General features: G+C 70.5%; 46 protein-coding genes (2 of these 46 cut by a window edge). 27 read left to right on the top strand and 19 right to left on the bottom strand.

The features are described from left to right. Window positions 1-427, top strand: the 3' portion of a protein-coding gene (locus ACTOQ3_RS21995) for a DUF4192 domain-containing protein (RefSeq protein WP_440085217.1). 998 nt of this gene lie to the left of the window's left edge; the window shows 427 of its 1,425 coding nt (coding positions 999-1,425); its start codon lies off the left edge, out of view; the stop codon is at window positions 425-427. Here the strand turns inward: ACTOQ3_RS21995 and ACTOQ3_RS21990 are convergent. Further along, entirely contained in the window at window positions 421-1,443 is a 1,023-nt protein-coding gene (locus ACTOQ3_RS21990; protein ID WP_440085216.1) for a glycosyltransferase family 2 protein, read from the bottom strand. The two genes, ACTOQ3_RS21995 and ACTOQ3_RS21990, sit on opposite strands and share 7 nt — an antisense overlap. 390 nt (window positions 1,444-1,833) lie before the next feature. Here ACTOQ3_RS21990 and ACTOQ3_RS21985 point away from each other — a divergent pair, with 390 nt between their 5' ends. The 6 genes from ACTOQ3_RS21985 (at window position 1,834) to ACTOQ3_RS21960 (ending at window position 8,586) form a co-directional block, all read left to right on the top strand. Further along, window positions 1,834-3,060 (top strand): endonuclease/exonuclease/phosphatase family protein, encoded by a 1,227-nt coding sequence (locus ACTOQ3_RS21985; protein ID WP_440085215.1) that lies wholly within the window; start codon window positions 1,834-1,836, stop codon window positions 3,058-3,060. Window positions 3,061-3,078: 18 nt separating this feature from the next. Continuing rightward, window positions 3,079-4,164, top strand: a complete 1,086-nt coding sequence (locus tag ACTOQ3_RS21980; protein ID WP_440085214.1) for a glycosyltransferase family 2 protein — start codon at window positions 3,079-3,081, stop codon at window positions 4,162-4,164. Then, window positions 4,161-5,189 (top strand): lysylphosphatidylglycerol synthase domain-containing protein, encoded by a 1,029-nt coding sequence (locus ACTOQ3_RS21975; RefSeq protein ID WP_440085213.1) that lies wholly within the window; start codon window positions 4,161-4,163, stop codon window positions 5,187-5,189. The genes ACTOQ3_RS21980 and ACTOQ3_RS21975 overlap by 4 nt, the downstream gene beginning before the upstream one ends. A 99-nt stretch (window positions 5,190-5,288) precedes the next feature. Next, window positions 5,289-6,320 (top strand): glycosyltransferase family 2 protein, encoded by a 1,032-nt coding sequence (locus tag ACTOQ3_RS21970; RefSeq protein WP_440085212.1) that lies wholly within the window; start codon window positions 5,289-5,291, stop codon window positions 6,318-6,320. A gap of 3 nt (window positions 6,321-6,323) precedes the next feature. Next, on the top strand, window positions 6,324-7,358 hold the full coding sequence (locus ACTOQ3_RS21965) for a glycosyltransferase family 2 protein (RefSeq protein WP_440085211.1): 1,035 nt from the start codon (window positions 6,324-6,326) through the stop codon (window positions 7,356-7,358). Window positions 7,359-7,413: 55 nt separating this feature from the next. Beyond that, the gene (locus tag ACTOQ3_RS21960; protein ID WP_440085210.1) at window positions 7,414-8,586 is read left to right on the top strand and encodes an endonuclease/exonuclease/phosphatase family protein; all 1,173 of its coding nucleotides are present in this window, start codon (window positions 7,414-7,416) and stop codon (window positions 8,584-8,586) included. Window positions 8,587-8,639: 53 nt separating this feature from the next. On the opposite strand, the gene ACTOQ3_RS21955 is transcribed toward ACTOQ3_RS21960, so the two are convergent. The 6 genes from ACTOQ3_RS21955 to ACTOQ3_RS21930 all read right to left on the bottom strand — a co-directional run bounded on the left by ACTOQ3_RS21955 (window position 8,640) and on the right by ACTOQ3_RS21930 (window position 16,507). Further along, window positions 8,640-9,503 carry an AfsR/SARP family transcriptional regulator gene (locus ACTOQ3_RS21955; protein WP_440085209.1) on the bottom strand — a complete coding sequence of 288 codons (864 nt, stop codon included), beginning with the start codon at window positions 9,501-9,503 and terminating at the stop codon, window positions 8,640-8,642. 20 nt (window positions 9,504-9,523) lie between these two features. Further along, window positions 9,524-10,489, bottom strand: coding sequence for a UbiA prenyltransferase family protein (locus ACTOQ3_RS21950; RefSeq protein ID WP_440085208.1), 966 nt, complete (start codon window positions 10,487-10,489; stop codon window positions 9,524-9,526). A gap of 15 nt (window positions 10,490-10,504) precedes the next feature. Beyond that, a complete protein-coding gene (locus ACTOQ3_RS21945) occupies window positions 10,505-11,545 on the bottom strand; it encodes an NAD-dependent epimerase/dehydratase family protein (protein ID WP_440085207.1) in 1,041 nt (346 codons plus the stop codon). Beyond that, entirely contained in the window at window positions 11,527-12,918 is a 1,392-nt protein-coding gene (locus ACTOQ3_RS21940; RefSeq protein WP_440085206.1) for an aspartate aminotransferase family protein, read from the bottom strand. The genes ACTOQ3_RS21945 and ACTOQ3_RS21940 overlap by 19 nt, the downstream gene beginning before the upstream one ends. A gap of 683 nt (window positions 12,919-13,601) precedes the next feature. After that, the gene (locus tag ACTOQ3_RS21935; protein WP_440085205.1) at window positions 13,602-15,680 is read right to left on the bottom strand and encodes a BTAD domain-containing putative transcriptional regulator; all 2,079 of its coding nucleotides are present in this window, start codon (window positions 15,678-15,680) and stop codon (window positions 13,602-13,604) included. Between the two features lie 488 nt (window positions 15,681-16,168). Further along, window positions 16,169-16,507, bottom strand: coding sequence for a hypothetical protein (locus ACTOQ3_RS21930; RefSeq protein ID WP_440072454.1), 339 nt, complete (start codon window positions 16,505-16,507; stop codon window positions 16,169-16,171). Between the two features lie 145 nt (window positions 16,508-16,652). Between ACTOQ3_RS21930 and ACTOQ3_RS21925 the strand changes: the two genes are divergently transcribed. After that, on the top strand, window positions 16,653-17,297 hold the full coding sequence (locus tag ACTOQ3_RS21925) for a DUF1707 and DUF4870 domain-containing protein (protein WP_440085204.1): 645 nt from the start codon (window positions 16,653-16,655) through the stop codon (window positions 17,295-17,297). A gap of 42 nt (window positions 17,298-17,339) precedes the next feature. On the opposite strand, the gene ACTOQ3_RS21920 is transcribed toward ACTOQ3_RS21925, so the two are convergent. Further along, complete coding sequence (locus tag ACTOQ3_RS21920) at window positions 17,340-18,866, bottom strand: ATP-dependent DNA ligase (protein ID WP_440085203.1); 1,527 nt, start codon at window positions 18,864-18,866, stop codon at window positions 17,340-17,342. A 160-nt stretch (window positions 18,867-19,026) separates the two neighbouring features. Beyond that, on the bottom strand, window positions 19,027-19,401 hold the full coding sequence (locus ACTOQ3_RS21915; RefSeq protein WP_362682223.1) for an FKBP-type peptidyl-prolyl cis-trans isomerase: 375 nt from the start codon (window positions 19,399-19,401) through the stop codon (window positions 19,027-19,029). 590 nt (window positions 19,402-19,991) lie between these two features. On the opposite strand from ACTOQ3_RS21915, the gene ACTOQ3_RS21910 reads away from it, so the two are divergent. The 5 genes from ACTOQ3_RS21910 to ACTOQ3_RS21890 all read left to right on the top strand — a co-directional run bounded on the left by ACTOQ3_RS21910 (window position 19,992) and on the right by ACTOQ3_RS21890 (window position 25,706). Further along, window positions 19,992-21,293: an ABC transporter substrate-binding protein gene (locus tag ACTOQ3_RS21910; protein ID WP_440085202.1), complete on the top strand. Its 1,302-nt coding sequence runs from the start codon at window positions 19,992-19,994 to the stop codon at window positions 21,291-21,293. A gap of 154 nt (window positions 21,294-21,447) precedes the next feature. Beyond that, the gene (locus ACTOQ3_RS21905) at window positions 21,448-22,419 is read left to right on the top strand and encodes a carbohydrate ABC transporter permease (protein WP_440085201.1); all 972 of its coding nucleotides are present in this window, start codon (window positions 21,448-21,450) and stop codon (window positions 22,417-22,419) included. Next, a complete protein-coding gene (locus tag ACTOQ3_RS21900) occupies window positions 22,416-23,273 on the top strand; it encodes a carbohydrate ABC transporter permease (RefSeq protein ID WP_440072459.1) in 858 nt (285 codons plus the stop codon). The genes ACTOQ3_RS21905 and ACTOQ3_RS21900 overlap by 4 nt, the downstream gene beginning before the upstream one ends. Continuing rightward, the gene (locus ACTOQ3_RS21895) at window positions 23,270-24,688 is read left to right on the top strand and encodes a GH1 family beta-glucosidase (RefSeq protein WP_440085200.1); all 1,419 of its coding nucleotides are present in this window, start codon (window positions 23,270-23,272) and stop codon (window positions 24,686-24,688) included. The genes ACTOQ3_RS21900 and ACTOQ3_RS21895 overlap by 4 nt, the downstream gene beginning before the upstream one ends. Window positions 24,689-24,710: 22 nt before the next feature. Next, complete coding sequence (locus ACTOQ3_RS21890; RefSeq protein WP_362838259.1) at window positions 24,711-25,706, top strand: LacI family DNA-binding transcriptional regulator; 996 nt, start codon at window positions 24,711-24,713, stop codon at window positions 25,704-25,706. A 94-nt stretch (window positions 25,707-25,800) separates the two neighbouring features. On the opposite strand, the gene ACTOQ3_RS21885 is transcribed toward ACTOQ3_RS21890, so the two are convergent. Then, window positions 25,801-26,796: a LacI family DNA-binding transcriptional regulator gene (locus ACTOQ3_RS21885; protein ID WP_440085199.1), complete on the bottom strand. Its 996-nt coding sequence runs from the start codon at window positions 26,794-26,796 to the stop codon at window positions 25,801-25,803. Then, window positions 26,793-28,172: a GH1 family beta-glucosidase gene (locus tag ACTOQ3_RS21880; protein ID WP_440085198.1), complete on the bottom strand. Its 1,380-nt coding sequence runs from the start codon at window positions 28,170-28,172 to the stop codon at window positions 26,793-26,795. Before ACTOQ3_RS21880 ends, ACTOQ3_RS21885 begins: the two co-directional genes overlap by 4 nt. A gap of 195 nt (window positions 28,173-28,367) precedes the next feature. On the opposite strand from ACTOQ3_RS21880, the gene ACTOQ3_RS21875 reads away from it, so the two are divergent. From ACTOQ3_RS21875 to ACTOQ3_RS21865, 3 genes are all read left to right on the top strand, one after another. Beyond that, window positions 28,368-29,723 carry an ABC transporter substrate-binding protein gene (locus ACTOQ3_RS21875; RefSeq protein ID WP_440085197.1) on the top strand — a complete coding sequence of 452 codons (1,356 nt, stop codon included), beginning with the start codon at window positions 28,368-28,370 and terminating at the stop codon, window positions 29,721-29,723. 81 nt (window positions 29,724-29,804) lie between these two features. Beyond that, a complete protein-coding gene (locus tag ACTOQ3_RS21870; RefSeq protein ID WP_440085196.1) occupies window positions 29,805-30,779 on the top strand; it encodes a carbohydrate ABC transporter permease in 975 nt (324 codons plus the stop codon). A 55-nt stretch (window positions 30,780-30,834) separates the two neighbouring features. Beyond that, complete coding sequence (locus tag ACTOQ3_RS21865; protein WP_440085195.1) at window positions 30,835-31,785, top strand: carbohydrate ABC transporter permease; 951 nt, start codon at window positions 30,835-30,837, stop codon at window positions 31,783-31,785. A gap of 103 nt (window positions 31,786-31,888) precedes the next feature. Here ACTOQ3_RS21865 and ACTOQ3_RS21860 read toward each other — a convergent pair whose 3' ends face one another. Next, entirely contained in the window at window positions 31,889-32,830 is a 942-nt protein-coding gene (locus tag ACTOQ3_RS21860) for a general stress protein (RefSeq protein ID WP_440085194.1), read from the bottom strand. A 302-nt stretch (window positions 32,831-33,132) separates the two neighbouring features. Between ACTOQ3_RS21860 and ACTOQ3_RS21855 the strand changes: the two genes are divergently transcribed. Beyond that, window positions 33,133-33,300, top strand: coding sequence for a hypothetical protein (locus tag ACTOQ3_RS21855; protein ID WP_440085193.1), 168 nt, complete (start codon window positions 33,133-33,135; stop codon window positions 33,298-33,300). 115 nt (window positions 33,301-33,415) lie between these two features. On the opposite strand, the gene ACTOQ3_RS21850 is transcribed toward ACTOQ3_RS21855, so the two are convergent. After that, entirely contained in the window at window positions 33,416-34,855 is a 1,440-nt protein-coding gene (locus ACTOQ3_RS21850; protein WP_440085192.1) for a GuaB1 family IMP dehydrogenase-related protein, read from the bottom strand. A gap of 134 nt (window positions 34,856-34,989) precedes the next feature. On the opposite strand from ACTOQ3_RS21850, the gene ACTOQ3_RS21845 reads away from it, so the two are divergent. Next, window positions 34,990-35,457, top strand: a complete 468-nt coding sequence (locus ACTOQ3_RS21845) for a GyrI-like domain-containing protein (protein ID WP_440064722.1) — start codon at window positions 34,990-34,992, stop codon at window positions 35,455-35,457. A gap of 156 nt (window positions 35,458-35,613) precedes the next feature. Here ACTOQ3_RS21845 and ACTOQ3_RS21840 read toward each other — a convergent pair whose 3' ends face one another. Beyond that, window positions 35,614-36,147: a hypothetical protein gene (locus ACTOQ3_RS21840; RefSeq protein WP_440085191.1), complete on the bottom strand. Its 534-nt coding sequence runs from the start codon at window positions 36,145-36,147 to the stop codon at window positions 35,614-35,616. Window positions 36,148-36,191: 44 nt separating this feature from the next. After that, window positions 36,192-36,431, bottom strand: coding sequence for a helix-turn-helix transcriptional regulator (locus ACTOQ3_RS21835; protein WP_440085190.1), 240 nt, complete (start codon window positions 36,429-36,431; stop codon window positions 36,192-36,194). Between the two features lie 517 nt (window positions 36,432-36,948). On the opposite strand from ACTOQ3_RS21835, the gene ACTOQ3_RS21830 reads away from it, so the two are divergent. After that, window positions 36,949-39,621: a DUF7825 domain-containing protein gene (locus tag ACTOQ3_RS21830; protein WP_440085189.1), complete on the top strand. Its 2,673-nt coding sequence runs from the start codon at window positions 36,949-36,951 to the stop codon at window positions 39,619-39,621. A 233-nt stretch (window positions 39,622-39,854) separates the two neighbouring features. Here the strand turns inward: ACTOQ3_RS21830 and ACTOQ3_RS21825 are convergent, their stop codons facing one another. Further along, window positions 39,855-40,616: a nitroreductase family protein gene (locus ACTOQ3_RS21825; RefSeq protein ID WP_440085188.1), complete on the bottom strand. Its 762-nt coding sequence runs from the start codon at window positions 40,614-40,616 to the stop codon at window positions 39,855-39,857. Between the two features lie 119 nt (window positions 40,617-40,735). Continuing rightward, entirely contained in the window at window positions 40,736-41,869 is a 1,134-nt protein-coding gene (locus tag ACTOQ3_RS21820; RefSeq protein ID WP_440085187.1) for a CaiB/BaiF CoA transferase family protein, read from the bottom strand. Between the two features lie 225 nt (window positions 41,870-42,094). On the opposite strand from ACTOQ3_RS21820, the gene ACTOQ3_RS21815 reads away from it, so the two are divergent. The 4 genes from ACTOQ3_RS21815 to ACTOQ3_RS21800 all read left to right on the top strand — a co-directional run bounded on the left by ACTOQ3_RS21815 (window position 42,095) and on the right by ACTOQ3_RS21800 (window position 47,546). Beyond that, window positions 42,095-43,762 carry a serine/threonine-protein kinase gene (locus ACTOQ3_RS21815; RefSeq protein ID WP_440085186.1) on the top strand — a complete coding sequence of 556 codons (1,668 nt, stop codon included), beginning with the start codon at window positions 42,095-42,097 and terminating at the stop codon, window positions 43,760-43,762. 1 nt (window position 43,763) lies between these two features. After that, window positions 43,764-44,789 (top strand): NAD(P)-dependent oxidoreductase, encoded by a 1,026-nt coding sequence (locus ACTOQ3_RS21810; protein ID WP_440085185.1) that lies wholly within the window; start codon window positions 43,764-43,766, stop codon window positions 44,787-44,789. A gap of 133 nt (window positions 44,790-44,922) precedes the next feature. Next, window positions 44,923-46,272 (top strand): FAD-binding oxidoreductase, encoded by a 1,350-nt coding sequence (locus tag ACTOQ3_RS21805; protein ID WP_440085239.1) that lies wholly within the window; start codon window positions 44,923-44,925, stop codon window positions 46,270-46,272. 14 nt (window positions 46,273-46,286) lie between these two features. After that, window positions 46,287-47,546, top strand: coding sequence for a class I SAM-dependent methyltransferase (locus ACTOQ3_RS21800; RefSeq protein ID WP_440085184.1), 1,260 nt, complete (start codon window positions 46,287-46,289; stop codon window positions 47,544-47,546). Between the two features lie 218 nt (window positions 47,547-47,764). Here ACTOQ3_RS21800 and ACTOQ3_RS21795 read toward each other — a convergent pair whose 3' ends face one another. Further along, window positions 47,765-49,297, bottom strand: a complete 1,533-nt coding sequence (locus ACTOQ3_RS21795) for a long-chain-fatty-acid--CoA ligase (protein WP_440085183.1) — start codon at window positions 49,295-49,297, stop codon at window positions 47,765-47,767. 170 nt (window positions 49,298-49,467) lie between these two features. Here ACTOQ3_RS21795 and ACTOQ3_RS21790 point away from each other — a divergent pair, with 170 nt between their 5' ends. From ACTOQ3_RS21790 to ACTOQ3_RS21780, 3 genes are all read left to right on the top strand, one after another. Beyond that, window positions 49,468-51,042 (top strand): GMC family oxidoreductase, encoded by a 1,575-nt coding sequence (locus tag ACTOQ3_RS21790; RefSeq protein WP_440085238.1) that lies wholly within the window; start codon window positions 49,468-49,470, stop codon window positions 51,040-51,042. A 312-nt stretch (window positions 51,043-51,354) separates the two neighbouring features. Beyond that, window positions 51,355-52,530 (top strand): cytochrome P450, encoded by a 1,176-nt coding sequence (locus ACTOQ3_RS21785; protein ID WP_440085237.1) that lies wholly within the window; start codon window positions 51,355-51,357, stop codon window positions 52,528-52,530. A gap of 168 nt (window positions 52,531-52,698) precedes the next feature. Further along, window positions 52,699-53,973 (top strand): cytochrome P450, encoded by a 1,275-nt coding sequence (locus ACTOQ3_RS21780; protein ID WP_440085182.1) that lies wholly within the window; start codon window positions 52,699-52,701, stop codon window positions 53,971-53,973. A gap of 35 nt (window positions 53,974-54,008) precedes the next feature. On the opposite strand, the gene ACTOQ3_RS21775 is transcribed toward ACTOQ3_RS21780, so the two are convergent. After that, on the bottom strand, window positions 54,009-56,552 hold the full coding sequence (locus ACTOQ3_RS21775) for a hypothetical protein (RefSeq protein ID WP_440085181.1): 2,544 nt from the start codon (window positions 56,550-56,552) through the stop codon (window positions 54,009-54,011). 551 nt (window positions 56,553-57,103) lie between these two features. Between ACTOQ3_RS21775 and leuS the strand changes: the two genes are divergently transcribed. Beyond that, window positions 57,104-57,351 carry the start of a leucine--tRNA ligase gene (gene leuS, locus ACTOQ3_RS21770; RefSeq protein WP_440085236.1) on the top strand. It continues 2,221 nt past the right edge of the window, so the window shows 248 of its 2,469 coding nt (coding positions 1-248); the start codon lies at window positions 57,104-57,106; the stop codon falls past the right edge of the window.

Below are 57,351 nucleotides of genomic sequence, written 5' to 3'. Positions count from 1 at the left end.
GCTGGGGCTCGACCTGGCGGTGATCAGGATCCGTGACGAGGCGTGGGCGCTGGTCACCGACGAGAGCCACGACGCGCATCTTAAGCTCTGGCACGACCTCACCCGGAGGCTGGAGCCGAGGTTCGTGCCTCCGGCGGCCTCGTTGCTCGGCCTGGTCGCCTGGCGGCGGGGAGACTCCGCGCTGGCGGGCGTCGCCCTCACCCGGGCGCACGAGGCCGACCCCGGATACTCGATGGCCAACCTGCTCGCGCACGCGATCCACCATCTGGTCCCGCCCCACGTGCTCGACGACAGGATGCCCAGCCCCGAGGAGCTCGACCAGGAGATGGGCAGTCCCCGGATGGCCTGGCTGCTCCCGATGGCCGCGCTACTGGAGGAGACAGGCGGCCTCGGACGCGAGGAGGCCGCCACGCCGACGCGTCATTGATTGTTCAGGTCACCGGTCTGAGGGACCCAGGGAACGCTCGGCCGTCCTCTCTGCAGGATGCGCTGGAGCACGCCGACTCCCGCTCCCGTCGCTCCCACGAGCGTGACCAGAAGGTGGACGGCACTGAAGTAGAGGCCGAAGAGGAGGCCACGGCGGGCGAACACCCGCCGGTAGGTGCTGCCGTCGAGGACCACGGCGGCGGCGACGAGCAGCGGCGACACGAGGGCGCCGACCGGGCCGGTCAGCAGGGGCAGCAGGAGCGCCGGCACGGCGGCGACCAGCAGGACACCGCCGAACGCGCGCGGCACGGAGTCGCCCGGCGTCTCGCCACGGGTCCACTCCCGCGCGCTCACCCGTGCGCGCCGGAACACCTTGCTCAGGATCATCCGCATCGTGGAGTCGTGGTCGGCCCGGCCACAGACGGCGGCGGTGATGCGCACCTCGTAGCCTTTCCGCATCAACCGGGAACGGTAGTCCGCGGACACCGTGTCGCTCAGATGCGGGTTGAAGGGGCCGATCTCCTTGAACACCTCAGCCGGTACGGCGAGCACGGCCGCGTGCAGCTCGAGGGTCGGACGGTCGGTCGGCATCCACCAGTGATACATCTGCAGCGCGCGATACTGCGCGGGGAGGGTCCGGGCCGCCAGCGGCTCGGGGTGCAGGATGCCTCCCAGGGCACCCAGCCGGGGCTCGGCCTGGAGGATGTTCACCGCGTTCTCCACGGCGTCCGGGTCGAGGGCGATGTCGCCGTCCTGGAAGAGCAGGATCTCGCCGTGGGAGTGTTCCGCGCCGAGGTTGCGCGCGGTCGACGCCCCGCTGTTGACCTCGGTGCGCAGCACGGTGACGCCCATCGACCTCGCCACCTCCGCCGCGTCCTCGGTGCCGCAGTCGTCCACCACGATGACCTCGACGGGGGAGTAGGTCTGCTTCTCCAGCGCGCGCAGGCACAGGCGCAACACGTGGGATCGGTTGAAGCTGGGGATGATGACCGAGACTAGCGGGCGTTCTCGATTCATGGGTCGCTCCATTGGCTGAAGGCCGCTCTTTCCGAACCGCCGGGTGTCGGCCGATGATCAGGGCGGGCAGCCCCGGTGGGTCTTCGGTCAACCGGCCGTGGCTCGTCGCCCGGCCTCCGACCGCCTTGCTTCCCGCTCACGCTAGCCGCGACGGCTTGTCTCATTCTTGTCGTGTGGTCCGTCATGTCATACGGTTCCCTTTCTGCGCGGACTGCGGGGCCTGCGCGGGCTGTACGGCCCGCGCGGTCCGGGGTCGAGGACTGCGCGGTCCGCGGCGCGGACGACAAGGAAGCGACAAGAACCGGTCAGTACGTTGAGGTGCCGCTGGAAGTGACCGCGGATCGTCAATGGCTCTCGCCGGCCTGACCTACGTGCCGAGGTGGTGTGCTGATGGGCGACCGGGACATCATGACCGAGGATCAGCCGACGGATGTCCCCCCCGAGAAGCCGGCCGGCCGATGGGCTCGCATCGGCCGGTTCGTCCGGCCACGGCGGCGGTGGTGCCTGGGCACCCGGCTGGTGGTGACCGCCACCACGGGGTGGCTGCTGTTCGTGGTCGCGCATCTGCTGGCGAGCGGCCGCACCTCGCTGTGGGCCCCGCTCGACCTGATGCCGCCGTTCATGTTCGTGGTGGTGCCGTTGCTGGTGCTGGTGGTGGCGCCGCTGGCGCGCCCGGTCCGCCGGCGGGTCATCCCGGTGCTGGTGCTCACCCTGGCGCTCGGCGCGGGACACAGCGGGATCAACGTGGCGACCCTCTGGCACACCCCGCCGCCCGCGCCGCCCGGGGCCATCAAGGTGGCCATGTGGAACACCGAGTTCTGGGACCAGGACTGGCGCACCTCCGACGGGAACAGCTACTCGCCCGACTTCTACGACCACCTGCGCGAGATGGACGCGGACGTCTACCTGCTCACGGAGTATCTCTACGTCGACACCTCGGCGGGGGACATGATGACGTCGAAGTGGACCGCCGACATGGCACTCCGCATCGACAAGCTGGCGGAACTGCGACGCGAGTTCCCGGGATACGAGGTCGCGACGTCCGGTGAGCTGATCACGCTCTCCCGGCTCCCCATCGTCGCGCAGCGCGGGCTCGACATGACCCCGTGGCTGCCAGAGGACCAGAAGGCGGTTCCGGAGGTGATGCGGGACTGGCCGACCTCCTACACGGTCGAGACGCTGCGCACCGACATCCGGGTGAACGGCACGGCCGTCTCCTTCTACAACACGCAGATCAACCAGCCCCCCACCGGATGGCGGCTGTACGACGGCGAGGTCCGCGCCTCCAACCAGTACGCCCACAGCCGGCGGGAGGCGAGCTACCGGGCGCTTCGCGCCGACATCGAGGCGAACGACAACTCGGTGGTGCTCGCCGGTGACCTGAACACCACCCCGGCGATGGGGATGCTCCGGCTGCTGCCGGAGAAGCTGGTCGACCACACCCAGGCGCTGCCGTCCCTCTACCCGGCCACCTACCTCGCCGGAACCGCCGAGCTCTGGCGGATCGACTGGGTGTTCACCACACCGGACGTCGTCGTGCACAGCTACGAGATGCCCGGAGCCGCCGGACTGTCCGACCACCGTCCTCAGCAAACGGTTCTATCGGTCGGCCACTGAGCCGTGGAAGGAATTGACATGACGGAACCGGCGACCGCGCGACCCGAGGATGTCGCGGTCATCGTGCCGAACTACAACAAGAAGAAGACTCTCCGAGCCTGCCTGGAGGCGGTGTACGCGCAGACGTACCCCCCGGCAGAGGTGATCGTGGTCGACGACCGCAGCACGGACGGCTCGCTGGACATCGCGCGGGAGTTCCCGTGCACGATCGTCGAGCTGCCGACCAACCAGGGGCCGTCGGGGGCACGCAACACCGGGGTCGACTCCAGCAGCGCGCCCCTGCTGTTCTTCGTGGACTCCGACACGGCGCTCGCCCCGGACGCCGTGGAGAACGCGGTGCGGGCCTACCGGGAGACGCCCGACTGCGGCATGGTCCAGGGGATCTACGACAAGGAGCCGCTGTACGACGACGGCCTGGTGGAGAGATACCGCGTCTTCTCCGAGCACTTCGACCGCCAGCGGGCGGTGTCCACGTTCCTGTCCAACTCGCTGATCCCGCGTACGGTCTACCGCGAGGCGGGCGGGCTGGACGAGCGGCTGCGCGACGGCGAGGACTTCGAGTTCGGCAACCGGGTGCCGTCCAAGTACCGGCTGGTGGTGACCGCGACCGTGGTCACCAGGGCGGACGACGTCGACCGGTTCTGGGAGTGCATGTGGGAGCGGTTCGTCAGGGCCAGCACCCTTCCGGTGATCATGTTGCGGGCGCGGCGGCTGTACGACGACGACACGATCGGGTTCCGGCTGGACATGATCGGCCCGGATCCCCGCACCCGCCGCCTGCCGCCGCGGATCTCCTCCGTCTCGGCGGCGCTGAGCCTGTTCACGCTGCCGTTCGTCTTCCTCGTGCCGTGGCTGCTGGTGGTGCTCGCGCTGCTGCTGGCGGCGTTCGTGACGGTGAACCGTGACTTCCTCCGATACTCCCACCGCCACCGGGGCGCGGGCTTCGCGTTCCAGATGGCCGCGATGCAGTTCTGCTACCACACGGCGTTCTTCCTCGGAGCCGGTGCGGGGCTGCCGCGGCTCGTCTACGAGCTGCTTCGCCGCCAGGGGCATCCGGCCAAGACCGGTCTGACCCCGGTCTCCCCGGCCGGTGCGCCCGAGTGACCGAGAGCCGGCCGTGGCGCCCGTCGTGGCGCCTGCCCCGCGCGCTCGTGCGCGCCCTGGTCGCGGCGTTCGCGCTGGTCCTGGTGGGCGCGGTGGCGGCGGCACTGGCAGGGCAGGACTGGAGCGTGGTCTCCGTCATGCTCGCCAGGAGCGACGGCGGGCGGATCGGCCTCCTGCTGGCCGGCGCGCTGCTGATCAGCATGGCCGGGCTGGGGTTCGGCTACCTGGCGTGGCGGGCGGTGCTGTTCGAGCTCGGCCCGCCGGTCGGCGAACCGCGGGTGGCACGCGTCTTCTTCGTGACGTTCCTGAGCAAGTACGTGCCGGGGAAGGTGCCGGGCCTGATCGCCGCGACCAAGGTGGCCACGGCCAACGGCGTCGGTTTCGGGCGGCTGATGGGCACGGCGGCGCTGAGCATGAGCCTGGTCCTGCTGACCGGCCTCACGATCGGGCTGCTCGCGGGCGTGCACATGCTCGGCACCCAGGTGGCGTGGCTGGTGGCGGTGGCGGCGGTGCTGATCGTGGTCGTGCTGGTACGGCCGCAGCTGGTCAACCACGGCGCGCACCTGGTGCTGCGGGTGCTGCGCCGGCCGGACCCGGCCAGGTCGGCCTCGCCGCGCGGGATACGGTTCGCGGTCGTCGCGCAGGCGGTGTCGTGGCTGGTCACCGGCCTGCACCTGTGGCTGCTGGCGGTCGCGATGGGGGCCGACCCGCTGCGGTCCCTGGGACTGTGCGTGGGCGCGTTCACCCTGGCCACGACGGTCGGGATGCTGACGGTCGTGCTGCCCGACGGGATCGGCGTCCGCGAGGCGGTGCTGACCGCCGCCCTGACGGTGGTGCTGCCCGCGCCGGCGGCCGCGGTGGTGGCGGTGGCCAGCCGGCTGGTCTCCACGGTCGGCGAGGTGGCGCTGGGAGCGGCGGCGCTGGCGGTGGCCGAGGTCGTCATCCGGCGTAGCCCGGCCCCGGCCCCGGCCTCGACGCCGGAGCCGGAGCCCGCACCGGAACCGGCGCCGGCGGGAGACAAGTAGTCCTGACAAGCATCGGAACAGACCAACGCGTGCGAGCGTCCGCCGGGCGGGTCCCCTCCCGGCCGGCGGGCGCCCGCCAACCCGAAGGGGTCATCGACCATGGATGAGCAGCGGCCACTGGTCTCGGTCATCATTCCCAACTACAACTACGCCCGTACGCTGGACCTGTGCCTGAGCGCGCTGGAGCGGCAGGACTACCCGCACATCGAAGTGATCGTCGTCGACGACCGGAGCACCGACGACTCGGTGGAGATAGCCCACCGGCACGGGGTGCGGGTGCTGGTCACCGACACCAACATCGGGGCGCCGGCGGCGCGCAACCTCGGTGTCGAGCACGCGCGCGGGGAGGTGCTGTTCTTCCTCGACTCGGATGTGGCGCTCACCCCCGACACGGTCGGCAACGCGGTGGCGCTGCTCACGTCCGATCCCACGCTGGGGGTGGTGTGCGGCACCTACGAGCCGGAGCCGCTGATCCCCGACAGCCGCGTGGAGCGGTACCGCAGCCTCCAGCTGCACTACTGGATCTCCGGTGACGCGGGCGACATCACCACGATCTACTCGGCGATCTTCGCGATGTGGACCAGGGTCTTCCACGAGATCGGCCCGCTCAACCCGGCGTTGCGCCACAGCGAGAACGCCGACTACGGCCACCGGATCACCCAGCGCTACCGGATCGTGCTGGACACCGCGATCAGGGGCGCGCACGACCACGACGACAAGCTGAGCGTGGTGCTGTCGAAGTTCTTCCACCGCGCGCGCCTGCACATCCCGCTGTACCTGCGCCGGCCGGACTTCAACGGCGGCCCGACCAACAGCAGCCGCGGCTGGGGGTCGCTCGCCGCCCTGTTCGCGGTGGTCACCGTGGCGTTGCCGGTGCTGTTCGGCCCGCTCTGGCTGCTCGTGCCGCTCGTGCTGCTGGCCGGCTCCATCGCCTCCGACCTGGGGATGTACCGCTTCGTCTCGGGGTACGCCGGTGCGGCGTTCACCGTCTACTTCACCGCGATCCACTTCCTGGTGAACGTCACCGTCGCGCTGGCGGTGTTCGTGGGTGCCGCGCAGTGCGTGCTGTCCAGCAGGTTCCGCCATACCTACGACATGCCGGAGACGTCCGCGCCGGCGATGGGGGCGTGAACGATGGACGGCCCGCTGGTATCGGTGATCGTGCCCAACTACAACTACGCCGGCTCCCTGGAACTCTGCCTGCGCGCCCTGCAGGAGCAGACGTACCGGCCGATCGAGCTGATCATGGTGGACGACGGCAGCACCGACGACTCCGTCGCGGTCGCGGAGCGGCTCGGTGTCCGGGTCGTCCACACCGAGCGCAACATGGGGGTGGCCGGCGCGCGCAACCTCGGCACCACCCACGCCCGTGGCGAGATCCTGGTGTTCGTCGACTCCGACGTGGCCGCCTACCCCGACTCCGTCGAGGTGGCGGTGGGCATGCTCGCGGCCGACCCGCGGCTGGGGGCGGTGTGCAGCATCCACGACCCGGAGCCGCTGATCCGCGACAGTCTCGTCGAGGAGTACCGGGCACTGCAGTACCACTACTGGACGGCGAGTTCCGAGGGGCCCATCTCGTTCCTCTTCCCGGCCATGGTCGCGATGCCCCGCCGCGTGTTCGACGAGGTCGGGGAGTTCAACACCCGGCTGCGCGAGACCGAGGAGGTCGACTACGGCCACCGCCTCACCCAGCGGTACGACATGGTGCTCACCTCGGCGGTGCGCTCCCGGCACGACCACGACGACGAGCTGGTCAAGTTGCTGCGCAAGCTGTTCAAGCGGGGGCGCGCCCGGGTGCCGCTGTACGCGCGGCGCAAGCGCTTCGCTCGCGGGTTCGAGACCTCGAACCGGGCCGGCGGCAGCCTCGCCGCGCTGGCGGCGGTGGCCACGCTGCCGGCGCTGGCGTTCGGCCCGGCCGGCGCCGCGCTGCCGGCCCTCGCCCTGGCCGTGTCGATCCTGGCGGACCTCGGCATGTACCGGTTCGTGTTGCGGCGACGCGGCCCGCTCTTCCTGCTCTACTACGGTACGGTGCATTTCGTGGTGAACGTGACCATCGCCGCCGGGGTGGCGGCCGGTGTCGTGCAGTGGTTCTGCTCCGCCAGGTTCCGCGGGCTCTACGATTCCGACCTGCTCGTGCGGCCCTCGGCCGCCGGGGAGGCGGCGACGTGACGGCCCGTCGGTGCCCGCCCGCGCCACACGTACGTTCCGGACCCGGCCGCCGTCGATGACCGATACGCGGGTGGTGACCGCGACCGCCGGGCCGAGGCCCGCCCGGCGGTCGCGCTGGTGGACCTGGCCGCTGCTGTCCGCGCCGGTCGCCTGGCTGGTGTTCGTGGCGCTCCATCGCCTGCTGTCCGGCCGGGTGTGGTGGTGGCAGGCCCTGGAGGTCGTCCCGCCGTTCGCCTTCGCGGTCCTCCCGGTCCTGCTGCTCGCGGTGGCCCTGCCGGCGCGCCGGGCGCGGGGGTGGATCGCGGCGGTGACGCTCGCCTCCCTGGTGCTCGGCGGAGGCCTGAGCGGGCTCAACCCCGCCGCCCTGTGGCACCGTCCCCCGCCCGCCCCGCCGGGCGCGATCACGGTGTTCTCCTGGAACACGTTGTACTGGGACATGGTGGCGGGCGGGGAGACGATGCCACCGCCCACCGGCACGCCGGCACGTGACGTCGACGACTTCTACCGGTATCTGCACGACCAGAAGGCGGACGTGTATCTCCTGCAGGAGTACGTCTACTTCGGCCCGGACTCGAAGGCGATCCGGGTGGACGACCTGGTCAGGCTGCGCCGGGAGTTCCCCGGCTACCACATCGCCGCGGCGAGCGAGATGGTGACGGTCTCCCGCTTCCCGATCGTCCTGGAGCGGGGGCTCGACCTCCGCCCGTGGGTGTCGGAGAAACAGGACGCGGTCCTGCCCCCCGATCCGGGTCTGCCCGATTTCTCCGCGGTGAAGACACTGCGCACGGACGTACGCGTCGGCGGGAACGGCGGGAACGGCGGGAAGATCGTCTCGTTCTACAACACGCACATCAACTCCCCCGTCCACGCGTTCCCGCAGGGCCCGGACCCCCGCCGCCTCAACCGGACCCAGCACGAGCGGCGGCAGGCCAACCTCCGCGCGCTCGCGGCCGACGTGGAGGGGAACCCGCACCCGACCGTGCTGGCCGGGGATTTCAACGCCTCACCGGCGATGGGCATCCTGCGCCTGCTGCCGGACCGGCTGGTCGACGCGACCCCGGTGCTCGAGTCGCTCTACCCCACCTCCTGGGACGACCGATGGCCGCTGTGGCGGATCGACTGGGCGTTCACCACGCCGGACGTCACCGTGCACCGGTACGGGCTGGTGTGGTCGGAGGGCCTTTCCGACCACAGCGGGCAACGCCTGGTCGTCTCGACGAGCGGGTGATCCGGAGAAGAGGGGACGGGGCTCCGGGGGCTCCGGGGGTTCCGGGAGAACGGTCAGGGCCTGGACAGCACCCGGTCGGGCACGTGGGCCGCGGGACGGGTCCAGCTCGGCGGCTGCCCGAGTGGGGCCCAGCCGGCGACGGCGTGGTGGGCGCCGGCCAGGACCACCTCCTCGGCCGCCCAGACCGGCAGGTCGTGGTCGCCGCGCAGGATCTCCTGGTGTAGCGCGCGCAGCTCCGGCCCCGGCTCGATGCCCAGGTGGTCGGCCAGGTATCCGCGCAGGCGCGCGTACTGGGCCACCGCCTCCGCGGTGCGTCCCAGGGCGCAGAGCGCGCGCATCAGCATGCTCGCGAGCGGCTCCACGAGCGGGTAGCGGGGAACGAGGGGGGTGAGTTCGGTGACCACCGCGTCGGGCCGTCCCAGCCGCAGGTGTGCCTGCGCCCAGGTGACGACGGCACCGACGAACTGCTGCTCGATGCTGTAGCGCATCCGGGAGGCCCAGTCTCCGGAGATGTCGGTCAGCGGCGAGCCGCGCCACAGTTCCATCGCCTCGGCCAGCAGCGCGGCCCGGACGGAGTCGTCGCCGGCATGGGTCTGCGCCTGTTTCGCCAGACGGTGGAACCGGTGGGCGTCCACCCGGTCGGGATCGGCCTCCAGCACGTAGCCGCCGCCGCGGCGCTCGATGGCGACCGCGGTTCCCGCCAGTGCCTGCCGCAGGCGTGCGATGTGGGCGTACAGCGAATCCGTGGCCCGGTCCGGTGGAAGATTCCAGACCCGGTCGATCAACGTCTGAAGTGGCACGGGATGGTTGACGTCGACCGCGAGGGCGGCCAGCACCGCACGTCGTTGCGGTGGTCCCAGGGGAACGCGCCGGCCGTCGGCGGTCACCTCGACCGGGCCCAGTATGCGGACTTCCATGCTTTCCTTCCGTGTCGCTCTCACAACGGGACGGGCTGGTGGGCGAGCACGAGCGTCACCCCCAGGGTGGCGGCCCACAACATCGAGTTGGCGACCATGACACGGTCCCGCAGCAGGATCCGGACCGGGTCACCGCCGCCTTCGTCCATCAGTTGGATCTGCAGGTAGCGGAAGAGGGCGAAGAGCGCGAAGGGCGTGGACAGCAGCATCGCCGTCTGGCCGTACTGCGGGCCGAACGGGCCCTCCTCGCGCAGGTAGATGAGGCCGGAGACGAGGGCGAGCACGGAGGCGATCTGCAGCAGCCAGTTGGTCAGCTCCATCGAGTAGCCGTGGAGCGCCGGCCGGTGCGCGGCACCGCTCTTCAGCTCCTGGCGCCGCTTGCCGATGAGCAGCAGCAGGGACATCGAGAACACCGTGACCAGCAGCCAGGCGGCGGCCCGTCCTCCGGCCACCTCGTACCCCTGGACGACCCGGAGGACGAAACAGACCGCTATCGTGCCCACGTCGACCAGCGGGATGTGTTTGAGATAGCGGCTGTACGCGATGTTGATCAGGAGGTACACCACGATGGGCCAGTACGGTCCCGGGGTGAGGGCGATGACGGCGGTGAGCAGCGCGAGCAGGCCGGCGCAGTAGGCGTAGGCGACCCTGATCCCCACGCGACCGGCGGCGACGGGACGGTGACGCTTGACGGGATGGTGCAGGTCACGGTGCCGGTCGGCGATGTCGTTGCCGACGTAGACGGCGGAGGAGGCCAGGATGAACGCGACCGTGGCCAGGACGATCTCGACCACGGTGGCGAGGTTCCACAGGGAGGTGTCGATGAGCGCGAGCGGGACGAGGAGGATCGCCTTGGTCGCGTGCGAGGGCCGTATCAGCCTGAAGAGGTCCGTGACCAGGCGTGGCCGGGCTTCCGCTTTCTGGTCCGAGGCAGGTCCCCTGGGCCGTGGGAGTTCTGGAATGTCTGCCGATTCGACGACGTACATGCTTTCCTCGTCATTTCAGAAGAAGACTTTCGCCAGCGACAGCGCGCCCTGCCGCCACGCGTCGCGGCTGGTCTGGCCGGCACCCCGCGGTGAGCCGGCGGTGCGATGCTCCCGCCACCAGGCGTACGTGCGGAGGATCGCGTCCCGGTTGGACAGCCGGGGCCGGAAGCCGAGCCGGTCCCTGGCCTTGTCGATGCTGACGTAGGAGTCGGCGAGCAGCTTGTGCACCAGCCGCCCGTACACCGGGGACAGCCGGGTCCGCTCCAGCAGCCGGAGTCCGGCCAGGGCCGGCCGGACGGGCAGTGACACGACGCGCCTGCCGTGCCCGGCCGTGTCGAGCACCGCCTGGAAGTCCTCCCGCAGCGTGCCGAACTCCGCGGCCGCGAGGTTGTAGGTGTCGTTCGCGACGTCCGCCGGTGCCGTCAGGACGCCGGCCACGGCGTCCACCAGGTCCTCTATGGCGAGCATCTGGATGCGTACGTCCCCGCGGCCGAGGACCGGGAAGTTCCGGCCCTCCTCGGCCCACTCGAAGAGCATCGCGAACAGGCCCATCCGGCCGGGACCGAGGAAGGTCTTGGGGCGCAGGATCGGCACGCACATCCCGCCGGCCCGATACTTGTCGGCCAGTTCCTCCGCCTCGGTCTTGGCCCTGGTGTAGGGGTCGACCGGCTCGCGCGGATGCTCCTCCGGGGTGGGCACCAGTTTCGGGAGCCCGTACACGGCGGTGGAGGAGATGTGGACCGTCCGCTCCACCCCGGCCCGGCGCGCGGCCTCCAGCACGCTGTGGGTGCCTCCGACGATCAGGCTCTGGATCTGTTCCGCCGGATAGCTCGGCAGCGCGCCGGCGCAGTGCACGACCGCGTCCGCCCCGGCCATCGCCTCGGTCATCAGCGCGACGTCGCGCACGTCGCCGACCCGGTGTTCCGATCCCGGGACCGGGTCGGACGGCGGGCGCAGGTCCACGCCGATCACCTCGTGGCCCGCGGGCACGAGCCGCCGGACCAGGTTGCCGCCGAGCATCCCGGCGCTGCCGGTCACTACGACCCGAGAGGCCACCGCGATCCCACCTTCTCCCGTACGAACCGGGCGAGCAGCCGCGGCAGGCCCTTGGACAGGGTCTTGTCGAGGCTCTGCACGAAGTACTCGACGTCGTCGGGTTCGATGGCGAGGGTCGGCGCGACGACGAGCGGGTTCTCGACGTTCGGGCTGTAGTACGACACGATGTCGTGCTCGCGGTAGAGCTCGGCGATCACCGAGAGGGTGATCAGCTTGGTGCGGAAGTGCGGGTCGCCGGAGAAGCCCGGCGCCAGCTTGCCGGCCAGGTCGAGCACCTTGGGACCACCGGTCAGGAACACCCCCCACAGCGCCCCCGTACCGGTCACCTGGCCGACCACGTCCGGGTAACGCTTCTGGATGTTCTCCAGTCCGGGCTTCAGGATGCGCTCGATCTGCCGCGCCCGCGCGGGATAGTCCTCCTCGACGATCACGTTGATCGCCTCGATCGCGGTGGCGGTCTCCTCGCCGAACCCGTAGTAGGTCGTGCTGTGCAGGATGACGTCGGAGAGCCGGTCGTACGCCTTGCGGAAGATGGGCTCCCGCGCGGTGTACCCGGCGATCGACGCCTTCCCGCCGCCCAGCGACTTCGAGTAGACGAGGATGTCGGGCAGCAGGCCCGGATGGCGCATGAAGTAGAAGAGGCTGCCGGTCTTGCCCCAGCCGGTGTACACCTCGTCGAAGATCATGATGATGTCGTGCTCGTCACAGAGCCGTCGCAGCTCGTGCAGGTCCGCCTCCGACCAGGAGCGCATGCTCGACGCGCTGAACGGCTCGACCATGATCGCGTAGACGTCGCACCTCCCCTCGGGGGTGCGCGCGGCGTCGACCGCCGCCCGCACGGCCGCGAGGTCGCCGTACGGATGGACGACGATCCCCGGGAGCCCGGGGAACCGGAACGAGTTCTCCGACGATCCGGTCAGGCTTCCCGCCCCGAGGGTCTTGCCGTGGAAGCTGATGTCGGATCGCAGGATGGTGTTGCGCCGCCCGCCGTGATACTTGTACGCCATCTTGATGGCGCCCTCGTTGGCCTCGGCACCCGAGTTCGGGAAGTAGGAGATGTTCAGGTCGCCGGGCAGCAGCGTGGCCACGTTGTGGCTCAGCGCGGCCACGTACGGGGAGAAGAACGCCTTGTGGACCTCCATGCGCCCGGCGTCGGCGAAACGACGCCGGGCCGCCAGGATGCGCGGGTGGTTGTGGCCGTGGTTGAGGACGCCGACCCCTCCGGTGACGTCGAGGATCCGGCGGCCGTCACGGGTCCAGATCCAGGCGCCCTCGGCTCGCTCGGCGAGCTCGCGACCGAAGCCGAACGAGGTCATGAGGTTGACCTGACTGCGGCTGACGTACTTCCCGTACAGGTTCTGGACCTGTTTCACGGTAAGGTTTTCACACTCATCGATGCCGATTAGCTCCGACACGTTCGACCTTTCCTGGCGTTTTCCGCGATTTTGCAGCTGCTGGCGTCACAGGTGAGTTCGGTCCGAGGATGGCAATCGTCGCGAGGTGGGTGCCTGTCGGGCTCCTGCGGCAGCGCCGCCGCTGTCACCGGCCAACCCCTGGGTCTTCCTGCGCAAGGTGTCGGCCTTCTCTCTAGAGGTATGAGAAGACGAGAGACATCTCGCTAATGGTGTTAAATGTGGCTATACCTCGCACCATACAAATCTGTATAGGTTGATGCCGTGGCGCGTTGAACCGCGAGCGGAAAAGGGCGATGTGACGCGCCGGCTCGGGATTTCGTCTTTCGGAGAACCCGTGGCCGTCGCGTTCACGTGTGGCGATGGTTTCGGGCATACCGGATTCCGCGATTACGGCGGGCGGGCATGAGAATATTTCCAGCGTGTAAATCCCCTGGATTACGGCTGATGGGCGTGCGGATTATTTCCAGCGTGTAAGGTTTCCGGCCGGTTCCGATCGCTCATTCTCGTCGCCGCCGATCGGGTGGAGCGCTCCCATGCGGCGAGCGGCGAATTCCGGCGCGGCCGGCGCGGCGATCTCACCTTCGCGGTCCCCGGACGCTCCGCCGCCGGACCGGCGACTCTCCGAGGGAGCCCCGGTGTCCCTAGCCGCCCCACCCGTACGACGGCCGGTACCGGACGACGCCGCGGGCGATCGGCATGCCGGTGCCGTCCCCCGCCGCGCCGGGCACCTGGCGCGCGGTGGAGATCAGGTCGGCCATCTTGGCGTTGAGCCATCGGGGATCGGCCGTGCAGCCGTCGGGCGGCATGCCGAAGCGGCCGAGTGCCAGGCGACCGAACTTGGCGTCCCGCCGGGTTCGCCGGTTGCACACGTCACCGAGAGTGCAGGCGATGACGAGGGAGCTGTGCAGCGCCCGCCGTACGGCCTGCACCTGCTCCTCCTCGGTCTCCTCCTGCCGGGTCCGTTCGCGGGCGAACAGGCAGAGCAGGTCGTGCATGCGATACCGGTCCACGTCGCGGGCCTCGAGGAGCTGAACGTCCGCGAGATGGTCCAGGAGATCCGCGGTCTGTTCCTCCGAGCGGTCGGCCAGCGCCGCGGCGACCGCGACGCTGATGTCGGACCCGCCGAGCAGGCCCAGCAGCCGGAACATACGGGAGTGCTCGGCCTCCAGGCTGCGGTAACTCACCATGAAACAGGCCCGGACCGCCCGGTCGTCGGCCTGCAGCTCGGACAGGCGGTGGTCCTCGACCGCGAGCCTGGCGGCGAGGACCCGCAGCGACAGGCCCGGCCGGGCGATCAGCCGGGCGGCGGCGATCCTGATCGCCAACGGCAGGCCGCCGCAGAGCCGTACGATCGCGCGCGCCGCCCGGGGGTCGGCGGCGACGCGCTCCTCGCCGATCAGGCGGCTCAGCAGGGTGGTCGTCTCGTCCTCGGCCATGACGTCGAGGCGCAGATGCGTGACGGTGTCCAGAGAGGTCAGCATCCTCCGGGCGGTGATCAGCACGCAGCAGGTGGGGCTCGCGGGCAGCAACGGCCGTACCTGCGCGGCGTCCCGGGCGTTGTCGAACAGGAACAGCAGGCGCTTGCCGTCGGTCAGCGAGCGGAACCGCGCGGCGGCCTCGTCCACCTCGGTCGGCACGGCCGCGTCGTCGCCGCCGAGGGAACGTAACAGGCGGGCGAGGACCTCGGCCGGGTTCAGCGGCTTGACGTTGGGGGTGGAGCCGTGCAGGTTCACGTAGAGCTGTCCGTCGGGGAACCGGTCCGCGATCTGGTGGGCGACGTGCACGGCGAACGCCGACTTGCCGATCCCGGCCGCTCCGGCGACCGCGGAGACGGCGATCCGGCCCGGGCCCGCGGAGATCAGCGCCGTCCGCAGCCGTGAGATCTCGGCGGCACGCCCGGTGAAGGCGGCCGAGTCGATCGGGAGCTCTGCCGGGGCGAACACCCTGCGGGCGATGACCGACGGTGACGGCGCCGCCAGTACGGAGTCGTCGACGAGGATCTGCTGGTGCATGCGGATCAGGTCCGGGCCGGGGTCGACGCCCAGCTCCGCGGCGAGCGTCTCCCGCGCGCGCTGGTACACCGCGAGCGCGTCGGCCCGGCGTCCGGAGCGGTACAGGGCGAGCATGAGCTGTGCCCGGAGCCGTTCGTTCAGCGGATCCCTGCGCGTCAGAGCCTCCAGATCGGCGAGCACCTCGCCGTGCTGGCCCAGCGCCAGGCGGGCCTCCAGCGAGGCGTCCACGACGGTCGTCCTCAGCCGCTCCAACCGCGCCGCCTCGCCCCGCAACGGCTCGGGCAGGGACAACCCCTCCAGAACCGCCTCGGCGCGCCAGAGGCCCAGAGCCCGGGTGTACCGTTCGAGCGCGACGTCATTTCTCCCTTCGGATAACATCAGACGTCCTTGAGCGGCGAGTTCTTCGAACAATCTCACGTCTGTTTCACCGGGAGCGACCCGGAGCACGTAGCCGTTGGAACCCGCCTCGATCCGGGAAGGCGAACCAAGCGCCCGGCGCAGCGCGGAGATATAGGTGTAGAGGTTCGACTCGGCGTTGACGGGAGCCTGTTCACCCCACAACCAGTCGAGCATTCGACGGGTGGGGATCGCCTTGCCCGCATTGAGCAGCAGGGCGGCGAGCAACACCCGCTGTTTGCGCCGTCCGAGGGCGATCGGCTGCCCATTGGCCGCCCGCACTTCGATCGGTCCAAGAATCTTGAAATCCATCGGCATCACTCTTCAGCGCATAACCATGCACCAACATGAAACGTACAAATGCGTATAATTCCTGTTTTACATAGCGACTCATGATCGCGGTCCTCAACCTTCGGAGGGTACTCACCTGAAGGGAAGAAAAAGATTACGCGGCAGACATCCCCGGACGCCCGCACTCCGGTGCGGCGTTCCGCGGCGCGTATTGTGATCGCCCCTGCTCGGCCACTCCGACCAGGGGCGTCGCGCGGGAGGGGAGGGGCGCGTCACGGCGCGCGCCCTGGGCCGGCGGGCCGATGCCGCCCGCGCGCCCGGCGCGAACATCCACCGTTCCCGGGTCCGCCGGCCCAGGGCGGCCGGTCACCCCACGGGTGTTCGACCGCGTCGCCGGAAGAGTCCGGCGGCCCCGTACGCGAGGCGGCCGCCGGTTCCTCGTGTTCTCGCGCCACCGGGTCACCGTGGTCTCCCCGGTGGCGGGCGACGGGGGCGGCCGGTCTCCCGGCTCAGCCCTCCGCGCGCTTCTGGCGCTCGTTGTAGGCCCTCATCCGGGGGGGATAACCGGTCAGCTGCACGTCGTAGACCGGCAGGGCCAGGTCACGGGCCACCTTGCGGATCACCGCGGGGGAGCCGACCCGGCGCCGGGTCCACTCACCGTCGTCGGCGACGGCCACCGCCGTGGTGTTCGTCGCGAAGGTCTCGGGCTCGACGTAGAACTCGACGCCCCTGCGCGACTTCGCGAAGGCGATGAGCGACTCGACGTCGGCGTCGGTCGTGGCGCGGTCGAACTTGGCGATCCTCGGCCCGCGCAGGCGCCTCAACCCATAGCGATCTCGCCATCTCATGTTTCCTTGTATACCTCTCCTGCTCGTTCCATGGCGGAAGGCCAGGGATGGGTCTCAGGGGCTTATGGGGGTTCATCCTGATATACGAGGCCGACAATCTGGACGAGCATTGAGGTCGAAGCGGCGACGAAAGGGTATCGGTCTCATGGCAGGCACAGCGACACCAGCGGGCCCGGGGCACGGGGGAGTGCCTGCGACAGGTCCTCAGCCCGGCCACGCGGGGCTTCGGGTCAGCAACCAGGATCGTGAGCGGGTGGTCGAGCACGTCCAGACCGCCTACGCGGAGGGAAGGCTCGACAAGCTCGAGTTCGACGACAGGCTGGAGCGGGCGATGACGGCCCGCGTCCACGGTGACCTCGTCCCGATCATGAACGAGCTGTACGGCACGCATCCGGCCCGGCCCGTGTCCTACCCGCCCGTCACGAGCCGGGTTCCGGCCGCGTACGGTCATCACGGCCGCCTCGGCGGGCGGGGTGAAACCGGAGGCGAGCGTCTGGGCGCGATGGCGTCCCACCTGCTCCCGCTGGTCGGCCTTCCCGTCATCGGCCCGGCGGTCATGATGCTCACCGCGGGCAAGACCTCGCCCTACGTCCGGGCCCACTCGGTCGAGGCACTCAACTTCCAGCTGACGATGCTCGCGGCTACCATCGTGCTGGCGATCACGTTCATAGGCTTCGTCCTGACGCCCCTGCTCTGGATCGGCGGCGTGGTCCTGTCCGTGGTCGGCGCCGTTGCCGCGGCGGGTGACGGTGACTTCCGGTACCCCCTCACGCTGCGTCTCGTGAAATGACGACCGCGGCGTCCCGGGAACAGGCGACCGCGTGGCGGGACGTCAGAGCATGAGGGAGCGGACCATGTCGACGGTGTCGGCCTGGTCCGCCGTCTTGTCGGTGCGGTAGCGGACGACCCTGGCGAAGCGCAGCGCCATGCCGCCGGGGTAGCGGCTCGACTGCTGCACGCCGTCGAAGGCGATCTCGACGACCGTCTCGGGGCGGACGGTGACCGTCCAGCCGTCGGTGGGGCCCTCGGCGATGCCGAGGAAACGGTCGGTCTGCCAGGCGAGCAGCTCGTCGGTCAGGCCCTTGAAGGTCTTGCCGAGCATGACGAACCCGCCGGTCAGCGGGTCGCGGGCGCCCAGGTGCAGGTTGGAGAGCCTTCCCTCGCGGCGGCCGCTCCCCCATTCGGCGGCCAGGACGACGAGGTCGAGCGTGTGCCGGGGCTTCACCTTGATCCAGCCGGCTCCGCGCCGCCCGGCGGCGTAGGGCGCCAGGAGCGACTTGACCACCACGCCCTCGTGGCCGCTCCTGATCACGTCCTTGAAGAACGCCTCGCCGTCCGCGACGTCGCCGGTGACCAGGCGGGGGGTCACCAGCTCCGGGGGCACGGCGGCGGCCAGGGCCGCGTGGCGCGCCTCGCCCGGCAGGTCGAGCAGGTCGGCGCCGTCGACCCGCAGCGCGTCGAAGAAGAAGACGCTCAGCGGGGTCCTCTCTCTCGCGCGCGGCACGTCGGTGCGGCTGGACACGCGGCCCGAGGTGACCTGGAAGGGCTCGGGGCGGCCGTCGGCGCGCAGCGCGATGACCTCGCCGTCGAGGACCAGGTCGCGGGAGGTCAGGGTGCTCATCGCCTCGACCAGCTCGGGCACCTGCGCGGTGATGTCCTCGAGGGCACGGGTGAAGACGGTGATCCGGTCGCCCGAGCGGTGCGCCTGGACCCTGACGCCGTCGAGCTTCCACTCGACGGCGACCGGCCCGCCGAGCTTGCCGAACGCGGCCGCGATGGAGGTGGCGCTCTGGGCGAGCATCGGCGACACCGGGCGGCCGACCTCCAGGTGGAAGGCGCGCAGTGCCTCGATCCCGCCGCCGAGGGCGGCGGCGCCGACGGCGGGAAGCCAGCCGCGCAGCGTCAGCGCCCGCCTGACCTCGGCGGCCGGCACCCCGGCGGCCTTCGCCACGGCCTCGACCATCACTCCCTCAAGCGCGCCCTGGCGCAGCTCGCCCCGGAGCAGCCGTGACAGGAAGACCTGCTCCTGGCGGGTGAGGGCGCCGAACAGCTCGGCGACCAGCGTCCTGCGCGCGTTCTGCGAGCCGGGGCCGGCCAGGGCCTTGATCCGGTCGAGGAGGTCGTGCACCCCGCGCAGGGTGGCGGTGGCGGCCAGCCGGGGTTCGGGCGGATCCTGCAGGCTCGTCCAGCCCACGCCGACGTTGCGCTGCGGCAGCTCCCCGGAGAGGTAGGCGATGGCGATCTCCGCCTCGTCCGGCTCGACCCTGCCGAGCAGCTCCGCGAGGTGGGCGGTCTTCGCCAGCCGGGCGGAGCTGGCGGTCACGGCTGCCGAGGTGCGCGCGAGGTCGATCAACAACACAATGGCCAGCTTAAGAGCTGCAAGCGGCATTTCGGTGAGGTGAGGCGCTGCTTTTCGGAGTCGCCGCGTTTCCGGGAGGGCGCGGGGGAGTGACAGGAGACACGTCGGGCGGGCCACCCGTCGCCGGTGAGGCCCGCCCGTGCCGTCTCGCCCCCGGGCGTCAGCTCACGCCGAGCAGGTCCACGACGAAGATGAGCGTCTCGCCCGGCTTGATGCGGTTGCCCGCGCCGGCGTTGCCGTAGCCGAGGTGCGGCGGGATGGTGAGGCGGCGGCGGCCGCCGACCTTCATGCCCGCGACACCCTGGTCCCAGCCCGCGATGACCCGGCCCCCGCCCAGCGGGAACTGGAAGGCGTCGCCGCGGTTCCACGACGCGTCGAACTCCTCGCCCGTCGAGAAGGCCACGCCGACGTAGTGCACGGTGACCTGGTGCCCCGCCTCGGCCTCCGGGCCGTCCCCTACGACGATGTCGACGATCTCCAGCTCCGAGGGCGGGGCGCCTTCCGGAAAGTCGATCTCCGGCTTCTCCAGTGCCACGTGGTTCTCCTTGGTTGGATACGCGCCGGTCGATTTCCGACCGGCCGGACGACTCTACGGGGTCCGGCGCCGCCACGAGAGACATGGGGCCCGGGGTGGCTTCCGCGTCGTCCCCTTCGAAGGAGCGAGTGGTCGTTTTCGAAGGAGCGCGTGTGGGCGGCCTCGCGCACGGCGGCGGCGAGACGCGTCACCTGCGGATCCCCCCGCGCGGGGGCGGCGGTCATCGGCGCCGCGGGTGCCGGCGGCGCGGGGAGCCATCGGGAGAGTCACTGGGGAGCGCTCTCTGAGAAAGAGAGTGACCCGCTCCGCGGGGAGTGTCAATAGCTCGGCGCGGCGCCATGGAACATGAAGGAAACGCGACCTTAATGTGACCTTTTGTTGTGGGAGCGCTCCATTCACGAGAAAATTCAACCTCTAAATCCCTCTGACCTGGTGAAACGTTCAGAGCCTCGGGAGAGCGCTCTCCATGAAAAGCTGATCGACGAGCTCCGATCGGCGCCGGGGGGACCGTTGACACGTAACCCGCTTGGCATCAATCTGCTCAGGGAGCGCTCTCTCCATGATCACTTATGAGGACCCAGGAGGGTTCCATGCGTACGTTACGCCAGCGGTTCCTCGCTCCGATGGTCGCCGTTTCCGCCCTGGCCCTGGGCCTGACCGCCTGCGGCGGTGGTGACGCCGGGACCACCGGGAGCGGCGGAGCGGCCTCCGCGCCGGCCGAGAAGATCAAGCTGACCGTCGGGCTGTTCAGCGACTTCCACTACGCGCCGCTGTACGAGGAGTTCAAGAAGACCCACCCCAACGTGGAGATCGTGGAGCGCCGCGCGCAGTTCAACGACCACCACACCAACCTCATCACCCAGCTGACCACCGGCGCGGGCGCCGCGGACGTGGTCGCCGTCGAGGGCGGTTACATCGGCGCCTTCACCCCCGTGCCGGACAAGTTCCACAACCTCAAGGAGTACGGCCTGGACAAGCGCCAGAGCGAGTACCTCGACTGGAAGTGGAAGCTGGGCGTCTCCAACGACGGCTCCGCGCTCCTGGGCCTGGGCACCGACGTCGGCGGCCTGGCCATGTGCTACCGCCCCGACCTGTTCAAGAAGGCCGGCCTGCCCACCGACCGCGAAGAGGTCGGAGCGCTCTGGCCGACGTGGGACGCCTACATCGAGACGGGCAAGAAGTTCGTCGCGGGCAAGGTGGAGGGCGCCAAGTTCACCGACGGCCCCGGCGAGCACTTCCGCGCCATGGTCGAGCAGGCCCCCGTCGGTTTCTACGACGCCCAGTACAACATCGTCGCCGCCACCAACCCCGAGGTGCGCAAGGCGTACGACATGGGCGTGAAGATGATCGACGCAGGCCTGTCGGCCAACCTCGCCGCCTTCTCGCCGCCGTGGAACACCGGCATCGCCAAGGGCACCTTCGCCACCATGGTCTGCCCCGCCTGGAAGACCGGCACGATCAAGGACCAGAAGCCCGGCGAGGGCACCTGGGACATCGCCTCCGTGCCCGGGGGCGGCGGCAACCAGGGCGGCACCCACCTGATGCTGCCCAAGCAGGGCAAGCACCCCAAGGAGGCCGCGGCGCTGATCGACCTGCTGACCAGCAAGGAGAGCCAGATCAAGCTCTTCAAGGAGGCCAGCGCGCTGCCCTCGCTGCCCGCCCTGTACGACGACCCCGCGGTGAAGGACTTCGTCAACCCGTACTTCGGCAACGCGCCGATCGGCAAGATCTTCACCGACGCCGCCAAGTCGCTCAAGCCCCAGCCCGTGGGCCCCAAGGCCGGTGACGTGCTGCAGGCGATCGGCAACGGTCTCCAGCGGGTCGACCAGGGCAAGCAGAACGCCGAGGAGGCCTGGGCGCAGGCGCTCAAGGACGTCGGCAGGATCAAGTAGTCGCCCCCCGGCCGGCTGGTCTCGCACCGGTCGGCCACCTGCTTGTGCCGCTGTCCCCGCGGGCGGCACGTCCCCGTGCCGGTGAGCCGCGTGGCTCCCGCCGCGACGGGCCGCATGCCCCCGCCGTCCAACGAATCGCCGAAAAGGAGCCGCCATGGCCACCCGCGCGCCCGATCGCCTGGCGGCGGTCCCACCGAACAGGCCGGTGCGACCTCGCCGCCGCCTCCGCCGCCACCTGGTTCACCAACTCGACGTCAAGGGCTCGCCGTACGCCTACGTGGCCCCGTTCTTCCTGCTGTTCTCCGCTTTCGGGTTGTTCCCCCTGGCCTACACCGCCTGGGTGAGCCTGCACGAGTGGACGCTGCTCCAGGACGAGCATCCCTTCGTCGGTCTGGACAACTTCAGGACGCTGCTCGCCGACGACTACTTCTGGAACGCCACCTTCAACACCCTGTCCATCGGGGTGCTGTCCACCGCGCCGCAGCTGCTGCTGGCCATCTGGCTGGCCCACCTGCTCAACCGGCCGCTGCGGGCGCAGACCTTCTTCCGCATCACGCTTCTGCTGCCCAACGTGACCAGCGTGGTCGCGGTGGTGGTCATCTTCAGCCAGCTGTTCGGCCGGGACTTCGGCATGATCAACTGGGTGTTCTCGCTGGTCGGCGTCGACGGTGTCGCCTGGAACGAGGGGGTGCTGAGCTCCCACTTCGCCATCTCCACCATGATCATGTGGCGGTGGACGGGCTACAACGCCCTCATCTTCCTGGCGGCCATGCAGGCCGTGCCGCGCGAGCTGTACGAGGCGGCCACCATCGACGGCGCGAGCGGGATGACCCAGCTTCGCAAGATCACCATCCCGATGATCAAACCCACGATCGTCTTCGTCGTCATCACCTCGACGATCGGCGCCATGCAGATCCTCGCCGAGCCGCTGCTGTTCAGCTCCTACATCATCACCGGAGGGGTGGACCGGCAGTACCAGACGCTCGCGCTGTTCATCTACGAGAACTTCACCAAGCTCGACTTCGGCTACGCCTCGGCCATCTCCTGGATGATGTTCGTCTTCATCGTGGTGATCGCCGGCATCAACTACCTGCTCACCCGTCGCGGGAAGGGAGGGCTGTCGTGAGCGCCCACACCGCCGTCTCCGCGGTCCGCCGTCGCTCCGGGAGCACGGCCCGCAGGCTCACCTACCTGACGCTGACCGCGGTGGCGTTCTTCTCCATGCTGCCGCTCTACTACAGCATCGTGGTGGCCTCCCGCGACAACGCGGCCCTGGCCGACGTCCCGCCGCCGCTGATCCCCGGCGGCAACTTCTTCGCCAACGTCGCGCGCGTCTTCGACACGGTCCCCTTCGCCCTGGCGATGCTCAACTCCGTCATCGTCTCCGGCTCCGTCGCTATCGCGGTGATGTTCTTCTCCACGCTGGCCGGATTCGCCTTCGCCAAGCTGCGCTTCCGCGGCCGCAACGCCCTGCTCCTGCTCACCGTGGCGACGATGATGGTGCCGACCCAGCTCGGCATCATCCCGCTGTACATGCTGATGGTGAAGCTGGAGTGGACCGGCACCATGTACGCGCTGATCGTGCCCGCGCTCGTCAACGCGTTCGGCGTGTTCTTCATGACCCAGTACCTCTCCCGGGCGCTGCCGACCGAGCTGCTGGAGGCGGGGCGGGTCGACGGCTGCAGCACCTGGGGCCTGTTCTGGCACGTCGTGCTCCCGGCCGCCCGCCCGGCGGCGGCCGTGCTCGGCATGCTCACCTTCATGTCGGTCTGGAACGACTACTTCTGGCCGCTGGTCGTCCTGACCCCGGAGGATCCGACGGTCCAGGTCGCCCTGTCCACGCTGGCCAGCGGATACGTCAACGACTACGTGCTCGGCCTGGCGGGTACCACGCTCGGCACGCTGCCACTGGTCATCGTGTTCGCGCTACTCGGCAAACAGATCATCGGAGGAATCATGCAGGGAGCGGTAAAGGGATGACCGTCGTCGGCACTCGGGGGGCCACCCTTACGGAAGGGCGTGCGGACTTCCCCACCGGTTTCGTCTGGGGCGCGGCCACCGCGTCCTACCAGATCGAGGGAGCCGTGAAGGAGGACGGCCGCGAGCCCTCGATCTGGGACACCTTCTCTCGCACCCCGGGCAAGGTCGTCGGGGGTGACACCGGCGACGTGGCGTGCGACCACTACTTCCGCCACGCCGACGACATCCGGTTGATGACCGAGCTGAACCTGGCCGCGTACCGGTTCTCGGTGGCCTGGCCCAGGGTCCAGCCGTACGGCAAGGGGCCCGTCAACACGCGCGGCCTCGACTTCTACAGCCGCCTGGTGGACAGGCTGCTCGAGGCGGGCATCACGCCGTACGCCACCCTCTACCACTGGGACCTCCCGCAGGCGCTGGAGGACGCGGGCGGCTGGCCCGAACGCGACACCGCCCACCGCTTCGAGGAGTACGCGGCGGCCGTGCACGCGCGGCTGGGAGACCGGGTCCGCAACTGGGCGACCCTCAACGAGCCGTGGGTGGCCGCCTTCCTCGGTTACGGCAACGGGGTGCACGCGCCCGGCAGGACCGACGCCGCGGCGGCCTTCCGCGCCGCGCACCACCTGTTGCTGGGGCACGGGATGGCGGCACGGACGCTCCGCGAGGGCGGCGCGGAGGAGATCTCGCTGGTCCTGAACCTGTCACCGGTGATCACCCCCGCCCAGGTGGACGACCCGGGGGCCGAGATCTCCGAGGCGGACGCGGAGGCGGTCGGCCGGATCGACACCCTGCTGGTCAGGCAGTTCGTCGACCCGGCGCTGCGCGGAGAGTATCCCGCGGGGTTCCTCGACATCGTCGGGCGCAACGGCGGCCTCGACCACATCTGGGATGGCGACCTGGCGACCATCAACCAGCCGATCGACCTGGTGGGCATCAACTACTACAATCCGTGCGTCGTGGAGGCGGGGCCCGGCGAGGCGGCCGACGCGGCGTGGCCGGGCAGCGAGGACATCCGGTTCTGCCCCGCGGACGGCGTGCCCGCCACCGCGATGGGCTGGCCGATCGTGCCGAACGGGCTCTCCCGCCTGCTGGTGCGGCTCTCCGACGACTACCCGGAGGTCGGCCTGATCATCACCGAGAACGGCGCGGCCTTCGACGACGTCGTGGAGGACGGCCACGTCCACGACACCCGCAGGACCGAGTATCTGGACGGCCACCTGCGCGCCGTGCACGCCGCGATCGCCGACGGGGCGGACGTGCGGGGTTACCTGGTCTGGTCTCTGCTGGATAATTTCGAGTGGGCCGAAGGGTACCGGCGTAGGTTCGGAATCGTGCACGTCGACTTCGCCACCCAGCGGCGTCTGCTCAAGGACAGCGCGCTGTGGTACCGCGATGTCATCACGCGTAACGGACTGTAACCGACTGTAGGGGAAGAACACGATGAGACGACCCACCCTGGAGGCGGTCGCCGCCCGTGCCGGGGTCTCCCGGTCGACCGTCTCCCGGGTGGTGAACGGCCAGACCACGGTCACCGCCGACATCCGGGACCTGGTCATGCGCGCGGTGAACGAGCTCGGCTACGTCCCCAACGGGGCGGCGAGGAACCTGGTGACCCAGACGACCAACTCGGTCGCGCTGGTCGTCTCGGAGTCGCCGAACCGGGTGTTCTCCGACGACCCGATGTTCTCCACCGTCATACGCTCGGCCAGCCTGGAGCTGGAGGCCGTCAACAAGCAGGTCGTGCTGCTGCTGGCCGGGTCGCCGGAGAGCCACGCCCGGGTGGAGCACTACATCGCCGGCGGCCACGTCGACGGCGTCATGCTGGTCTCCAGCCACGGCGCAGACCCGCTGCCGGTCGCGCTCACCCGGCTGCGCGTCCCGGTCGTCTCCTACGGCAGGCCCGCCGTGCCGGTCGCGATACCGTACGTCGACAACGACAACGTCGAGGGCGCCGCCGCGGCCGTGCGGCACCTGCTGGAGCGGGGCAGGCGGCGCATCGCCACCATCGCCGGGCCACTGGACATGATCGGCGGGCAGGACCGGCTGGCCGGGTACCGCGAGGTGCTCCGCGACTCCGACCGCCGCTCGATCATCGCGGTCGGCGACTTCACCCGGGAGTCGGGGGCGGTCGCGATGCGGCAGCTGCTGGCCGACGACCCGGAGATCGACGCGGTCTTCGCCGCGAACGACCTGATGGCGATCGGCGCGATGCACGCGCTCCGCCAGGCGGGCCGGCGGATCCCCGAGGAGGTCGCCATCGTGGGCTACGACGACATAGAGGCCGCCCGCTACACCGACCCGCCGCTGACGACCATTCACACGCCGCACGCCGAGCAGGCCGCGGCGATGGTCCGCCTGCTGCTCTCCCTCTTCGACGGCGGCCCCGCCGAACCGATGATCGTGTCCACCGAGCTGGTGGTCCGGGCGTCCTCGTAGCCCCCGGCCCTCCCGGGCCGGGTCCCGGGCGCACGCACCCGGTCGTCGCGGCAGGGCCGGGTGGCCGGGCCGGGCGGCGGGGTCCGGCCGGTGTTCAGGACGCGGTGGACTCCCGGACGACCAGCTCGGTGGGAAGCATCACCTGTGCCTTCTCCTCCAGGTCGAGGACCATGCGGGCGAGCCTGCGTCCCATCTCGACGGTCGGCTGCCTGACCGTGCTCAGCGGGGGCTCGGTGTAGGACGCGGCCGGGATGTCGTCGAAGCCGACCACCGCGACGTCGTCGGGGACCCGCCGGCCCGCCTGGCGCAGGGCCGGCAGCGCGCCCAGCGCCATCATGTCGTTGGCCACGAACACCGCGTCGATCTCCGGGTCGTCGGCCAGCAGCTGCCGCATCGCCGACGCCCCCGACTCCCGGGTGAAGTCGCCGACCGCCACGATGGAGCGGCGGTCGGAGTCGCGCAGCACGGCGCGGTAGCCGTTGAGCCGGTCGATCCCGGCGATCATGTCCTGTGGTCCCGCGATGGTGGCGATGCGCCGCCTGCCCCGCTCCATCAGGTGCCGCACCGCGCGCTCGGCGCCGCCGGCGTTGTCCATGTCCACGTACGGCAGGCTGCTGGGCACGGTCGGCCGGCCGCTGCACACCACCGGCACCCCGCGCCTGGCGAGGATGCCAGGCAGCGGGTCGGTGCCGTGCATGGACGCGATGACCACGCCGTCCACGTGGCCGTTGGTGGCGTAGCGCTCGACCCGCTGGTAGCCGCCCGCCATGCCGGTGAGCATCAGCACGAGCTGCTTGTCGGCCTCCTCGATCTCCATGCTGACCCCGCGGATGATCCCGGCGAAGGTGGGGTCGTCGGAGAACACGCGGGTCGCCGGCTCGGGGAAGACGAGTGCTATGGAGTCGGCCCGCTGGGTGACCAGGCTCCGCGCCGCCTGGTTGGGCACGTAGCCCAGCTCCTCCACGGCGCGGTTGACCGCGTCGCGGATCTGCGGTGCCACGCGCGTGGAGCCGTTGACCACGCGCGAGGCGGTCGCCCGGGACACACCGGCCCGGGCGGCCACCTTCTCCAGGGTTGGCCGGGCTCTCACAGCCCGTTCCGGCGTATGACCTCGCTGTACCACAGGGCGCTGTCCTTGGGGGTGCGTCGTTGCGTCGTGTAGTCGACGTGTACGACGCCGAACCGCTTGCGGTACCCTTCGGCCCACTCGAAGTTGTCCAGGAGTGACCAGACGAGGTAACCGCGCAGGTCGGCGCCGCCCTCGATGGCCGCGTGCGCCGCGCGCAGGTGCCCGTCGAGGTAGGAGAGACGGCCGACGTCGTGCACCTCGCCGTCCTCGACGACGTCGTCGAAGGCGGCGCCGTTCTCGGTGATGATCAGCGGGGTGCCCGGATAGTCGCGCGACAGCCGCAGGAGCAGGTCGGTCAGGCCGAACGGCTGGACCGGCCATCCCATCGCGGTCCGCGGCGCGTCGGCTCCGCCGAAGGCGATGCCCTCGCTGCCCGGGTAGACCGGGTTGGCGGGCTCGCCGGTGCGGGCGGTCACGGTCTGCGGGTGGTAGTAGTTCACGCCCAGCAGGTCGATCGGCTCGCTGATGATCTCCAGGTCCCCGTCGTGGACGAAGGACCAGTCGGTGAAGCGGCGGGCCCGCTCGACGACGTCGGCGGGATACTCCCCGCGCAGCACCGGGTCCAGGAAGATCCGGTTCTGCAGGCCGTCGACGAGCTCGGCGGCCGGGGTGTCGTCACCGATCACCGGGGAGAGGTTGAGCGTGATGCCGACCGTGGTGGCACCGGAGGCGCGCAGCGCCTGGACGGCCAGGCCGTGGCCGAGCAGCAGGTGGTGGGCGGCGGCGAATCCCAGCGCGGGCTCGGCGAGACCGGGGGCGTGGATGCCCGACGCGTAGCCGAGGAAGGCCGAGCACCAGGGCTCGTTCAGGGTGGTCCACGTCTCGACCCGGTCACCCAGTTTGCCGTGCGCGATCGCGGCGTAGTCGGCGAAGTGCGCCGCGGTCTCCCGGTTGGTCCAGCCGCCGCGGTCCTCCAGGGTCTGCGGCAGGTCCCAGTGGTAGAGCGTCACGATGGGGGTGATGCCGTTGCCGAGGAGTTCGTCGACGAGGCGGTCGTAGAAGTCCAGGCCGCGCGGGTTGGCCGGGCCGGATCCGTCGGGCTGCACGCGGGGCCAGGAGATGGAGAAGCGGTAGGAGTGCAGGCCGAGGTCGCGCATGACCGCGACGTCCTCGGGATAGCGGTGGTAGTGGTCGCACGCGACGTCACCCGTGTGACCCGCGTGGACCTTGCCGGGGGTCCGGGAGAAGGTGTCCCAGATGGAGGGGCCCCTGCCGTCGTCCCGGGCGGCGCCCTCGATCTGGTAGGCCGCGGTGGCGGCGCCCCAGACGAAACCCTCGGGAAACCTCAGCACGCCGGAGTCCTGAAGGTCGTAGGACTTTTCGGCGGACATGGTCATGTCCTCACCGCCCCATTCTGTTCGGCTGTCACGTGAGAGCGCTCTCTGGAGCATCACGGTATCGCACCGATCGTGTCAAGAAAATTGAAACTGTAACCGTAATATCACAGTTCTTGACATCGCGTGGTGGGCAGACAATTCTTCCAGAGAGCGCTCTCACACTCCCCGGCAATTGTGTATATGGAGGAAGGTTCCATGTCGCTCCTCTCTCGGCCTCGGCGCACCGCCCTTGCGGCGGGCACCATAGGGCTGGCGTTGGTCGTCACCGCCTGTGGATCCTCGGACCCCGCGCCATCCGCGGGTGGCGGCGCCAGCGCCGCCCCCGAATGCGCTGCCTTCAGCCAGTACGGCAAACACGAGGGCAAGACCGTCAGCATCTACTCGCCGATCCGCGACGTCGAGGCCGACCTCTTCGAGAAGGCGTGGAAGCCGTTCGCCGACTGCGTCGGAATGAAGATCACTTATGAGGGCACCGGCGAGTTCGAGGCCCAGATCCAGGTTCGCGCCGACGGTGGCAACCCTCCCGACATCGCCTTCTTCCCCCAGCCGGGCCTCCTGGAGCGCTTCGCCAAGGCAGGAAAGCTCAAGCCCGCCTCCGAGGAGGTCAAGAAGCTCACCGCCGAGGGCTGGTCGGAGGACTGGGCCAAGTACTCCACCGTCGACGGCGTCTTCTACGGCGCCCCGCTGGGCGCCAGCGTGAAGTCCTTCGTCTGGTACTCGCCGAAGATGTTCACCGAGAAGGGCTGGGCCGTCCCCAAGACCTGGGACGAGCTCATGACGCTCACCAACACGATCGCCGGCACCGGCGTCAAGCCGTGGTGCGCGGGCATCGAGTCCGGTGACGCGACCGGCTGGCCGGCCACCGACTGGATCGAGGACCTCATGCTCAGGGAGGCCGGCCCCGAGGGATACGACGACTGGGTGAGCCACAAGACCCCGTTCAACGATCCCAAGGTCACCGCGGCGGTCGACAAGGTCGGCGCGATCCTCAAGAACGAGAAGTTCGTCAACGGCGGCTACGGCCCGGTCAAGTCGATCGCCAGCACCGCCTTCCAGGAGGGCGGCGTCCCGATCACCGAGGGCAAGTGCGCCCTGCACCGCCAGGCGTCCTTCTACGCCAACTTCTGGCCCGAGGGCACCAAGGTCGCCGAGGACGGCGACGTGTTCGCCTTCTACCTGCCGGGCAACGACCCGGCCAGCAAGCCGGTGCTCGGCGCGGGCGAGTTCGTGGCGGCCTTCACCGACCGTCCCGAGGTCAAGGCCGTCCAGGCCTACCTCGCCGGCGCGGAGTTCCCCACCACCCGCATGAAGCTGGCGACCTACGTCACCGCGCGCAAGGGCGTCGACCCGGCCAACGCCCAGAACCCGATCGACAAGCTCTCCATGGAGATGCTCCAGGACCCGAGCACGGTCTTCCGCTTCGACGGCTCGGACCTGATGCCGGCCGCGGTCGGCGCGGGCACGTTCTGGAAGGGCATGACCGACTGGATCAATGGCAAGGACACCAAGACGGTCCTCGACTACATCGAAGCCTCCTGGCCTAAGTCCTGACATATCCCGATGGGTCCGGTCCCGCGTGACGCGGGACCGGACCGTCGCCCGCCCGGCCCGATCCTTCCGGGAGATCCTCCGATGGACTTCGACTTCGCCGCCGAACTGCCCAAACTCGTCCAGCTGCTGATCGGCGTCGCCGCCTTCCTCGTGGTGGTCGCGGTGATCCTGGTGCTGGTCGACCGCGCTCCGATGCGGCGGCGCGCGTGGACCCACGCCACGATCCTGCTCCTGCCCGCCCTTCTGCTCCTCGCCATCGGCCTGGTCGTGCCGGCCGTGCGAACCACCCTGCTGTCGTTCATGAGCGGTGACGGCAAGCTGTGGGTCGGCCTGGACAACTACGCCTGGATGTTCACCCAGCCCGAGGCGGTGACCGTACTCCGCAACACCCTCGTCTGGGTGCTGCTCGTCCCGCTGCTGGTGACCTCGGTCGGGCTGGTCTACGCCGTCCTGGTCGACCGCACCCGCTTCGAGTCGCTCGCCAAGTCGCTGGTCTTCCTGCCGATGGCGATCTCCTTCGTCGGCGCGGGCATCATCTGGCGGTTCGTCTACGCCTACCGCTCCGAGGAGCAGGACCAGATCGGCCTGCTCAACCAGATCACGGTCGCCTTCGGCGGCGAGCCGCAGCAGTGGCTCCAGGATGCGCCGCTCAACACGCTGTTCCTGATCGTGGTCATGGTCTGGATCCAGGCGGGGTTCGCCACCGTGGTGCTCTCCGCCGCCATCAAGGGAATCCCCGCCGAGATCGTCGAGGCCGCCAAGCTGGACGGGGCGACCCCGCTGCAGATGTTCTTCCGGGTGACGCTGCCGTCCATCCGCTCGGCCGTGATCGTGGTGCTGGTCACGCAGTCGATCGGCACGCTCAAGCTGTTCGACATCGTCCGCACCATGACCGGCGGCCAGTTCGACACCAGCGTCATCGCCAACGAGATGTACAACCAGGCGTTCCGGTACGGGGAGACGGGCAAGGGCGCGGCCCTCGCGGTCTTCCTGTTCGTCCTGGTGACCCCGATCGTGATCTACCAGATCCGCCAGCGCAGAGAGGCCGTCAGGTGACCGGGCGAGCAGGCCGGCCCGGCGCCGCGAGCACGCGGCGGGCGAAGGAGTCCACATGGCCACGTTGACCCAGACCGTGGTGCGGCCCGAGACGACGACCGCGCCGCAGCGCGTACGGCGGAGGCTGAGCGGCCGGGTCGCCAGTGCCGTCGCGATCGTCATCGCCGTCCTGTGGACCACACCGACCTTCGGCCTGCTGCTGTCCTCGCTGCGCCCGGAGGACCAGATCAAGAACAGCGGCTGGTGGACGTTCTTCTCCAGCCCACAGCTCACGCTGGAGAACTACCAGGAGGTCCTGTTCGGCACCTCCTCGTCCTCCGGCCAGATGATGAGCTTCCTGATCAACTCGATCGTCATCACGATCCCGTCGGTGCTCTTCCCGCTGGCCCTGGCCACCTTCGCCGCGTACGCGCTGGCCTGGCTGCCGTTCCGCGGGCGCGAGTGGATCTACATCGGCGTCTTCGCGCTGCAGATCGTGCCGCTGCAGATGTCGCTCGTCCCGCTGCTGTCGTTCTTCTCCGAGGGCGTGTCCGTCTTCGGCCTCCAGCTGATGCCCGCCTGGGACCTGGAGGGGCCGGCCCGGTTCGTCCAGGTCTGGTTCGCGCACACCTGCTTCGCGCTGCCACTGGGCGTCTTCCTGCTGCACAACTTCATGTCCGAGCTTCCGGGCGAGCTGATGGAGGCGGCCAGGGTCGACGGGGCCAGCCACGGGAAGGTCCTGCGCACGATCGTCCTCCCGCTGGTCGGGCCCGCGCTCGCCACCTTCGCGATCTTCCAGTTCCTCTGGGTCTGGAACGACCTGCTGGTGGCCCTGATCTTCGCCGGGGGCACCCCGGAGAGCGCCCCGATGACGGTACGGCTGGCGCAGATGGCCGGAACCAAGGGCAACGAGTGGCAGCGCCTGACCTCGGGGGCGTTCGTCTCGCTGATCATCCCGCTGATCGTCTTCCTGTCGATGCAGCGCTACTTCGTCCGCGGCCTGCTGGCGGGCAGCGTCAAGGGCTGAGCCGCGGCACCCGGCCGTGCCTCCGCCGCGACCCGGCGGGCACCCCCTGTGGGGGCGCCCGCCGGGTTTTTCCGTACGTGCCTCGGGGTTTCCGGTACGCGCCTCAGGAGCCGGGACGCTCCTTGGCGGCCGACGCGGTGGAGCGGTCGGGGGAGGTGGGCTGAGCGGGGATCTGGTGCTCGGCGGTGCCGGGCCGCGCGGGGACGGGGCGCTCCTCGGTGCCCGGCGAGGTGCTCGAGGAGACGCTCGGCGAGGTGCTCGGTGACACGGGGGCCGGGGTGTCCTCGGTGGCGGGCCCGGCCGGGGCGTCCGCGTGCGGGGCGGACGGGGCGTCCGCGGGAAGGTCGGAGGTGGCCGCTCGCGGGGCGAGGTCGGGGGTGACCGGCTGCGGGGGAAGGTCGGAGGTGACCGGGCGGCCGGAGATGTCGGGGGCGGTCGGCTGCGGGGGGACGTCGGTGGCGAGCGTCCGCGGGGGAGCGGGGTTGCTCGGGGTGGTGGTCCCCGCGGCGGCCGGGTCGTACAGGCCTGCGGACGGGGGAACCTCGACCACCACGGTGTCGGCCGGACCGGGGGTGGACTCCAGGATGGCCCGCGCGTGGTCCATGTGCGAGGCCGCGACCAGCACGTCGTAGCGGCCGGCGACGATCGCGCTGCGCGAGGCGAAGTCCCGCTTGCCGCCGGTGAACAGGTGGTTGATGAACCCGAACGCGGCGCCCATCACCGCGCCCCACAGGGCCGCCCAGAGCACGAGCACGAAGAACGACAGCGTGGTCGAGGTGAACAGGCCGAGGAACATCCCGACCACGGCGCCGAAGGCCGCGCCGCTCCCGGCCCCGGTGAGCGCGGCCCGCCCGTTGGTCATCCTGCCGGTGACGGTCTCCTCGAGTTTCAGGTCGCTGCCGACGATGGCCACGTTCTCGACGGGAAAGCCCGCGTCGGACAGTCCGTCCACGGTTCGCTGCGCCGCGAGGTAGTTGTCGTAGCCTGCCAGGACCCTCCGGTCCACGACGACCTGCGTGTCCAGGCCGGTGGGCGTTCCATTCATGTCCGCTCGCCTTTCGGGGGTGGGAGATGGCTCGACGGGCCGACTACCCCGTGTCCGTAGGACGATGCGCGTTCCCCGCCGGGATCTGGCCGCGAGTGGCGAACGCCGGGAACCGTGAGTGATGAACCTCCGGGAACCGCGGGCGGAGGATCCGGGCACCGCGACAGGCGAACCCCATTAGTTGGGAAAGAAACCCGGACAATTTGGACATGGGTAAGGGCTTACCGTTAGGGTTCGTGCAAGATGGCGCCAGTGGAAGCGGGAGACGGGGCACCGGTGTCAGGGGCGTGAGGGAATCGAAAATGATTGTGCTCATCGTGATGGTGGAGGTGCTGCTGGTGCTCGCGGCCTTCGCGGCGGTGTACAGGCTCACCCGCTACCGGAGCAGGCCGATGCGCCCGGAGGACCACCGCACACCCGGCACCCGTGCCGACCCCGATGACCAGGCGCCGCGGACCCGCGGGAGGTGACGGGCGCGAGCGGGCGCCACGCGTACCGCGGCGCCGCGCTCTCACGGGTGGACCCGCCGCGGGCGGCGGCACCAAGCCCCCGCACGGGAGGTGGTGTCGCGCTCCCGCGGGTGGATCACCAGCTCTGGTGGAGCGGCATACCCTCGGTGTAGCCGGACGAGCTCTGCACGCCGACCACCGCCCGCTCGTGGAACTCCTCCAGGGTGGAGGCGCCCGCGTAGGTGCACGAGGAGCGCAGGCCGGCCACGATGGCGTCGATCTGGTCCTCGACGCTGGGCATCGCCGGATCGAGATACATCCTGGAGGTGGAGATCCCCTCTTCGAACAGTGCCTTGCGCGCCCGGTCGAAGGGGGAGTCCTCGGCCGTGCGCAGCCGTACCGCGCGGGCCGAGGCCATGCCGAAGTTCTCCTTGTACTTGCGCCCGTCGGCGGAGGTGCGGGTGTCGCCGGGCGACTCGTAGGTGCCCGCGAACCACGAGCCGATCATCACGTTGGACGCCCCCGCGGCCAGGGCCAGGGCCACGTCCCGGGGGTGGCGGACACCGCCGTCGGCCCACACGTGGCGGCCCAGTCTGCGGGCCTCGGCGGCGCACTCCAGCACGGCGGAGAACTGCGGGCGGCCCACGCCGGTCATCATCCGGGTGGTGCACATGGCGCCCGGGCCGACGCCGACCTTCAGGATGTCCGCTCCGGCCTCGACGAGATCCCGCACGCCCTCGGCGGTGACGACGTTGCCCGCCGCGACGGGCACGTCGGGGCCGAGCGCCCGGACCGCCCTCAGGGCACTGATCATCTTCTCCTGGTGGCCGTGGGCGGTGTCCACGACCAGGCAGTCCACCCCGGCGTCGAGGATCTCCTTGGCCTTGGCGGCCACGTCGCCGTTGACCCCGACGGCCGCCGCGACGCGGAGCCTGCCGGAGTCGTCGACGGCGGGCCGGTACAGGGTGGCGCGCAGCGCGCCCGTCCTGGTCAGGATGCCGACCAGCCTGCCCTCCGCGTCCACGACCGGGGCGAGCCGGTGGCGGCCCCCGTGGAGGCGGTCGAAGGCCTCGCGCGGGTCGAGCCCGGCGGGCAGCGTGAGCAGGTGATCGGACATCACCTGGGACAGCTGGGTGTACATGTCCACGCCGGAACAGTCGCTCTCGGTGACCACGCCGGCCGGGCGGTTGTCCCAGTCGACGATGATGATCGCGCCGTGGGCCCGCTTGGGCAGCAGGTTGAGCGCCTCGCCGACGGTGTCGTGCGGGGTGAGCGTCAGCGGAGTGTCGTGGACCAGGTCGCGCTTCTTGACCCAGTCGACGACGTCGGCGACCACGTCGATCGGGATGTCCTGCGGGATCACGGTGATCCCGCCCCGCCGCGCGACGGTCTCGGCCATCCGCCGTCCCGCCACCGCCGTCATGTTGGCGACCACGACGGGGATGGTGGTTCCGGTGCCGTCCCGGCTGGAGAGGTCGACGGCGAGCCGTGAGCCGACGGAGGAGAGCGACGGGACCATGAAAACGTCGCTGTAGGTCAGGTCGTAGGCCGGTGCCATCTCATTGAGAAATCTCACGTTGATCCACCTTATCCCGTGAATTGCCAAAGATGAGCGTTCCCCTTTTCCGCTTCTTCGAAGAGGACCGGCAGGTCGGGCCGGAGGCTAAGATCCGGTTTGCGCGAATAAGTGGATGGCCATGAGGAGGCATTGTGATCGTGGTTGATCGGCCCGAGATGCTCGTCGTAGGTCATGCCGTACGGACGTCGAACGCCGACGAGGCGGAGCCGGGCCGGGGGAGGCTCGGCGCGCTCTGGGCGCGGGCGGGATCCCCGGGGGCCTTCGCCCACGTGCCGGGACGGGTCGACGAGAACATCTACGCGGTGCTCACCGACTATGAGAGTGATCATCACGGTGCCTACACCCAGATCGTCGGGGTCGCCGTGCGCAGCGCCGCGGCGCTGCCCGAGGGCATGGTGGCGGTACGGGTGCCCGGGGTGCCGTCGTTGAAGATCGAGGCCCGCGGGCCGATGCCGGGCGTCCTGCTGGAGGCGTGGCAGCAGCTGTGGAAGCACACCGAGTCGGGAGGCACCCCGCCGAGGGCCTTCACCACCGACGTGGAGGTGCACCACCCGGGAGGCGCCGACATCTACGCGGCGGTGCTGTCCCCGATGCGCTGAGCGGGACCGTTCCCGGCGCCCCGGGCCGGGCCGGCCGGTGTGCGGGGAGGGCTCCGGTACGGCCCCCGTGGCCGCACCGGGGCCCTCCCGTGTCCCGGCGCCCCGGGACCTCGCCGCCGCGCGGCTCCCTTCGCCGGACCGCCCGCCGGGGCGGGCTCAGGCGTCGTCGCCGGGCGGGTCGGGCAGCCGCCAGCCGGAGACGACCAGCGGAAGCATGAAGTGCGTCAGTCCCAGGGCGAGCGTCAGGGAAACGATCGCGTCCGCCGGCATGGAGTAGTCGGGGCCCCGGGAACTGCCCGCCACGAGGGCCGTGACGTAGAGGGCGACCAGGATGCCCGACGTGATCCGGTGCGAGATGGCGACGGCCCGCAGGCGCTCGCCCACCTGGCGCTCGTCCAGGTCCCGCTCGGACAGCTCGACGACACCACGGGTCGCGATGTTGAGCAGCGAGATCGCCGGTATGCAGAGGACCAGGCTGATCGCGAGGAGCGTGAAGTCGGACAGCTCGTCGCCGTCACCTGGCGCGTCGGCCCAGGAGACGGCGACGTCCGCCCACAGGAGCGCCAGCGCGAGGACCACCACCGAGGCGATCAGCCGCCTGCGGCCCCGGGTGGCGTACCAGCCGGGCAGGACGTCGTGCTGCATGATCTCGGCCCGGCTCTGGCGCCGGAGTTCTTTCCACGTGCTCATCGGATACCTCCGGGGGAGACCCGGCCCGCCGGCCGGGGAGGGAGTCAACCGGCCTGGTCGCTGCCGAGCCGGGGGAACGGTTTGAGGGAGAACACGACTTCCAGCGGCACCTCGAAGTGCTCGGCGATCCGCATGGCGAGGAACAGGCTCGGGCTGTACTCGCCGCGCTCCAGGTAGCCGATCGTCTGGTAGTGGACTCCCAGCGCGGCCGCCAGGTCCTTGCGTGAGATCCCGCGCTCGGCTCTCAGCACCGAGATCCGGTTGTAGATGTCTTCCGCTGGCATTCCGGCGCCCCCCTGCTCAGGAGAGCCGCGCGGCCGGTCGCGGGGACGGGGTGCGGATACGTGATGCAGTACTCATGTGAATGAATGTAGTACATCTACTACATATGAATCAACATGTACAACGAAAAGAGGTACGCCTACGGTAGGTGTATCCCTCGTGAGCAGGCCGGTTGGAGCGGGGAAGCCGATCGGGCACGGGAGATCGGGCCCGGGAAAGGAGCCGGGCCGCCCGGCCGTCGTCACCATCCGCACGACCTCCACCACCGCACCACCGGCCGGCGGCCCCGGCGGCACAGCGGCCGCCGGGCAGGAAAGAGAACGAGTCGAGCGACCGGTCCCTCAGCGATGGCATCGCGCGACGTCTCGACTCCTCCGAGCCGGGCTCGGAGTGAAATGTCTAATTGTCGGCGTGCATCGGTAAGGTCCCGGCCATGATCACTTGCCTGCGGGCGCACCCCCTCGCCCACGCCGTCGCGCCGCTCACCCCGTGCCCCTGCGGTCTCGAGGCGGTGGCGGCATGAGCCCGTGGAACGAGGTCCTCGCCCGCATCGAGGCGGAGAACGACGAGTGCCTGGCGGAGGTCCTGAACGGCCTCGGCGACGCGGACCGGCGCGAGGTGGCCGCCCGGCTGCCCGACCACCTGGCCGAGCGGTTCGCCGACGATGTCGTCAACCGGTTGCGCGTGCAGGAGCTGACCTCCGGTTACCGGCTCGCCGGCGCGGCCTGCATGGGCGGGGCCGCCCAGGTGGCGGCCTGGTTGAACCGCGGGGAGCTGCGCGTGACGCGTCACCACGAGCGCGACGCCGCGACCGTCATGTCCGTGTTGCGGTGCCGTCCCGAGGCGTGGCGGCGAGACCTCGCCGTGCGGCTGGTGCAGCGGTTGCGCCCGCCGGCGGGTACGACCTGGTGGCGGCTGCAGGGCCTGCCGGGTTGGGACCTGGCCGCCGCGCTGGTGATCGAGACCGGCGTCGAGCCGCCCGGCAGCGACCCGTTCACCGCGGGCTGGGCGTGGCGGATGGTCGCGCGGAGGCGTGAGGGCCACGGGCGGCCGGTCCTGGCCGCCGACCCGTTGCTCGACCACCTGGTCCCACGCCTGTTCCACGCCCAGGGCGTGGCCGCCGCGCTCACCGCGAGCGAGAGCACGGAGCCCGGCCGGGCGGCGAGTCCGGGCATCGCCGGCGAGCTGGCCGCCCTCGCCCAGGCGGGACGGCTCTCGCGGCAGGCGCTGGTCGCCGGGTGCGCGAGCCGGTTCATGGCAGGTGGCGAGGCCGCGGACATCGCCCCGTTCGTGAAATTGTGGCGGCTCCTGGAAACCACGGTGGCCGACGTCCCGGTGCTCGATTTCGTCCGTCTTCTTCCGTCCGGGTCCTCGTCGTTCGTGCAGCTCGCCGTGGACGAGCTGCACCGGGCCGAGGCCGCCGGAGCGCTGGGGGACGAGTTGTTCGCCGAGGCGATCGGCGCGCTGGTGTTCCGGCCGGAGAAGAAACACGTCGCGACGGCCGTGAAGTGGCTCGCGAAGGCGCCCGCGTCCAGGGGCGGTGCGGCGGCGGCCGCGCTGGCCACCGTGTTCGACGTGGAGACCCCGGCCCTGCGCGAACGCGCGGTGCGGCTGGCCGTCAAGTTGGCCCCGCACATGGACGACGCGGCCCGGGAGGCCGTCCGCGAGGCGGCGAGCCGCCTGCCCGCCGAACCACGCGACCGCGTGGCCGCAGCCTTCGGCGCGGTTGCGGCGGTGGCGGAGCCGCAACCGGCCGCCGTCCCGGTGCTCGTCGCGCCGCCGCCGCCCGCCCTCGCGCCGCCCATCACCGCGGTGGCCGACCTGGCCGGCGGGCTCGACACGGTGGGCTGGCCCGACGATCCCGGCCAGTACGAGCGCGTCCTCGCCGCCCTGGTCGAGCTGACGCACCGCGACCGTGACGGGGTCCTGGCCGTTCTGGAGCCGAAGTGGCGCGAACGCTGGGGACAGACCAACGTCCACGCCTACGCGGACTTCACCAGTGATCGCGATCCCCGTTTCCTGCTGAACCGCTGCGTGCTGGCCCTGACCTTGCCCGATGTCAGCCGCGAGCTCACCGCCGCGCTGGCCGAGCGCGCCGACCCGAGCTATGACTTCATCCTCGATCTGCTGCCTCAGCGTCTGGTCCAGCAGCGCCTGCGCGAGGTCGTGTCCCTGTTCGAACGCGGCGCGACGATCCCCGTGCTGCTGGCCACCCCGACCGCCGCCACCGGGCATCTCGACGCCGAGACCCTGATCGACCGCATGGAGCGGCTGGGCGACACCGAACCGCTCGAAGCCGACTTCCAGCAGGCGCTGTTGCGGCTGCCACGGCACGTGGACGAGTCCTTGCCGGTCCGGGCGGAGAAGTTACCCACGCGGGCGGGGCGGCGGCTCGCCGACTGGCTGCGCGCCGGCGTAATGCCCGATCCGGTGGTGCACTGCGAGGTGACGCAGGCACCGAGGGCCTTTTACTCCGGTCCCTCCCCGTACGAGGTGCACATCCGGGCCGTGCCGTCAGAAGGCCTGCCCGCCTGGCTGCACGACCTGTGCGCGGTGCGGCCCGCCAACGGATACGCCGCCTACCCCGACGAGGTGGTGTGGTGGCCGACGATCATGCCGTCCCATCGCGAGGTCATGGCCGCGTACATGGTGCAGTGCCTGCCCTGGATCGCCGTCCGCGGCGGCTCCCGCGTGGACGCCGTGGCGGCTCTGGCTCACGGCGACGGCCCGGTGGGCAGGGCGACCGCGATCACCATCGCCGCCTGCCTGGCTCACCCCCGGCCCGCCCAGCGTGCCGCCGCCGCCGAGGCGCTGATCACCCTGGCGGTACGCGAGCAGCTTCCGGCCTCGGACCTCGGCTGGGCCGTCGCGATGCTGGTCCGCGCCGAGCGCATCACGCTCAAACGGATCACGGCGGCACTGGCCGACCTGGTCGCGGCCGGGGCGCACGCCGAGATCTGGCAGGCCCTCGCCGTGACCGTCCGGCTCCTGCTGCCGACGGAGGCGGGCGAAAGGACGCGGAACGGGCTGGGCGAGCTGCTGGGCGTCGCCGCCCGGGCGGCTTTCCTGGCAGGGGCGCGTGGCGAGATCCCGGGGCTGGCGGAGCTGGCGGCACGCAAGGGGTCGAGCCTCGTCCTCCAGGAGGCTCGCCGTCTGCACGAAGCGATCTCCTCGGGAAAGGCGCCCATCTGATCCGGAACCGCACAGCAGGGGTCGGCCGCGGCCCGGAGGGCGCGCTCATCGAGACCAGGCTCCGCGCCGCCGGCATCCACACAGACCGGATTCATGGGCCGGATTCCCGCTGACCGTGCCGTGCTCCGGTCCTCCGGCACGACGACCGGCCGGATGCCTGCTCACGGACACCGCCGGAGCGACCGCACGGCGTCACGCCGGGAGTGCCGCCCACGGCCCGGCCCCGCCGGGGTTCAGCCCTCCTGCCTCCACAGGGGCTCGGGAACCTCGAAGCCGACGTCCTGGCCCCACCGGTTGCGGTAGCTCACCTCGTGCGCCGGGCGGCGGGGCGCGACGCCCCAGCGCCCGGTGGGATAGCCGAAGGTGACCGTACAGGCCAGGGTCCAGCCCTTGTCCTCGGGCACGCCGAGCACCCGCAGCGTCTCCTCGGCGTGGAAGATGCCGAGCACGCTGGTCAGCGCACTGCCCACCCCGTGGGCGCGGGCGGCCAGCTGCGCGCTCCACACCGAGGGGAAGATCGAGCCGCCGGACGGGTCGTTGCGGACGAACGCGAACAGCAGCAGCGGATAGCCCTCGAAGTGGTCGGCCAGGTGTTTGGCCGACTTCAGGACGTTGAGCGTCCGCGTGTCGCCCTCGGCCTCGGCCTTCTCGCGCATCGGCCGGTAGTGGCCCTCGAAGAGCCGCCCGAGCGCGTCCCGGTAGAGAGGGCCGAGCCGCTCCTTCACCGCGAGGTCGTCCACCAGCAGGAAGCGCCAGCTCTGCACGTTGCCGCCGCTGGGCGCGCGGACCGCGGCGTCCAGGATGCTCCGCTGGACCTCCTCGGGGATCGGGTCCGGCTTGACCCTGCGCATCGCCCTGGTCGTGTAGAGGGCCTCGAAAACGTCCATTCCCACCGGCCCGCCCGCGGCCCCGGTGCCCTCGGTGCCCTCGGTGCCCTCGGTGCCCTCGGTGCCCTCGGTGCCCTCGGTGCCCGCCGGCCCGTCCTCGGTCCTCATGTCCCGCGTGCCCTCCATACCTGCCGTGCCCTCCATACCTGTCGTGCCTGTCGTGCTCTCCGTCGCCTTCGTGTTCGCGAGACCGCCGCCCGCCGCCCCCCTGTCCGCCTCGCCGCCCATCAGGCCAGCACCCCGGCCTCGCGCAGCCGCGTAGCGGTCTCGTCGGGCAGCCCCCAGGAGGACAGGTCCGCCAGCCGGGTGGCGGGGGAGAGGTCCTGCTCGGGCACGCCGAGCAGTCGCGGCGCGGGCGCGGGCTGCCTGACCCCGCCGACCTCGACGAACATGCCCCTGGCCTTGTTGTGCGGGTGGTCCGCGGCCTCGCCCCCCTCCAGCACGGGGGAGACGCAGGCGTCCGTGCCGTCGAACACCGCCTCCCACTCGGCGCGGGTCCTGGACCTGAACGCCTCGGCCAGCCGCTCGCGGAGCGCGGGCCACTGCGACCTGTCGTCGCGGTCGGGCAGGTCCTCCAGGCCCATCAGGGTGGTCATCTCGTTCCAGAACTGAGGTTCCAGCGCCCCGACGGCCACGTACCGGCCGTCGGCGGTCTCGTAGGTGTCGTACATCGGCGCGCCGGTGTCGAGCAGGTTCGTGCCGCGCGGGCCCCAGCCGCCGGTCTGCACGCCGTGGTGGAACATCGCGAACAACGTCGCCGCGCCGTCCACCATGGCGGCGTCGATCACCCGCCCCTCGCCGGTCCGCTCCCGCTCGATCAGCGCCAGCAGCACGCCGTACGCGAGCATGAGACCGCCCCCGGCGAAGTCGCCGAGGATGTTGATCGGCGGGGTGGGGGGCTCGCCCGCGCGGCCCAGCATCGACAGCACGCCGGAGACGGCGATGTAGTCGATGTCGTGCCCGGCGGTCGTCGCGAGCGGTCCGTCCTGGCCCCAGCCGGTCATCCGCCCGTAGATCAGGCGCGGGTTGACCGCGTGCAGGTCGGCCGGGCCGATGCCGAGGCGCTCGGCGACGCCCGGCCGGAAGACCTCGACGACCACGTCGGCGTGGCGGGCCAGCTCCTTGAACGCGGCCACCCCCTCGGGGGACTTCAGATCCAGGCCGACCGTCCGTTTGCCCCGGTCCATCACGTCGGGGCGCGGCCTGTCCCCGGTCCTGGCGACGACGCTCGCGCGCTCGACGCGCAGCACCTCGGCCCCGTGGTCGGCCAGCATCATCCCGGCGAAGGGCCCGGGGGCCAGCCCCGCCAGTTCGAGCACGCGGACTCCGGCCAGCGGGCCCTTCCTGGTCACGTGCTCCATCGACATTCTCCTCGGGTGCGTTCCGGGTCTCGTCGGTACGGCGTGCCCAGGCGATCACCTGGTTGCGAGCACTGCCGCCCTCCCGCCCAAGTAGAACAACATTCGGCTTTCTGTGGCAAGACACATCGCGAGGAGTCGCGTGGCGCCCGCGCGCGTATGGGAAACTTGCGCCCTCTCCGAATGGGACCTAGGGGTTTTGCGATGACATATCCGCACAGTGAACGGGTGGTCGCTGGGCGCTATCGACTGCTGCGGGAACTCGGCAGGGGCGGGATGGGCGTCGTCTGGGAGGGCTACGACATCCTCCTCAACCGCTCGGTCGCCGTGAAGGAAGTGCTCCTACCGCCCAACCTCTCCCCGGCCGAGCACCAGGTCCAGCTGACCCGCACCTCCCGCGAGGCCAGGACGGCGGCCAGGCTCAACCACCGCGGCATCGTGGCGATCTACGACGTGGCGGAGCAGGACGGCCGCCCCTGGATCGTGATGGAGCTGGTCAGGGCCCGCGGGCTGGACGAGGTCGGCCTGCTGCCGGTGCGCCAGGTCGCCGACATCGGCCGCCAGGTCCTGTCGGCCCTGCGCGCGGCCCACGAGGCCGGGATCCTGCACCGCGACGTCAAGCCGAGCAACATCCTGCTGGACGCCGAGGGCCGCGCCGTGCTCTCCGACTTCGGCATCGCCGTCATCGAGGGCGACACCTCGCTCACCCAGACCGGCATGGTGACGGGCTCACCGAGCTTCCTGCCGCCCGAGCGCGCCACCGGGGTCGACGCCGGCCCCTGGTCCGACCTGTGGGCCCTCGGCGCCACCCTCTACGCGGCCCTGGTCGGCCAGGGGCCCTTCGAGCGCCGTGACGCCATCTCCACCCTCGGCGCGCTCCTCACCGAGGAGCCCGACTTCGGCGTGGTGCCCCTGGAGATGCGAGCGGTGCTCACCGGCATGCTCCAGCGGGAGCCCGCCCACCGGCTGACCGCGCAGCAGGCCGACGCCATGCTGGCGGAGGTCATCGACGACCCGTCGGCCGCCGCCCGCCGTACCGGGGAGACCGCCGTCCGCCAGGGGCGAGGGACCGGGGGCCACCGTACGGGAGGGGCCCCGAGCCGTACCGAGGAGAACTTCGGCCGCATCGGTAAGACCTCCCACCGCACCGGGGAGCGGGAAAGGCGCGAGACCAGGAATTCGGCCGTGCCCGGTCGCCGCGGCGGAGGGCGGCTCCCGCTGATCGTGGGGGCCGTCGTCCTGCTGGCGGCCGGAGGCGCCGCGGCGGCCGTGGCGATGTCGCAGCCCGAACAGCGGCCGGTGGCGCGCTCCGCGCCCACCGTCGCGGAGGCCACGCCGGAGCCGGTGGAGGAGACCGAGCCGGCGACCCCGACCCCCACTCCGACCCCCACCCCCACCAGGACCAGGACGGCCGCGTCCGCCGGAGGGCTGAAGACGTGGCGGGCCCGGCCTCCGGAGAACTGGTCGATCAAATACCCGGCCGGATGGAACGGCGACTGGGCGGCCGAGACGGGCTACACCCAATGGCTGCGCCGCGACGGGGCCGCCCACCTGTCGGTGGAGCCGCTGGAGGGAATCCCCGAGGGCCTGGACTCGCTTCGCGAGACCATCAGGGAGAACGTGGCCCAGTGGAGCGAGATCGACTTCGAGGACACGGCCGAGATCCCTCTCGCCTACGGCGCCGGGCTCCAGTGGGAGTTCACCTGGACCATGAAGGACAGCGGCGGAGCCCCCTGGGCCGAGGCCGGGGTGACCTACCGCGAGGTGCGGCGGTTCATCGAGGTGGGCGACTCGGTCATGGTGCTCAGCTGGACCACTCACGACGCCGACTGGGTGGCCCAGCAGGCGCTCATGACCCGCGTGTTCGACAGCTTCCACCCCCGCGGAGGTGAGTGACATGAACCGAAGGCGCTCGGACCGCGTGCTCGGCGGTCTTCACCCCGTGGAGGCGAACAGCACGCCCTGGAAGGTGCTCGCGCTGCCGCCCCTCCCCGAGGAGGCGTTGCGCAACCTGCTCGGCTCGCTCGGCGACCGGGTCGCCGTGTCGGTTCCCGCGGCCCGCGACCGGGAGTCGCTGCTCGCCGCCCTCGGCGGCGCCGAGATCGTGGTCGGCGACTGGAGCGGCGGGCTCGCCCTGGACGCCGAGGCCGTCCGGGCCGCGCCGGACCTGACGTTCGTCCAGCAGCCCTCCGTGGGCGTGGACGGCCACGATCTCGGCGCGCTCGCCGAGGCGGGCGTGCCGCTGGCCAACACCGCGGGGGTGAGCGCGATCGGGGTGGCCGAGTGGTGCCTCGCCGCCGCGCTCGCGCTGTCGCGGCGGCTGCTCGACGCCGACGCCGCGGTCCGCGCGGGACGCTGGCCGCAGCTGGACCTCGGACCCGCCGAGCTGTACGGCTCGCGCGTCGGCATCGTCGGGTTCGGCCCGATCGGCGAGGCCGCCGCCCGGATGTTCGCCGCCCACGGATGCGAGGTCTCCTACTGGACCCGCACGCCGCGCGAGGTGCCCTACACCTACCGGCAGATCGGCGATCTCGTCGCGAGCTCCCACGTGCTCGTCCTGGTCGTCCCGCTGACGGAGGAGACCAGAAGGCTGATCGACCCGTCCCTGATGCCCGCGGGCTCGCTGCTCGTCAACGCGGCGAGGGGGCAGGTGGTCGACTCGGCGGCGCTGCTTTCGGCCCTGGAGTCGGGGCACCTGGGCGGCGCCGCGCTCGACGTCTTCGACACCGAGCCGCTGCCGCAGGACGACCCGCTGCGCGGCAGTCCGAGGGTCCTGCTCTCGCCGCACGTGGCCGGGGTGACCCCTCAGTCGACCGGTCGTCTGATCCGGTGCGTGCTGGACAACCTGGAGGCGGCGATCGAGGGCCGACCTGTGGCGAATGTGGTCAACGGGGTTGATGCGGTGGTCGGCCGAAGATCGTAAGAAGGACGGTCGTAGAGTTTTCCCGTGTTTAACGCGCCCTGCCTGGCTCCGGAGACATCCGAGTTATAACGTGCCTAGGGGCGATCTTTCCAACGAGGTCATGGGGGTGATCACCGTGCGGCAGATGACGGGGATGTCTGCGCACCGGCAAGCGGTGGAGCAGATCAGGGAGTCCTACGCCGCCATCCCGGGAGACGCGGTGCCCCGGCTCTCCAAGGCCACCACCAACCTGTTCCGGTTCAGGGACGGCGCCCGGTCGGCGAAGCTGTCGGCCAGGGACCTGGACCAGGTCATCGAGGTCGACCCGGTGACGATGACCGCCGAGGTCCAGGGGATGACGACCTACGAGAACCTGGTGGACGCCACGCTCGCCCACGGGTTCATGCCGTACGTCGTGCCGCAGCTGAAGACGATCACGCTGGGCGGGGCGGTGACGGGGCTCGGCATCGAGTCCACCAGCTTCAGGGAGGGGCTGCCGCACGAGTCGGTGGAGGAGATGGAGATCCTCACCGGCGACGGCAGGATCGTGGTGGCCCGTGACGACAACGAGCACCGGGACCTGTTCCGGGCGTTCCCCAACTCCTACGGCACGCTCGGTTACGCCCTCCGGATCCGGATCAAGCTCAAACCCGTCCAGCCGTACGTCAGGCTGACCCACATCCCGTTCGGCGACGCCGACAAGTGCATGCTCGCGATGCGCGAGATCTGCGAGCGCGGCGAGTACGAGGGCGAGCGCGTCGACTTCGTGGACGGCACGTTCTTCGGCCCCGGGGAGCTCTACATCACGGTGGGCCGCTTCGCCGAGCGCGCCCCGTACCTCTCCGACTACACCGGGATGCGCATCTACTACCGGTCGATCCAGACCAGGACCCGCGACTGGCTGACCGTCCGCGACTACCTGTGGCGCTGGGACACCGACTGGTTCTGGTGCTCGCGCGCCTTCGGCGTGCAGACCGCGCTGGTGCGGTCCCTGATGCCGCGCAAGTGGATGCGCTCGGACGTCTACCGCAGGCTCGTCGGCCTCGACCGCAAGTACGGGGTGATCGCCAGGGTCGACCGCTGGCGCGACCTGCCCGTGCAGGAGTCGGTCATCCAGGACATCGAGGTGCCCGTCGAGCGCGGTGCCGAGTTCCTGGAGTTCTTTCACGACAAGGTCGGGATGGCGCCGGTCTGGATGTGCCCGCTGAGGTCCACCGGCGAGTGGCCGCTCTACCCGCTGGAGCCGGGACGGCTCTACGTCAACTTCGGCTTCTGGGGAACGGTCCCACTTCCCAGGGGGCAGTTCGACGGTTACCACAACCGTTTGATCGAGAACCGGGTCCACGAGCTGGAGGGGCATAAATCGCTGTACTCCACTTCGTTCTACCCGGAGGATGAATTCTGGCGGTTTTATAACGGAACCGCCTACTGGCCGGTCAAGCGGGCATACGACGGGGGTGGCCGGTTGCTCGACCTCTACGACAAGTGTGTTCGGGGGCGTTAAGAGAGGCTGATTCTGTGTTGCTCGCAGAGATCTTCGAGAAGGTCATGGGGCCCGAGGCGGACGTGCGCTTCGTCGCCTACGACGGAAGCAAGGCCGGACCGGCCGGCGCCGACATCAGTGTCGAGGTGAAGACCCCGGCGGCCGTCGCGTACCTGGCGCAGGCCCCCGGAGAGCTGGGTCTGGCCAGGGCGTACGTGTCCGGTCACCTCGACGTCGACGGGGACATGTACACCCTGCTGTCCCGAATGTGGTCGCTCACCGTCAACGACATCCCGGTCGGGCAGAAGCTCGCGGCCATCCGAGCCCTCGGGGTCCGCCCGCTGCTGACGCGGATGCCGCCGCCTCCGCAGGAGGTGCGGCGCAGCATGCTCGCCCGGATGGGCAGCAGGCACGCCAAGCAGCGCGACGCCGAGGCCATCCACCACCACTACGACGTCTCCAACAAGTTCTACTCGTGGGTGCTCGGCCCCTCCATGGCCTACACCTGCGCGGTCTTCCCCGAGCAGGAGTCCACGCTGGAGGAGGCGCAGCTCACCAAGTTCGAGCTCGTCGCCCGCAAGCTGGACCTCAAGCCCGGCATGAGGCTGCTGGACGTCGGCTGCGGCTGGGGCGGAATGGTCATCCACGCCGCCCGCGAGTACGGCGTGAAGGCGCTGGGGGTCACCCTCTCGCGCCAGCAGGCCGAGTGGGCGCAGAAGGCCATCGCGGAGGCCGGCCTCGGCGAGCTCGCCGAGGTCCGCCACATGGACTACCGCGACGTGCCGGAGACCGGCTTCGACGCCGTCAGCTCGATCGGCCTGACCGAGCACATCGGCAAGGACCAGCTGCCCTTCTACTTCCGCTTCCTGTACGACAAGCTCGTCCCCGGCGGGCGGCTGCTCAACCACTGCATCACCCGCCCGACGGGCACGGAGAAGACCCTCAACGCCGGCGGCTTCATCAACCGCTACGTCTTCCCCGACGGGGAGCTGGAGTCGGTCGGTTACCTGGCCCGCCAGATCGAGGACACCGGTTTCGAGATCCGCCACGAGGAGAACCTGCGCGAGCACTACGCGCAGACCCTCCGCTTCTGGTGCGCCAACCTCGACGCCCACTGGGACGAGGCGGTCAAGGAGGTCGGCGAGGGCACGGCGCGGGTCTGGCGCCTCTACATGGCGGCCTGCGTGGTCGGCTTCGAACGCAACAAGATCCAGCTCCACCAGGTCCTCGGGGTGAAGCTCAACGCCGACGGCACGGCCGGTCTCCCGCTCCGCCCCTCGCTCGACTGGCCCTGACGCCCGGAACACGCTCACGCGGGGAGCCCCCGCGCGGGAGACGCTCGTACGGGATGTTCCTCTACGAGAATCCGCGCGGGCGCTCACGCGAACGCGTTCCCACCGGACCGTACGGCCCCTGCCGCGGACACCTCGGGGCCGGGTTCCGGCGGCATGCCGCGCCGTCCGGAACCCGGCCCCGCCGCCGTGGCCTCATCGGCCGGGCGGATACGGGCCCCTCAGCGGAGCTCGCGCTTGAGGATCTTCCCGGTCGCGGTCATCGGAAGCGCGTCGCGGAACTCGACGATCCGCGGATACTTGTACCCCGCCATGTTCTCCTTGCCCCAGGCGATCAGCTCGTCCTCGGTGACCGTCGCGCCGGGGGTGCGGATGACGTACGCCTTGACCTCCTCGCCGTGCGAGTCGTGGGCGACCCCGACCACCGCCGCGAGGGAGACCTCGGGGTGGGTGATCAGGACCTCCTCGAGCTCGCGCGGGTAGACGTTGAAGCCACCCCGGATGATCATGTCCTTGGCGCGGTCGATGATGGAGTAGTAGCCGTCGGCGTCGCGGGTGGCGATGTCGCCGGTGCGGAACCAGCCGTTCCGCATGACCTCGGCGGTCGCCTCGGGCCGGTTGTAATAGCCCTTCATCACGTTGTGCCCGCGGATCGCGATCTCGCCGGGACCCTCGCCCTCGATCGTCTTCCAGTCGTTGTCGATCAGTTTCATCTCCACGCCCCAGATCGGCGTGCCGATCGTGCCGGGCTTGGTGGGCCTGCCGAGCTGGTTGAAGCTGGCCACCGGGGAGGTCTCCGACAGGCCGTACCCCTCCAGGATGCCGATCCCGAAGGTCTTCTCGAAGTCCTTGAGCACCTCGACGGGGGAGGAGGCGCCACCGGCGGCCGCGATCCTGAGAGAGGTGGGCACCTCGTCGCCGTCGGTGTGGATCTTCGTCAGCATGGCCCAGTACATGGTCGGCACGCCCGCGAACAGCGTGATGTTCTCGGCGCGCATCAGCTCCAGGGCCGGGCCCGGCTCGAAGCGCGGCAGGAGCACGACGGTCGCCTGGCGCCGGAACCCGGCGTTCATGACGACGGTCTGGCCGAAGGAGTGGAACAGCGGCAGCACCGCCAGGTAGGCGTCACCGCCCTCGGTGCGGGGGAACATCTCGTCGGAGACCATGGCGTTGAGCAGCATGTTCTGGTGGCTGAGCTCGGCGCCCTTGGGCTGGCCCGTGGTGCCGCTGGTGTACAGGATCACCGCGGTGTCGTCGGGCGAGGTCTGCACGGTCTCGAACTCGCCGGACACGCCGTCCAGCGCGGCCCACAGCGTCTCCCCGTACTCGGACTCGGTGGCGAACGCGGTGGCGGGCAGCACGAAGAAGTGTTCGGCGGAGGACCCCTCGAAGCCGGCTTTGCCCCGCTCGCCCAGTGGCAACTCGGGAGTGCCCTCGAAGCAGAACAACGCCTTGGCCTGGGAGTCCTCCAGGTGGTAGGCGATCTCCCTGGACTGCAGCAACACGTTGAGCGGCACGACCGTGGCGCCGGCCTTGAGGATCCCGTAGTAGACGAACGGGAAGTAGGGCAGGTTGGGGCAGGCCAGCGCCACCTTGTCGCCCTTGCCGATCCCGCGGGAGACCAGCAGGTTGGCAACCTGGTTCGCGACGGTGTTGACCAGGGAGTACGGCAGCCGCAGGTCACCGAAGACCAGTGCGGTGCGGTCGGGGGCCTCCCTGGCGCTGTCCTCCAGTGCGATCGACAGGTTGAGCATCGTACGTCCTCCTCCGAGCAAGCTCTGACCCGCTCATACTGGCAGTCCGAGATACCGACCGGTAGGTAACACGATGACAAATTGACGGGCAAACCGCGGGGGAGTAAGCAGATAAGAGCGCGCTTACGGGGAGGCGAGCTGGCCGACTGTGCGATGAAAGGTCAGTGAGCGTGGAGTACGACTACGTCATCGTGGGCGCGGGGTCAGCGGGATGTGTGCTGGCCAACCGTCTTTCCGCCGACCCCGGCACGAGGGTCGCCCTCATCGAGGCGGGCGGTTCCGACCGGAAGCTGGAGGTTCGGATGCCGGCCGGCTTCTCCAAGCTGTTCAAGACCGAGCGCGACTGGGACTTCACCACCGCCAAGCAGCCCGAGCTGTCCGGCAGGGAACTCTACTGGCCGCGCGGCCGGATGCTCGGCGGATCCTCCTCGATGAACGCCCAGATGTGGGTGCGCGGGCACCGCGCCGACTACGACGGATGGAACGTGCCGGGCTGGTCCTACGAGGAGGTCCTCCCGTACTTCCGCAGGGTCGAGCGCCGCGCCGGCTCCAACCGCGGCGGCGTGTACGGCACGGAGGGCCCGATCCACATCTCGGAGCTGCGCTCCCCGAACCCCGCCACCGCGCTCTTCCTGCGGGCCTGTGAGGAACTGGGCATCGCCCGCCTGGAGGAGCTGAACGGCCCCTCCAACGAGGGCTGCTCGCCGACCCCCGTCACCCAGCGCAGGGGCCGTCGCTGGAGCTCCGCGGACGCCTACCTCGCACCCGCGGCCAGGCGGCCCAACCTCACCGTGCTCACCTCCTCACGCGTACGCCGGGTGCTCGTCGAGGACGGGCGCGCGACCGGGGTGGAGTACGGCGGCGACGGCGACGGCGACGTCGGCGGTGACGGCACCGCGGTGGCGCGGGCGCGCGGGGAGGTCATCCTGTCGGCCGGGGCGATCGGCTCACCGCACCTGCTGATGCTGTCGGGGGTCGGTCCGGCGGACGAGTTGCGGTCCGCGGGTGTCGAGCCGGTCCACGAGCTGCCCGGGGTCGGCGCCAACCTCCAGGACCACCTCGCGTCGGGCGTCTTCCTGCACTGCCTCAAGCCGATCACCCTCGCCGGCGCCGAGTCGACCGCCAACCTGCTCCGCTTCCTGGCCGGCGGCCGAGGCATGCTCACCTCCAACATCGGCGAGGCCGTGGCGTTCATCCGCACCTCCGAGGAGGAGCCCGCCCCCGACATCGAGCTGATCTTCGCTCCCGGCTCCTTCGTCAACCACGGCCTCACCCCGCCGCCCGGCCACGGCCTGACCATCGCCTCGATCCTGCTGCGGCCGGAGAGCCGCGGCCGCCTCTCGCTGGACGGCCGGGACGTCGTGATCGACCCCGGCTACCTGACGGCGGAGGCCGACGTCCGGCGGCAGGTCGCCGGGCTGCGGAAGGCGAGGGAGCTGTTCACCACCGAGGCGCTCCGGCCGCTCGCGGGGCCGCCGATGGACCCGTACTGGGACCCGAGGACCGAGGAGGAGCTCGTCCGCTGGATCCGCGAGCGCAGCGAGACCCTCTACCATCCGGTCGGCACCTGCCGGATGGGCGACGATCCCGGGTCGGTGGTGGACCCCGCCCTGCGGGTCCGAGGGATCGCCGGCCTGCGGGTGGCCGACGCCTCGGTCATGCCGCTCATCACCCGGGGACACACCCACGCGCCCACCGTCATGATCGCCGAAAGGGCCGCCGACCTCATCGCCGCCGGCCACTGACGGCCGGGCCATCGGATCGCGTGATCGCGAGGCCGGGAGGCCGCCGTGGCCGCCGAGGGGCCGCGTGGGCGGATCGGCTTGGCCAGGTCGTGGCCTTCCTTTCGCGGGGTGCCAGGGAGGAGCATGTTCCCAGACCGGGCGCTTCCCGCATCGGGAGCGCTCCGGGAAGGTCGACGATCTCGTTCCGAGCTGGTTGAGCCGAGGGTCCTGTGGCAGGATCCATGAAAACAGAATGCGGTTCTAGTGGAGGCTGGCGTGACGGTTTCACTCGCGGACATCGATCTGTCGGACATCTCCTTCTGGGAGCGGCCGATGGCCGAGCGGGAGGCCGCCTTCGCAGTGCTCCGCGCGCAGCCGGGCCCCATCCTGTTCGCCGAGCCCGAGATCCCCTTCGCCCCGCTCGGCCCCGGCTACTACGCCCTGGTGCGGCACGCGGACATCATCGAGGCCAGCCGCCACCCCGACGTCTTCTCCTCGGGCCGGGGGGCGACGTCCATCCAGGACCTCGGCCCCGAGTTCGGCGAGTACTTCGGTTCGATGATCAATATGGACGATCCCCGGCACGCGCGGCTGCGCAGAATCGTGTCCCGGGCGTTCACCCCGAAGATGATCAAGCAGTTCGAGGTCGACGTCGACGCCGCGGCCGTGCGGATCGTGGACGACCTGATCGCGAAGGGGCCCGGCTGTGACTTCGTGACCGAGGTGGCCGCCAAGCTGCCCCTGAAGATCATCTGCGACATGATGGGCATCGGTCCCGAGCACTACCAGGCGGTCTTCGACGCCACGAGCATCATCCTGTCGGGCGGCGACCCCGAGTTCATCGCCGACGTCAGCCGTGCGGCCGAGTTGCTCCTCGGTGCGGGGCAGGGACTCCAGAACCTCGTCATCTCCCTGGCCGCCGAGGGGGGAGACAACCTCATCACCGCTCTGACCAGTGCCAACATCGACGGTGAGAAGCTGACGATGCAGGAGCTCGGCTCGTTCTTCATCCTGCTGGTGGTGGCGGGCAACGAGACCACCCGCAACGCCGTCTCCCACGGCCTGCACCTGTTCACCGAGCACCCCGGCCAGCGGGAGCTGCTGCTCCAGGACCTCGACGGGCGCCTGCCCGGTGCCGTCGAGGAGATCGTCCGCCTCGCCTCGCCCGTCGCCTGGATGCGCCGCAGCCTCACCCGCGACCACGAGATGAACGGCCACCTCTACCGCGCGGGGGAGAAGGTCCTGCTGTACTACTGGGCCGCCAACCGCGACGAGAGCGTCTTCACCGACCCGCACCGCTTCGACATCCGGCGTACCGAGGGGCCGCACGTCGGCTTCGGCGGCCCGGGACCGCACTTCTGCCTGGGCGCCCACCTCGCCCGCCGCGAGATCACCGTCATGTTCCGCGAGTTGTTCACCCGCCTGCCCGGAATCCGTTCCGTGGGGGAGCCCGACCGTCTGCGTTCCAGCTTCATCAACGGCATCAAGCATCTTGACTGCGACTTCTGAGCGCCGCCAGGGGGCCTTGCGTTGACGCGAGCGTTTGGTTTCCCAAATTCTGGGAGAGCCGCCAGGGGGCCTCGCATTGACGCAAGCGTTTGCTTTCCCAAATTCCGGGAGAGCCGCCAGGGGGCCTCGCATTGACGCAAGCGTTTGCTTTCCCAAAGGATGGGCGCCATGAACGTGACGCCAGCCGAGCGGAAGCCGATCGTCTCCGCCGGCGACTTCGACCTGTCGGACCACGACTTCTGGTCCAGGCCCATGCCGGAGCGGGAGCACGCCTTCCGGCTGCTGAGGGAGCTGGAGCGTCCCGTTTTCTACCAGGAGATGGAGAACCCGCTGATCCCGCGAGGGCCCGGCTACCACGCGCTGGTCAAGCACGCCGACATCCTGGAGGCCAGCCGCACTCCCGAGGTGTTCTGCTCGGGAGACGGCGGGGCCACCAACATCCTCGACATGCCCGCCGAGTTCGCCGAGTACTTCGGTTCGATGATCAATATGGACGATCCCCGGCACGCGCGGCTGCGCAGGATCGTGTCCCGGGCGTTCACCCCGAAGATGATCAAGCAGTTCGAGGTCGACGTCGACGCCGCGGCCGTGCGGATCGTGGACGACCTGATCGCGAAGGGGCCCGGCTGTGACTTCGTGACCGAGGTGGCCGCCAAGCTGCCCCTGAAGATCATCTGCGACATGATGGGGATACCGGAGACGGACTACCGCGCTGTCTTCGACAGATCCAACATCATCCTCGGAGGCTTCGACCCCGAGTACGTCGGCCTCGACATGAACACCGTCGCGGAGAGGCTGCTGACCGCAGGGATGGAGCTCCAGCAGCTCGTCCAGGACCTCGCCGCGCACCGGGCGGAACATCCCACGACCGACCTCACCTCGTCGCTGGTCAACGCCAACATCGACGGTGAGAAGCTGACGATGCAGGAGCTCGGCTCGTTCTTCATCCTGCTGGTGGTGGCGGGCAACGAGACCACCCGCAACGCCATCTCCCACGGCCTGCGCCTGTTCACCGAGCATCCCGGCCAGCGGGAGTTGCTGCTCCAGGACCTCGACGGGCGCCTGCCCGGTGCCGTCGAGGAGATCGTCCGCCTCGCCTCACCGGTCAACTACATGCGCAGGAAGGTCACCCGCGACCACGAGATGAACGGCCACCTCTACCGCGCGGGGGAGAAGGTCGTGTTCTACTACTGGGCCGCCAACCGCGACGAGACCGTCTTCACCGACCCGCTCCGCTTCGACATCACCCGCAGTCCCAACCCCCACATCGGCTTCGGCGGCCCGGGACCGCACTTCTGCCTGGGCGCCCACCTCGCCCGCCGCGAGATCACCGTCATGTTCCGCGAGTTGCTCCGCCGCGTCCCGCGGATCGAGGGCGGCGCTCCCGAACGGCTCCACTCCAGCTTCATCAACGGGATCAAGCGGATGGAGTGCACCTTCTAAGTCGTTCGCGGCTTTCGGGAATCCCTACGGAGTGGTCACTGCCCCGCCGCGCGGATCGACTTGAAGACGGTGTTGATGTCGGGGAGCAATTCCTTCCTGCTGTCCGGCACCGACATGTAGACGATCGAGGGCAGATCGGCGCCGGTGCTCACCGCCGCCACGACCATGGTCGTCTTCGAGTCGCCCGAGGTGATCTCGTACGCCGCGAGCTGGCCGGGCAGGCCGTTCACCGACAGGGTCTGCTGGGCGGTCTTACGGGCGGTGTTGCCCTCGGGGAAGAACTTGTTGCGCCCGTTGGAGGCCACCGCGTTGATCACCGGTGCGAGGTTCTCCGGCGAGGTGTACTTGCTCTTCAGGCGCGGGGAGAGCGGGCCCGACATCAGCTGCGCGAACTGGGTCTTGCCCGTGGAGTCCGTACCCGCCGGGAGATACTGACGGGTCGTGAAGCCGTAGGAGGCGGGCATGCCGGGACGCTGGTCCTGCCGCCAGGGGGCGCCGAGCCGTGCCAGGGTGATCCCCGCCTGCTGGTCGGTGAGCGTGCCGGCCACCGGCGACGCGTCGCCGGTGAAGCGCGGCAGGCGGCCGATGGCGGCGGGCTTGGCCGGCTTCTTGGTGACCGCCGCGGAGGGCTTGGGATCGGGGGCGATCTCCTCGCCGCCGGCCAGCGGCCCGGCCAGGAACGCCCAGAGCACCGCGCCGAGCAGCGCGATGACCACGGACCCGGCCAGCGCGAAGATCCAGACCGGCCGTCCCCGCTCGCCGAGCTCGTCCTCGTCCTCGATGGCCTGGTAGTTGTCGCCGAAGACCGTGTTCCACAGCTCCTGCTGGCGCTCGGGCGGAGGTGTCTTCGGGCCGCTGATCTGGCCCGCGGTGACGAACGGCTTGTTCGGGTCGGAGGGGTCGCGGCTCAGGTGATGGCCGGGCTGGCCCGGATGCCCAGGCTGGCCGGGGTGACCCCCATGTCCGGACTGGCCCGGGTGGCCCGGGTGGCCGGGCTGGGGCTGGGACGGCCCGGGGCCGGCTCCGGGATGAACGGGGGCCTGGGGGGCGGGTGCGCCGGAGGCCGCCGCGTTCGCGGCCTGGGCCCACATGGCGGGGGTGTCCGGCACGCCGTAGCTGCGCCGCGCGTTTCCGGTGCCGTCGCCGTTCGGGGTGCCGTTCGGGGCGCCGGCCTCAGGTGAGGCGCCCCCGAAAGGGGGACCACCGGGGGCGACGCCGGAAGGGGCGCCCTGGGCGTTTCCCTGAGCGGCGCCGGGATGGGCGCTCCCGAAGGGAACGGCCGGAGCGTCGGTGCCCGCCCAGGAGGGGGAGAACGCCGAGGTCTGCGCCTCGGCGGGACCCGCGTTCCCCGAGGAGAGGGCCGGAGGCCACGCGCCACCGCCCGCCGGGGCCGCGGGTGGCCAGGGGGCGTTCTCCGCCGGCGCGGGTGAGGGCGGCCACCCGCCGTTCTCCGTCGGCTGTGCCGGAGGCCAGGCGGGGGCGTCGTTTCCCGGGGCGGCGGCCTGCCACGTCTCGCCCGCCGGCGCATCGGAACCCTGCCGGCGCGCGTCCCCCTGCGGGCTCGACGCCTGTGCCCAGCCGTTGTTCTGCGGGCTGGTCGCCTGTGCCCAGCCGTTGGCCTGCGGGCTCTGCGCACGGCTGTCGTCGTGGGGCGTGGCGCTGGGCCGGCCGTCGTTGGTCGGTGTGCCGGCCTGCGCCCAGCCGTTGGAAGAGCCGGCCTGGAGGGCGGAGGTGGGCTGAGCGTTGCCGTCCTGTGGCGGCGTGGACTGCGGCCATCCGTTGTTCGGGGAGGACGGGTGGTGGCCGTCGCCGTCGGCCTGCGGGCCCGAGGCCTGCGCCCAGCCGTCCTGTGCGGAGGCGGGCTGCGGCCATCCGTTGCCGGGGGAGGTCTGGTGCGAGCCGTCGGTGCCCTGCGGGCCGGAGGCCTGTGCCCAGCCGTCACCTTGAGCGTTTGATCCCTGAGCGCCCGATCCCTGCGGGCCGGAGGCCTGTGCCCAGCCGTCGCTCTGGGGGGTGGTCGCCTGCGCCCAGCCGTCGTTGCGCGGGCTGGACGCCTGTGCCCAGCCGTCCTGTGCGGAGGCGGATTGCGGCCATCCGTTGCCGGGGGAGGTCTGGTGCGAGCCGTCGGTGCCCTGCGGGCCGGAGGCCTGGGACCAGCCGTCGCCCTGAGTGCCTGATCCCTGCGGGCCGGAGGCCTGGGACCAGCCGTCACCCTGGGGGGCGGACGCCTGCGCCCAGCCGTCGTTGCGCGGGCTGAAAGCCTCCGACCAGCTGTCGCTCCGGGGGTTCGACGCCTGTGCCCAGCCGTCGGCCTGCGGGCGCTGCGTGCGGCCGTCGTCGTGGGACGGGGGGCTCTGAGGCCGGCCGCCGGGGGGATCCGCCGGGGAGGCGGCGGGGCGCTGCCCCTCGCCGCCGGGTGAGGTCTGCCACGAGGAGCCGTTGCCGCCCTGCGACTCGTCCTGCGGGCGGGGGAGCCGAGGGCCGGTACCGAGGGGGTCGTTCGTCCACGAGGGCGACGGCTCGGCAGCCTCCGGCCATGCCGGAGGCAGGTGGGACTGGCTGGACTGCTCCGAGGCCATGCTTTCCTTACCTCCCGCGCGGGTGCCCGAATTAGGCGTATTGGGCATGGTCTCACGTGAGACGGGGGGGCTCGCAGGGAAACCGGAGAACGCCCCCCTGAACTGGAGTCCGGTGGGGTCGGTCGGCGGATCCTGCATGGGCAGGCCGACCTCCATCGGATCCGGGCCCTGCCCCGGCTCTGCTGAATGTGCCACGGTTAGAAGAGTAAACGTGAGAGACATACGAGGTCACAACAGGCCGCATAGCCATCGGGTCTCGTTGCCCCGCGAGTACGGGAACCCCATTCTGCCGACCTGGCCGGATCCTGTCCCCCGCTTGCCGCGATCGGCCCTGTTTTCCCTGGCCATGAATACGCCTTGCGGGCTGCGATAGTCTTGGTCTATGCGTGCCGCGACCCTGCTTATCGGGCCGCATCGGCTCTCCCGTCCCTGAGCGCCCTGCCGATGCGGCTGCCCTCCGCGTGAGCGGGGGGTTTTTGCATTGGGCCGGACGGGTCAGACCATCCACGCAGACACACCCCGAGGAAACCGACGTGAGCGAGCGAGCCGACATGCAGAGCGACGAGCAGCACTATGACCCGCAGGCCCTGCAGGTCAAGTGGCAGCGCAGGTGGGAGGAACTGGACCCCTTCCGGGCCTCCGACGACCCCGCCGACCCGCGTGAGCGGCGCTACATGCTCGACATGTTCTCCTACCCCTCGGGCGACCTGCACATGGGACACGCCGAGGTGTTCGCCCTGGGCGACGTCATCTCCCGCTACTGGGTCCAGCGCGGCTACAACGTGCTGCACCCCGTCGG

This window comes from Streptosporangium sp. LJ11 (assembly GCF_051918945.1).
Taxonomy (GTDB): domain Bacteria; phylum Actinomycetota; class Actinomycetes; order Streptosporangiales; family Streptosporangiaceae; genus Streptosporangium.
The sequence above is the reverse complement of the archived record's forward strand: the minus strand, read 5'-3'. Positions and strand labels throughout refer to the sequence as shown.

What these genes read in the sequence shown, in the direction of transcription:
- ACTOQ3_RS21990 (WP_440085216.1), bottom strand. Translation starts at nt 1,443, where the DNA reads ATGAATCGAGAACGCCCGCTAGTCTCGGTCATCATCCCCAGCTTCAAC.
- ACTOQ3_RS21985 (WP_440085215.1), top strand. Translation starts at nt 1,834, where the DNA reads ATGGGCGACCGGGACATCATGACCGAGGATCAGCCGACGGATGTCCCC.
- ACTOQ3_RS21980 (WP_440085214.1), top strand. Translation starts at nt 3,079, where the DNA reads ATGACGGAACCGGCGACCGCGCGACCCGAGGATGTCGCGGTCATCGTG.
- ACTOQ3_RS21970 (WP_440085212.1), top strand. Translation starts at nt 5,289, where the DNA reads ATGGATGAGCAGCGGCCACTGGTCTCGGTCATCATTCCCAACTACAAC.
- ACTOQ3_RS21965 (WP_440085211.1), top strand. Translation starts at nt 6,324, where the DNA reads ATGGACGGCCCGCTGGTATCGGTGATCGTGCCCAACTACAACTACGCC.
- ACTOQ3_RS21960 (WP_440085210.1), top strand. Translation starts at nt 7,414, where the DNA reads ATGACCGATACGCGGGTGGTGACCGCGACCGCCGGGCCGAGGCCCGCC.
- ACTOQ3_RS21955 (WP_440085209.1), bottom strand. Translation starts at nt 9,503, where the DNA reads ATGGAAGTCCGCATACTGGGCCCGGTCGAGGTGACCGCCGACGGCCGG.
- ACTOQ3_RS21950 (WP_440085208.1), bottom strand. Translation starts at nt 10,489, where the DNA reads ATGTACGTCGTCGAATCGGCAGACATTCCAGAACTCCCACGGCCCAGG.
- ACTOQ3_RS21935 (WP_440085205.1), bottom strand. Translation starts at nt 15,680, where the DNA reads ATGGATTTCAAGATTCTTGGACCGATCGAAGTGCGGGCGGCCAATGGG.
- ACTOQ3_RS21930 (WP_440072454.1), bottom strand. Translation starts at nt 16,507, where the DNA reads ATGAGATGGCGAGATCGCTATGGGTTGAGGCGCCTGCGCGGGCCGAGG.
- ACTOQ3_RS21925 (WP_440085204.1), top strand. Translation starts at nt 16,653, where the DNA reads ATGGCAGGCACAGCGACACCAGCGGGCCCGGGGCACGGGGGAGTGCCT.
- ACTOQ3_RS21910 (WP_440085202.1), top strand. Translation starts at nt 19,992, where the DNA reads ATGCGTACGTTACGCCAGCGGTTCCTCGCTCCGATGGTCGCCGTTTCC.
- ACTOQ3_RS21905 (WP_440085201.1), top strand. Translation starts at nt 21,448, where the DNA reads ATGGCCACCCGCGCGCCCGATCGCCTGGCGGCGGTCCCACCGAACAGG.
- ACTOQ3_RS21895 (WP_440085200.1), top strand. Translation starts at nt 23,270, where the DNA reads ATGACCGTCGTCGGCACTCGGGGGGCCACCCTTACGGAAGGGCGTGCG.
- ACTOQ3_RS21890 (WP_362838259.1), top strand. Translation starts at nt 24,711, where the DNA reads ATGAGACGACCCACCCTGGAGGCGGTCGCCGCCCGTGCCGGGGTCTCC.
- ACTOQ3_RS21880 (WP_440085198.1), bottom strand. Translation starts at nt 28,172, where the DNA reads ATGACCATGTCCGCCGAAAAGTCCTACGACCTTCAGGACTCCGGCGTG.
- ACTOQ3_RS21875 (WP_440085197.1), top strand. Translation starts at nt 28,368, where the DNA reads ATGTCGCTCCTCTCTCGGCCTCGGCGCACCGCCCTTGCGGCGGGCACC.
- ACTOQ3_RS21870 (WP_440085196.1), top strand. Translation starts at nt 29,805, where the DNA reads ATGGACTTCGACTTCGCCGCCGAACTGCCCAAACTCGTCCAGCTGCTG.
- ACTOQ3_RS21865 (WP_440085195.1), top strand. Translation starts at nt 30,835, where the DNA reads ATGGCCACGTTGACCCAGACCGTGGTGCGGCCCGAGACGACGACCGCG.
- ACTOQ3_RS21860 (WP_440085194.1), bottom strand. Translation starts at nt 32,830, where the DNA reads ATGAATGGAACGCCCACCGGCCTGGACACGCAGGTCGTCGTGGACCGG.
- ACTOQ3_RS21855 (WP_440085193.1), top strand. Translation starts at nt 33,133, where the DNA reads ATGATTGTGCTCATCGTGATGGTGGAGGTGCTGCTGGTGCTCGCGGCC.
- ACTOQ3_RS21840 (WP_440085191.1), bottom strand. Translation starts at nt 36,147, where the DNA reads ATGAGCACGTGGAAAGAACTCCGGCGCCAGAGCCGGGCCGAGATCATG.
- ACTOQ3_RS21835 (WP_440085190.1), bottom strand. Translation starts at nt 36,431, where the DNA reads ATGCCAGCGGAAGACATCTACAACCGGATCTCGGTGCTGAGAGCCGAG.
- ACTOQ3_RS21830 (WP_440085189.1), top strand. Translation starts at nt 36,949, where the DNA reads ATGAGCCCGTGGAACGAGGTCCTCGCCCGCATCGAGGCGGAGAACGAC.
- ACTOQ3_RS21825 (WP_440085188.1), bottom strand. Translation starts at nt 40,616, where the DNA reads ATGAGGACCGAGGACGGGCCGGCGGGCACCGAGGGCACCGAGGGCACC.
- ACTOQ3_RS21820 (WP_440085187.1), bottom strand. Translation starts at nt 41,869, where the DNA reads ATGGAGCACGTGACCAGGAAGGGCCCGCTGGCCGGAGTCCGCGTGCTC.
- ACTOQ3_RS21810 (WP_440085185.1), top strand. Translation starts at nt 43,764, where the DNA reads ATGAACCGAAGGCGCTCGGACCGCGTGCTCGGCGGTCTTCACCCCGTG.
- ACTOQ3_RS21805 (WP_440085239.1), top strand. Translation starts at nt 44,923, where the DNA reads ATGTCTGCGCACCGGCAAGCGGTGGAGCAGATCAGGGAGTCCTACGCC.
- ACTOQ3_RS21795 (WP_440085183.1), bottom strand. Translation starts at nt 49,297, where the DNA reads ATGCTCAACCTGTCGATCGCACTGGAGGACAGCGCCAGGGAGGCCCCC.
- ACTOQ3_RS21785 (WP_440085237.1), top strand. Translation starts at nt 51,355, where the DNA reads ATGGCCGAGCGGGAGGCCGCCTTCGCAGTGCTCCGCGCGCAGCCGGGC.
- ACTOQ3_RS21780 (WP_440085182.1), top strand. Translation starts at nt 52,699, where the DNA reads ATGAACGTGACGCCAGCCGAGCGGAAGCCGATCGTCTCCGCCGGCGAC.
- ACTOQ3_RS21775 (WP_440085181.1), bottom strand. Translation starts at nt 56,552, where the DNA reads ATGGCCTCGGAGCAGTCCAGCCAGTCCCACCTGCCTCCGGCATGGCCG.